The sequence below is a fragment of the Parabacteroides merdae ATCC 43184 genome, from assembly GCF_025151215.1.
Classification (GTDB): Bacteria; Bacteroidota; Bacteroidia; order Bacteroidales; family Tannerellaceae; genus Parabacteroides; species Parabacteroides merdae.
Genome location: NZ_CP102286.1, coordinates 3,921,661 through 3,979,331 on the forward strand (window position 1 = coordinate 3,921,661; position 57,671 = coordinate 3,979,331).

Below are 57,671 nucleotides of genomic sequence, written 5' to 3' on the forward strand. Positions count from 1 at the left end.
CGCCGTCGATGTCGTATCCTTGTTTGTTGTCGTGTCGTTCATCAGGAGAGTGATGGCTGTGTCCGAAAGGTCGATTTTGTTCAGCCGGGCGATCTCTTTTCCGAGGTCTATACGATCTGCTTTAGCATAGAGCTTTCCTAAAGTACCTTTGATCTCCATTCCCTCGATCAGGTTGCCAGTATTGGCTTTCACGCCGCGCAGGTCGATCGCATCCACCAAGACTTCTTTTTTCAGCAGTGGCAGCGGACGGATGTTGACTTGGAAACTTTCGAGTGACAATAACGTGTCGGGAGGAGTTATGACTTTCACGTCCCGGATCGTCAGATTCAGCGGGAAGGAAAGACGTATCTGCCCGATCCTGATATTCATACCGGTTGTTTCACTGGCATATTCGGTGGCTAGCCGCACAGCGAAATTCTGGAAGGGAGGTATATATAAAAGAATTGAAATCAAGATGACCAATACCATCGGTATCAGGCATATGATCCCTATTCGCTTCATCCAACGTCTCATTTGTTCTTATTGTGTGTTTTCGTTATAATCATAACGGTTAAAGGACCTGTTTTGTTTGACATTCCATTAACAAAAATAGGGAATAAATTAAAAATAAAGAAGTAATATCGATAAAACGGTAATAATAACTGCTTGGAGCCGTTATATTAAGGCTGAACATAAAAAGATTAAACGATGATTGGAATATCGGACCTGGAATACCTTTGTGCAGAAGTACGGCAAATAGCCCGTAAAGCCGGTGCATTTCTGCGTGATGAACGGCAAAAGTTCGATCGGGAGCGGGTGGAGGAAAAGAGTGCACACAATTATGTCTCGTATGTGGATAAAGAATCCGAACGGCGTCTGGTCGAACAACTTTCGACATTGCTTCCCGAAGCAGGGTTTATTGCCGAAGAGGGTTCGGGAAGCCTGACGGATGAGGAGTATTGTTGGGTGATCGATCCGCTCGACGGGACCTCCAACTATATCCATGATATGGCTCCTTACAGTGTCAGTATTGCCTTGCGGGATAGGGAAGAACTGTTGTTGGGAGTTGTATATGAGGTCTGTCGCAATGAATGTTTTTATGCTTGGAAAGGAAGTAAGGCTTATCTGGACGGTAAAGAAATACGGGTAACGGATGTAGCTGTTTTGGATAAGGCTTTTGTTGCGCTTGGTTTCCCCTATGATTCCGACCACTATCGTCCGGTCGCCCAAAAGCTGGTGGACCGTTTGTATGGTTATGCCGGGGGGACGAGGCTGTTGGGATCTGCTGCGGCCGAGCTCTGTTACGTCGCCTGTGGGCGATTCGATGCTCGGATAGAAGGACATCTCGGCCCGTGGGATGTTGCGGCAGGCGGCTTGATCCTGATGCAGGCGGGTGGCAGGCTGTCAGACTTTGCCGGTGGCGACACTTGGCCTTCTGCCGAGCAGGTGATGGCGAGTAACGGGGTGATACATGATAAGATCCTCCGCTTGTTGTAGTATTGTTTTTATCAATGCCGTTATTTCCTTTTCCAGTCCTTTTTGAGGGCTTTCTTTCGGATTAGGATGATTGGGATAAATATGATAGCTATCCAAAAGAGGCTGATCAACATAAGAGTTAGAGATGAAAGGTTCTCTGGCATCAATGCTTTGTCGGCCTGTTTATCGGGTATTGCTTCGGAATGTATCTTTTGGGCGGATAGATGAAAAAAGTCCTACCTATTTTTAGGTATGAATGTAAAGGGCAGAATGATTTATTTGTCGGAAAGAATCGTGATGAGGAGCGATATTCCTGCTAACAAGCCCCTGAAACTAATCAATTCTGGTGAAAGAGGTTGTGCCGAAACAGTCTTGTTCCCGCACAACCTTTTTATTTAAAATATAGATACAGGCAGATTAGGAATGGATCAATCGTTTTCTATCACACGGATCATGTCGAAGTAGAATTCGCCGGCTACTTCTGCTCCCTTTTCTACAACTCCTGTCTTTGTATCGTAGATGTAGATGATGGCATTAGTGTCGACTTCAGTGTTCACACCGAAATAGGCTTTCTCGTTGAAGACGACAGAACGCTGTGAGAAACGGCCGCCACTGTAAGCGAGTTCTTTTCCTTCATAGCTCAAACGTGTCCTTTCGCCTGTAGCAAGATCGATGATAGAATAATAATGGCTGTAACTGTCAATTGCTGTACCAGCAGCATCGTTGCGTGCATAAGCTAGAGCTTTGCCGTTTCCCAAATACTGGATGGTGAGCAATTTACCGTCTGCATTCGGATATCCTTCGTAAGTGGCGTCGAAATCGATTTCACCATTGTTGATACGCAACAGGTGTCCTTGTTCCAAATCGCCCTTTTCGGTGATTGCGGCGAGGTAGAGGTTACCGCTTTCATCATACATTACGCAGTCTTGCATCAATTCGCCGTAGGCACTTCCCGCCATTTCTCGGGCAAGCGAGTTGCGCTTGTTGCTTTCTACCGCCAGAGTGACAGGATCGAGCACTGCTGTATAAAAAGCAGTAGTGGTTTTGCCGCTCTTTCCTGAAAGACCGTTCTTCCCGTAATAGAAATAGAACAGTTTTCCCGTTTTTTCATTATAGGTAAGGATGCCCGATGTGGTGAATTTCTTTGTTTCTTCTCCTGTAACCTCTGATTCCGGTAGTAGGATGTCCAGTGTGCCTTCTGCTAGAATCGACATATTATCGGTGTTCAGCTTACTCCAGATGATCTTGCTTGCATCGCCGTTGGCAGCCATGACAACAAGCGTGTTGTCATCTATCCAGGCATGGGTGTAGGAGCGTACTTTGTATGTATTTGTCTTAAAGGGAGATGATGCACATTCTATTACTTTGTTATCTTTGATCTGATATTTTACGAAACGGTCGTTGCTTGAAGGGATCTGATAGTAATATTTCCCTTTCGAGATGCTTTCCATCGAGTAGTCTCCCAATTCGGTTCCTTCACCTTTAACAGTGATAGTCCCCATATCGGCTGTCAGTTTATTGACGCTGTTGACAACCGTCGTGTTCTTGCTGCTCATGCCGCCATGTTTTCCTACGGTCAGAAACAGGTCGAAATGATACTTGCTTTCGTCGAAGGCAGGTGCATCGTTGGTTACAGTCACTTCACAAGTGGCAGTGAATCCACCGTCGTCCGTTTTTACCTTGATTGTAGTCGAACCTTCGGAAATTGCTGTTACAATGCCATTTTCTATTGTAGCGATATTCGTGTCCGAACTGCTCCAAGCGACAGTTGTAACAGCTGCATTTTCAGGAACGACAGTCGCAGTCAGTGTTCCTGTAGTTCCTGCTTTTAGTGTTAATGTGGTAGGAGTGATCGTGACACCGGTCACAGACACGTTTTTCAAATCATCGTCATCAGAACAAGCCGTGAAACCAACTGAGATCAGGGCTGTCATGAAGGTGAGTAATGCAAATTTGAACTTCTTCATTTTTTTCTTGTTTTTAAATATGAATGTTAATTGATAAATACTCTGAATTTTGCAAAGAATGCGCGTCCGGGTTTTTGCAGTTTATAGTTGTCATAAGCTGTTTCGTCGAGGAAATTAGAACATTCCAGTGAGATGTTGTAGCTGTCGTGTTTCCATGAATAGGTGATATTGGCATTGCAGATATGCTGTGAGGGTATACGGGCTTTGGTATCGCGGTTGCCATAGGCTTCCCACGTTAGGAAATACCAATGTACCCACTGGAATGTACAGCCTAAACGTAGCTTGTTGTCATGTAGTAGGAGGTTGTGGAACGTATAACTCGCCTCCGCGTTGCCGAATAGCCAGGGACGGTTGGGTACGTGGTTGTCGTATGTGGCGGATGGTTTGCCGTCTTCTTTGTATTTTTGTTGGTCACGGGCGTCTTGATAGCTGACGTTGGCCATGAGTTGTAATCGACCGTCCCAATCATAACGAATTTCCCCTTCTACGCCTTTGATATGGACGGCTGGATCATTGACAAACTGCATCATACCCTCTTTTTCAATGACGGAGGTTTGAATATAATTGTCCACATAACGTAGGAATCCGTTTGCCTCGTAATAGATAGTATGTCTGCCGGCAGGATGCCATGTGCCGAACAAGGCGAGATTGACGTTGTTGCTTTTTTCTGGTTTCAGCGCTACATTTGCATAAATGGTGGTTCCGTTGCCTAACAATTCACGGGCGATGGGCAAGCGTACGCTGTGTTCATAAGAAACCTTTACCGCTAATGGGTCGAAGAACATATAGCGCAGTCCGGTACCATATCCAAAGTAATTTTTGGTAGTAGAACCTTGCACTTTGTCCGATCCCGTCACGGTGGACTGGTCGGTCTGCCGGATATTCGGGTGATTCACATAATCTTTGGCAAAGAATATATTCTGCATTTTCCCATCAAAAAACGACTGGCTGTAGGTCAGTCCGATGATATGTTTGGTAACTGCATCGTTTGATGGTTCGAAGCTTTGGTCCAAATCATCATAGCGATCATTTCCGGTCCGGTTCATATGATAATTCAGGTTAAGACCGTGATGTCCGTCCAGTTGGTAATCCAAATTGACACGCACGATAGTCAGAGGGCGTTTGTAATGACGTATAGAAGGTTCATTACCTCTGATTTCGTTGCGTTGACTCACGATATAGCCTCCATCCCAATAATATTTCCGATAAGCTGTATCGATAGTAATGGAATGATCCCATGTATGTGACAAAGTTGCTTTCAATGTCATGCTTTCGGTCATGAAATTATATTTGTTATAACGAACCGATACGTTCCATGCATCCGAATTATGTTCAGCCATACCATAAACTTTGGTTTGTATGGATCCGGTCTGCAGTTCCTTGTCTGTTTTGGAGTAGGAAGCGGAAACGAAAAATTCGTCAGCCCAAAACTTACCTGTGATTCCAGCTTCTATCTGTGCCAATAGCGAAAAATAGCCGTCATGGAAACGTTTTGGGTTGCCGTAGATGAATTGATCACCTGTCTCATTGCGCATCTGCACGTCTTTCATCCGGTAGTCGTTTTTCGAATAGCTGATACCGATGGCAGGACGCACGACCAATCCGGTGTGCCGTTCCATAAACTGTGCGTTCAGGTTGGCACGATGTGTATGGAAGGAACCGATGCTATAAGAAGCGTCCATGAAACTTTTCTTTTCTGCCTGGGTGATAATGTTGACAGCTCCGCCTAATGCATCCGTCCCCAATGAGGCTGGTACTACGCCTTTATAGATTTCCACTCGGTCAATCAGGTTGACGGGCAGATTGGCGAGCGTCACATAGCTTCCTTTGCTATCCAAGGGAACACCGTCTATGAAATAGCGGACGGAATTACCTGACAGACCGTTGATCGAGAGGTCGAAATCGGAACCTACGCCTCCCTCTTCGCGTATTTTGACACCGCTTGTACGATTCACTAATTCATTCAGGCTATTAAGTGAATTAATGACAGGCTTAACGTCAAGAGCATTAACCGAAAGTGCGCTTTCTCTTACCTGTTGTGATTGTGTTTTCCCATACACCTCCACTGGACTTATGCTTACGGAACTTTCTTCCAGTTTGAAGTCGAGGGTTTTGTCGTGATGAAGGTCGAGTGAGGTTTTGATCGTTTGGTATCCTAAGGAGGAGACGACGAATGTGTGTTTGCCAGGGGATACTTGTAGGGAATAAAGCCCACTGTCATCTGTATAAGTGCCGGAGACCGTGTTTTCGACGGCGATCGTTACCAACGACAGGGGCGTACCTTGTTGATCGGTGACTTTCCCGGAGAGCGTAATTTTGTTTTGTGCCGTCAGACTTAGTTGCGACAGGCAGACAAGCAAAAGGAATACATGTACAAAGACTTTCATTTTAATCCTTGATATAGTGTTCATGACTTGCTTAAGGGAATACACACAAGGAGAAATGATATCTTTATGTAAGGGGATAAAGAATGACTTGACTCGATGTTTTGTAGCTTTATTTCCCGAAAGCTTTAAAACTATGTTTGTTTTGGCAGGTCTTCTGACTTGTTCCGTCTTTGAATGCCTTCCCATCCGGTGACGGACAGTGGCTTGTAGCGTATTCAAAGATTTGGAGAGGAACTTACAGCAGCGGGTCTGTTCAGGATTCGCACCTGATTCCCTTTTCATCACGCCTCCCGTAGCGGTTGGGAGCCGTGAAACCAAAACTGTGGCAAAGGTATGAAAAAAGTCTGTCTGTACAAAAAACGGATTAAAAAACAAATTCATTATTTTTGGCGCCGGATTCGTTAGACTCCGTGAAAGAATAACAGAATGTGGAACGATTAAAAATGAAGTGACTATGTTGGAAAAAGGATTGAAACATATCAGCCGGACTGTCGTGCAGCCGGATAATTTTGCATTGACGATGGGATCGGGAGATTTGCCTGTATTGGCAACGCCGGCTTTGGTAGCATTGATGGAAAATGCGGCAATGTTGGCCGTAGCGGCTGAACTCCCCGAAGGGGCGACTACTGTCGGTGCTAAAATGGACATGACACATGTTCGTCCTTCCGGTGAAGGTGAGGAAGTGCATGCGGAAGCGACGCTGGTTGAGGTGGAAGGGCGAAAGTTGACCTTCTCGTTGGTTGCCAGGGATTCGGCAGATGTGATCGGCGAAGGCACGCATATCCGCTATATTGTCGACAGAGCGAAATTTTTGTTGAAACTGAAAGGCTAACCATCACTTCGATTGCTGCGAGAAAAGGAATATGAAGTTACCTATTTGTAGGTATTTACGGCCTGCTGAATAGTTATTTATGGTGATTTTATATTTCTTTTCCACCTTCTATCTTTGCCTCAATTTAAAATAATCAGATATAATCATAATTGCTAATTTGCATAGACAACGAAACTAAAATCGAAGAAGGCTTCTCGTGAGAGAGGCCTTTTTTATTTGAATGTATTCTACCGATAACTCGATCCTGAAAATGACTATATGTAGGTAGTATGGAGGTCTGTTTTACCTGTAAATAGGGATTGGATATTATCGTTAAATTTGCGAACTTTGTCACCTAAATGGCTGTTATGTCTATAGTTCTCGATAAATGGAAGGATTAAGGAAATATTTAAGGATTGCGCTCCCATTACTTTTCATATCGTATTTGGGATGCCTGATAGCTTTTACCCACGTTCATATAGTGAACGGGGTGACGATCGTCCACTCCCATCCCTATCAGAAAAATGACGACGGGACTCCCAAGAAAGAACATAACTACGCCGAGTTTCAGTTGCTGCACCAACTTTCGACTATTCAAATCAGCGGTGCTGCTTTTGCACAAGTGCTGATTGCTGCGTTTCTTGCAACATTTTGTGTTTTATCCACCTGTCCGGTTTATCCGGATCACCTTCGTCCCGTCCTGGGGAAGGTTTCGCTTCGTGCGCCACCATTTGTCTTTTTTAATAATTAATGACGGTATGTCAAAAATCTACTTGTCCCTGCATCTTGCGGCGAGACCGTAAAAGAACATGCCTTATCAACCAGATGTTTTTATGGCCGGCTTTTATGTGATCTCGCGTCTAACGTGGGAACAAGGCAGTTCTGTATACCTACCACTTCCTATATTATTAATTTTTAAAAGACATCTCAATGAACAAAATTTATATACTTTTCCTATGCCTTTGCTATGCCGTTTCGGCAATAATGGCAAACACCTATAAAAATGATAAAGAAGTGACGAGCCCTACGGATGCCAATATTTTTGGGCATGTCGTGGATAAGGCGACCGGTGAACATTTGCCGGGAATAACGATCATCCTGAAAGGAACGACGATCGGTTCCGTGACCGATGACTCCGGGCATTATATGTTAAAAAATCTCCCCGAAGGAGAGTTTACGATCGAAGTCTCTTTTGTCGGCTTCAAGACAGTTACGAAAAAAGTAACGACCGGAAAAGGAAAGACGCAGGAACTGAATTTCGAGCTTGAAGAAGATTTGATATCGCTCGAAGGAGTGGTCGTCTCTGCCAACCGCAACGAGACGAAACGCCGTCTGGCGCCTACCCTGGTGAAGGTACTCAGCCCGACCGTGTTCGAAAAGACCAACTCCACGACATTAGCACAAGGGCTGGTTTTCCAACCGGGCGTCCGGGTCGAAAACGATTGCCAGAACTGTGGTTACTCGCAAGTCCGCATCAACGGTATGGAAGGAAAATATACACAGATATTGATTGATTCCCGTCCTATCTTCTCCGCATTGGCTGGCGTGTACGGATTGGAACAAATTCCGGCCAATATGATCGAACGGGTCGAAGTGATACGGGGCGGAGGATCTGCTTTGTTCGGTTCGTCGGCTATCGCCGGAACAATCAATATCATAACGAAAGAGCCCATTCGCAATTCCGGTTCCTTTGGACATACGATCTCTAATCTGGACGGATCTGGAGCGTATGATAACAATACGACCCTCAACCTCTCGTGGGTATCTTCTGACAATAAGATGGGAGCTTATATCTATGGGCAAAACCGCTATCGTTCGGCCTGGGATTCGAATGGAGACGGCTTTTCAGAGCTTCCAAAGCTGAAAAATCAGACGATTGGTTTCAACGGCTTCTATAAGACCAGTGCCTACTCCAAATTGAATATTGAATACCATCATATGGAAGAATATCGTAGAGGCGGTAGTGGAATGAAACTTCCGCCGCATATCGCCGAAGACCCCGAGCTCAACGGAACAGGTGAGGCCGGGCTTGTCGAACAGTTACAACATTCGATTAATACGGGAAGCCTGAAGTTTAATCTTTTCACTCCGAACCAGAAACATAACCTCAGCTTCTATGCGTCCGGACAGCATATCCACCGTGACAGTTATTACAGCGCATATGGCCGGACGACGGATTTCACAGGAGTGACGGGAGCGCAGTATATCTACAGTTTTGACAAATGCCTCTTCATGCCTGCCGATCTGACGGGAGGTATCGAGTTCAGTCACGACGATCTGGACGATCGTGCCACCGACAAGCAGAAGTACCGGGAAGCGGCCCTGGCGGAAGATCCGACGGCTACCGGACAGCATTTGCAGGAACTGATCGAAAAATATACGCCGGCATCCTTGCATCAGATCATAAACGTATGGAGTGCCTATGCACAGAACGAGTGGAAAAATGATAAATGGAGCTTCCTTATCGGTGGGCGTGTCGATAAAAACAGCATTATGGATAAGGCTGTTTTCAGTCCACGTGCCAATGTGCGCTATAATCCGACAGCCGACGTCAATCTCCGGTTGAGCTATGCCGAAGGTTTCCGTGCCCCGCAGGCCTTTGACGAAGATTTGCATATCAGTAATGTCGGAGGTGCGCGCGTCTCGATCGTGCGGGATCCGAATCTGAAGGAAGAGCGTTCGCGGAGCGTGAACGGGTCTGTCGACTGGTATCATTATTTTGGAGATTTCCAGGTGAATATGTTACTGGAAGGATTCTATACGAAATTGAGTGACCCGTTTGTCTTGTCAGCCCCTGTAGAATCGGAAAATGGTTCGCTGGTGCAGACTCGCAGCAACGGTTCGGGGGCAAAGGTGTACGGTTCTACGCTGGAGGGAAAAATTGTCTGGAGGAATAAAGTACAGATACAGGCAGGTATAACGGTACAACGGAGTTTATATGACGAACCAGAGGAATGGAGCGCGGATAAGGAACATTTGACGGATGCGGAGCGGTATAGCGATAAAATTTTGCGTACTCCGAATCTGTACGGTTATTTCACTGCATCCTATACACCGGTAAAACCGTTTACAATAGCGTTTAACGGTAATTATACCGGGCGAATGTATGTACCTCATCTGATGTCTGAAGTGAATGGGACGGCGGATGTTTTGGTGAAGAGTCCGGATTTCTTTGAATTGGGAGTCAAGTTGAGCTATGATTTCAGGTTGACGACAGCCATGACTTTGCAACTTAATCTGGGTATCCAGAACCTGTTCGATTCCTATCAGAATGACTTCGACAAAGGGGCAACCCGTGACTCCGGCTATATTTACGGTCCGGGAACTCCCCGCACCTATTATGCGGGGGCAAAGTTCAGTTTTTGATTTTCCTTTATGGACGCCTGTTCGTTATTTCATTTCCTTCTTATTTAAACTTTCGATTCAGGCGTCCATACGCGGGTTCTTTATGTTGTTGTAGATTGTAAAAGAATAGACGAAATTTTGGGAGAACTATGTCAAGATAAAAGAAAAATTGATCGTTAACAGTGTTTAACGAATAAGATGGGGTCATTTGGGGCGTTCTTTTGTCTTTTGGTAAAACAAACTCAAAGTGGAAGAACTGCGACATAGAAAAAATATAGACCAATTGTTACATGACAAATCTTTTATTCTTTGGTGTCTGTTTCCTACAGAGGAATCGGATAAACAATGGAAGGAGAATTATTTGTCACTTTATCCTGAAGAAGCGGAGACTTTGATGTTGGCTAGAGAGAAGGTTTGCCGACTTAAATTCAACCACGTACGACTTGCCTTTGCGGAAAAGACTGCATTGAAAAAAAGAATTCTGGATAATTACGAGAAACACCGTAAGCCTAAATATATTAGGTTGAGTTGGCTGTTTGCGGCTGCTTGCTTGTTGATATTCTGTTTTTTGGGATCTTTATACTTGCAGTATCAAGAAGTGTCGAATGTGGAATTGAGCACTTCGGTCTTAGCTGATGTCAAAGTGGATCCGGAACAAAAAGAAGTTGAACTTCATTTCACTAGTGTCCCGTTAAAATCGGGACGAGTTATTAATTAATCAAATAATCCCGGAATAAGGGGATTAAATTGTTCTTTGACATCATTGAAATTAGTCTTATTAAACAGCTCTTGTAAATGCGTTTTATCTGTTAATGAGATGCTAAGAATCTGCAAGACCTCATAAGTTGAACGATTCAGTTGCATATCATATTGTACAATAGCTACTAAACAATAGGTGATGATAGCAACACTAATCTGTATTCGAACCGCATTCTCGGTAGTACCCCAGAACCTTTTTATCTTAAGGTGTTGTTTCAGCCATTTGAAGAAAAGTTCCACGAACCATCTTTTCTTATAAAGATTGGCAACATCAAGTGCAGATATGTGTTTGGCATTCGTCAGGAATGTGAATTCACGATCATCCTCTTCATCATAGAAACGGATGACTCTGAATGATTCAGGATACTTCTTTTCAGAAGTGTACCCTATCAGTTTCACTTCCGCATCTGAAAGGATATTCTTCGGCATTCTACGCTTCCATTTACAGAACTTGCATTTCAGATTAGACTTCGCTCTGACTACAAAGAAAGAACCTGTAAGATGAATCCGATAAAGTTCTTTAAACGAGTCATACGCTCTGTCAAATATATAATAAGCATTTGGCTCATAATTAATTGCGGACATTTCTGTTGAATCATGCCTGGATGCTGTAGTTACTGTATAAAAGGCTGGAAGTTGTGCTTCTATGTCATAAAGGACATGAGCCTTAACTCCACCTTTTTTCTTACGGAACTTCGCCCAAGGGAATATAGCCAAACATAAAGGAATCGTAGTGGAATCAAACGCATACTTCCTTCCTGGAATATCCAAGATGTGAGTCGATCGTTTTTCACATGCTTCCTTCATCATATAGAAAGCAAAATCTTCGAAGATTCTGTAATCCCGATTCTGATTGGCAGATGCAAGCGTAGTTTTGGCAATGGGCTCACGACCCAATCCCAAATGATAACGCTTTCCTTGATGTGCTTCCAAAGCTACAATCAAGTCACGAAGACTTTCACGATTACTGAGTTGACCGAACATCATTGCAAGTAACTGACTCCAGCAAGTGAAATGTTTCACATAACGATTGCCATCATACTTGTCTACAAGTCTTCTGAACTTATCATTGTTCAAGAATTCTACTAACTGAGCGAAAACATATTTATCTTGGTTCATTTGAGGTCACCTTAATTGACCTCAAAGGTATGATTTCAAATCGTCGCGCCTAAAAAGTAGTATCTAATAGACTATATTTCAATTATTTCAAAGAACTATTTATCCACTTTTACGGGACAGTAATGACTTCATTTGTCAAAGGAAAAAATCCAGGTTACGGATAATTCTACAATTTCAGTCGATAAAAAGGGTAATGTACAAGTTGCTGAAATAGAAATAAAATCAATTGATCGAAAGCAACATTCTGAGCAGGAAAAAGAAGACGAACATCTGAACATGTTGAGTGTCCCAAATGGGCGACGATCTTCATTGATCTTGTCTGATGGGACAAAAGTATGGATTAATTCAGGAACGGTATTGCAGTTTCCTGAAACATTCGAGAAAGAGAAAAGAGTGCTCTATGTGAACGGGGAAATCTATATTGAAGTAGCCAAACATCCCCAATGGCCTTTTTATGTTAAAACGAATCAAATGGAAGTACAGGTTTTAGGTACTTCTTTCGGGATTACTGCGTATGATGACGAAATTTTCCAGACTGTCGTATTAAAAGAAGGAAGCGTCTTTGTTAAGAATAACCAGGGAAATGGACAGACAATTCAACCTAACCAATGTCTGATGGTTGAAAAAGAAGAAATGACCGTCAAGGACGTTGATGTTTATGATTATATCTCATGGATAGATGGTGTACTTCAATTTCATGAGAAAAGTTTACAAAAGGTGTTGAACAGCTTATCACGCTATTATCGTGTCCGTTTTGACTGCCCTATGGAGATTGGGCAGATAAAGTGCTCGGGTAATTTGGTCTTGTTTGATGACATTGACCAAGTCTTGCAGACACTTCAACGGACTCTCTCTATTTCTTTTAGCCATCGGGATGAAGTAATAAAAATAGAATATGTTCATAAATAATAAAAAGCCTATGAGAAAACATACAAAGTGAAGTTTAATTGAAACCAAGTATTTGGTAATATGAATCATGTGATTTTTTTTAATAATTTATGCTATCATGAAATATCAAAAATTAAAAAGAAATTTGTACACAGCATGCGTAGTCGCAAATTTATTTTTGATTCCTAGTCCTGTACTTTGGGCTGAACAATCATATGCGCAGTCTACGCGTTTGTCATTGGAATTATCCAACGCAACGATCAGTGATGTTTTTGCATCTGTTGAGAAAAATAGTGAATATCGTTTCTTTTATTCTGACGCAGTTCGTGCGGAATTATACCGGAATGTCGATGTGAATATTAAGAATAAAACCATTGACCGAATCTTATCGGAAGTTTTGGATGGTACGAATCTGACGTATTTCCTTAACGACAGGCAGGTGATGATTATCAGGAAAGAGGAAAAAACGCAGCAAGAGAAAAAAATATCAATCAACGGAACTGTCAGAGATGCCCAACAGGAACCTTTGCCCGGAGTCAACGTATTGGTCAAAGGTACGACTATCGGTACGACTACGGATATCGATGGAAATTATTTTATCAGCGTTCCCGATAAGAATGCAGTGCTAGTCTTCAGTTATATCGGCTTTGAATCGCAAGAAGTGAAGGTTGGTGGACAAATCAATATCAATGTCAATATGTCAGAAGAGTCTAATAGCCTTGATGAAGTGGTGGTTGTCGGCTATGGCTCTCAGAAAAGAGCTTCTGTAGTCGGTTCTATCACGGCGATAGAGCCTGCTCAGTTACAACAAGGGACTACCCGTGCCGTGTCTAACAATCTGGCAGGACAATTGGCTGGTGTGATTGCCGTACAACGTAATGGTGAACCGGGATCTGATGGTTCGGATTTTTGGATTCGCGGTATCTCTTCTTTTAAGGGGACTGGTGTTTCGCCATTGGTGTTGGTCGATGGGATTGAGCGTACGCTGGATGACTTGTCGGCTGCCGAAATCGAATCGTTTTCCGTACTAAAGGATGCAGCGGCTAGTGCTGTATATGGCGTACGAGGTGCAAACGGTGTCATCCTTGTGAAAACGAAGAGAGGTCAATTGGGGAAACCGAAAGTCAATTTCCATTTGGAACAAGGTTTTACCAAGCCGACACAGTTGCCTGATTATATCGGTTCGGTAGATTATCTTTCCTTGATGGATGAATTGTATATGGATGCCGGTAATCCGAATCCGCTTTATGGAGAGGAAATGATCAACAACTACCGTAATAATGTAGATCCGGAGTTATATCCGAATGTCAATTGGTTGGATGCCGTATCGAAAGACATGGCTTCCAATACGCGTGGAGATTTGACTATTACCGGTGGTAGCGATATCCTTCGTTATGCGTTGGTCGCATCGTATTATGGTGAACGAGGCATCTTTGTTCGGGATGAAAGTAAGGATTGGGATTCGTCTACACGCTTGAACAAATATAATATTCGTTCGAATGTGGATATCAATGTGACGAAGACGACTGTTGTGGGCATTAGTATCGGTGGTTACCTGCAAGAACAGAACGGTATGGCTGTCAGTGGACAGGATGTCTGGAATCATGCATTTGAAACGCCTCCATTCGTTCATCCGATCCAATATTCAGAGGGACGTGATGTACGTGTCCGGGAACGAACTAATCCATGGGCAGAAGCAACACAACATGGTTATCAGACAACATCCAGTTCCAAAGTTGAATCATTGTTCTCGGTTGAACAAGATCTGAAATTTATTACTCCCGGTTTGAAATTCAAAGGTCTGTTTTCTTTTGACCGCTATTCGAAGTCGTGGGTGAAACGGCATCGCACACCAACCTACTACAATCCGGCTACGGGCCGTGATGAGGAAGGTAACTTACTGCTGAGTGTCGGAACGGACGGACAGGAGTTCCTCGATACGGAAAACAAAGGCGAATGGGGTAATAAGGCTACTTACTTGGAAGGAAATATCACGTACGATCGTACGTTTGATGGGAAACATGCCGTCAACGCCATGTTTCTTTATAACCAACGCGACTATCAGGACGGCAATGTCGTCCCTTTCCGCCGCATGGGTATCGCCGGACGTGCTTCCTATACGTATGACAATCGCTACATTGCCGAATTTAACTTTGGATATAACGGCTCCGAAAACTTCACGAAAGGGAACCGCTTTGGTTTCTTCCCCTCTGTGGCTGTCGGCTATATGCTCTCAGAGGAAAAATTCATGGAGAAATACAAAGATACTTTTTCTAAGATCAAATTCCGTGCTTCTTGGGGGTTGACCGGTAATGACCAGTTGGATGGCCGTCGTTTTGCCTTTTTGCCGACCATTGATACGGATGGCAGTTATAAATGGGGAGTCAACAACGATTATAACCGTGCTTCCCGTTTTGAAGGAGAATTTGGGGTGATGAATCTGACTTGGGAAACGGTTGAGAAACTGAATGTCGGAACCGAAATAGGTTTATGGAATGCCTTGGATTTGCAAGTGGATTGGTTTAAAGAGCAGCGTCGGGACATCTTTATGCAGCGTAACAACATTCCGTCGGCAGCCGGATTCCGCAAAACGCCGTGGGCAAACTATGGTAAGGTGGATAATATCGGTGTGGATTTGTCGCTGACTTACAACCAACAGATTACAAAAGATTTACATATCGGTTTTAGAGGTACGTTTACATATGCTCACAATACGATTGTCGAAATGGATGAAGCGCTCGGTGTTATGGGAACGAACCGCCAACGGACGGGACATTCTGTGAACGAACTGTTCGGGTTAGTGGCAGACGGGCTCTTTACGGAAGATGATTTTGTTACTAATGATAAAGGGGATCTGGTGTTGAAAGAAGGTATTCCGTCGCATACGTTTAACAGTGTGCGTCCCGGTGATATTAAATATGTGGATATTGATGGTGACGGATCGATCACAAATAAGGATGAGGTTGCCATGGGAGGAACGGTCAATCCGGAAATTGTTTATGGTTTCGGGGCGACAGCTCGTTATAAGCAGGTCGATTTCAATGTCTTTTTCCAAGGAAACGGTAAGACTCATCGTTTCATCGGTGGTGTGGCTTCGAACTTCTTGCCCGGATCTTCACAAGGTGCAATGGGCAATGTCTTGACTAACTACAATGACCGCTGGACTCCGGAAAATCCGAGCGAAGATGTTTTCTATCCGCGCCTAAGCTATGGGGCGAATACGAACAACAGCCAGAATTCGACTTGGTGGCTGCGTAATATGAGCATGCTGCGTATGAAGGATATAGAAGTCGGATATACGTTGCCCAAACGTTGGATGAGTCGGATCGGATTGGAAAATATCCGCCTGTATGCTAAAGGGTCAAATTTATTGACATTCTCGGCTTTTGATCTCTGGGACCCGGAACTTGATACGCAGAACGGTGCGAAATACCCGATTATGAAATCTGTCTCATTCGGTATTGATGTTAATTTCTAATTTGAGTTTAAGTTTATAAAAATAGAATCATGAAACTGTTTAAATACATAACGATAGCTTTTTCAAGTCTTTTTATGTGTGGTTGTTCGGACTATTTGGATAATGCTCCGGATGATACATTGACAATGGAAATGGTCTTCAATGATAGAACTCGTACAGAGGATTGGTTATCAGGTGTATATAATCGTATTCCAGATAATTATTGGGATTTGTTGAAAGTTTGGGGGTATGACTCGATGGGGGATGATTTGGATCCGTCGCAGCGTTGGTATCAATGGTGGGGGAATTCACTGAACTTCATCATCGGACAGTGGTTTACTAGTTCGACCTGGGATGCTGCCATTTGGAGTGCGAACCCGATTCGTATTCGTTCGGCTTATCTTTTCATTGAAAATGCTCACGCTTTGCCGGATCAGGGGGTGAGTGAGGCTAACATCGAACGGATGAAGGATGAATGTCGTTTTTTGATTGCCTATTATTATTGGCAAATGATTGAAGCTTATGGAAGTGTTCCTTTTTTCGATGGACTGGCAGATGTGAATGATCCGAATTTGATGCGTGGACAAATGCCTTTCGATGAAATGGTAGATTGGATTGATGCACAGTTGGTTGACCTTTCCAAGAAACTTCCGGCTTCTTACTTGAATGAATCTACACAATTTTATGGCCGTGCCACTTCCATCATGTGTTTGGCGGTTCGTGCCCGTATGTTGTTGTTTGCTGCAAGTCCGTTGGTAAATGGGAACGAATGGTATGCAGGTTTCAAAAATTATGATGGTAAATTCCGGTTCAGCCAAACTTACGATCCTGCAAAATGGAAACGTGCCGCTGATGCTAACCGGGAGTTGATCGAAGCAGCACATGCTGCCGGTCATGATTTGGTACGTGAATATAATGCCGATGGCAGTATTGATCCTTTCATGTCTTGTTATAATGTGTTTTTCCTGCGCGGCGATCAGAATCCTGAAGCTCTGTTCATCCGTTCCGACTGTAATTTCAGTGAGTTTGAAAAACATGCTACTCCGCGTGGAGCTTCCGGTAACGGCGGTTTGGGTGTCTATCAGACATTGGTCGATGCCTTCGCCATGAAGGATGGTTCCCTTCCGATTACCGGTTATGATGGCAATTATGGAAAACCGATTATCAACAAGGAATCCGGCTATACGGAACGCGGTTTTTCTGCGCAAAAGGATATCCGTAAAACTAAGTACAATCTTTACCGTAATTGTCCGGGAGCTACAGTCGACTCGGTTGGTGCAGATGGTTGCACCTATAATCAAGTGGCTGCCTCCGGCACTTACAATATGTATGTCGGTCGTGAACCTCGTTTCTATTTGACGGTGATGTGGAATCGTCAGTGGTATCATCAGGCAGAACGTGAAGTACAAATGATGTCGAACGAACAAGACGGCGGCCCTACGCATGACGCTCCGCAAAACGGTTATCTGAACCGTAAGAAAGTCTCATTGGATCAAAACCAGCGTAACGGTATACACCCGTATCGTCCGGGTATCCTTTACCGTTTGGGCGAGGCTTATCTGAATTATGCCGAGGCTTTGAATGAGTGCGATCCGGGTAATCCTGACATCTTGAAGTATCTGAACTTGATTCGTGAACGTGCCGGTATGCCGCAGTATGGAACCGGAAAGGATAGTAATGGCTTTGATAAAATTCCATTGAACGGCCAGGATGAGGTGCGCGAAGCGATCTATCATGAACGTCGCGTAGAACTTTGCTGTGAAAACGGCTTGCGTTATTTAGACCTCCGTCGTTGGAAGAAAGCGGAAGAAGTGTTGAATCAACCTATGTATGGTATGAATTTCAGTGGAACGAAGCTGTCGGATGATCCAAATGATGCTGCTGCATTCTTCAAGCGCACGCAATATATCAAACGTGTCTACGAGCGTAAATTCTATTGGTATCCGATCTATCAAGATCAAATAGATAAAGACCCGACACTTGTTCAGGCTCCGTTCTGGGACAAGTGAGAATGTACAAAAAGTTATTCGTAATGCTAAAGAGGGGCAAAACAGCCCCTCTTTATTGTTTATCTCAGGAACATCAGTAGAAACAATAGTTCAATTTTTCCTTGTTGCATACGTTCTATGGCACGGTAGATCATTTTTCGCACACTTTTGGGTGTGATATTGAGTATTTCGGAAATTTCTTGTATGGAGAGTGCTTTGATAAAGCGCAAATATATGACTTCCCGCTGCTTGTTTGTCAATAAATTCAATAGGCTTTCAACCTCTTTCTCATAGTTTCTTCTTTCTTCTTCATCCTCCATTAAAGCTTCGGCATCAACTTCTATTTTGAAATTATATTCGACTTCTTCTTCTAAGCTAAGCCAGTTCGCCTGTTTACGTAAAGATGTTATTATCTTGTTCTTGAGAGCACTAAACAGATAGGATTTCGGAGAACCGAGAATTTCTATTTTATCAGCCGATTCAAACAAGTGCAAAAAGAGATCATGTATTGCATCTAATACAAAATCTTTTTCCACTCCAAAGGCTATTCCATAGGCGAACAACTCATCTATATAGTTCTCATACCATTTATCAATTTCTGATTTGATATTTGACATTTCGTATTGGTACAGTGAAATTCAAAACCGCAAAAATATAGAATCTCATTCGAATAGGCAATGAAATATCAAGGCTACGCACCAAAATTGTAATTGCCTTAGTTGTTCAACAGGGTGACCGTATCACAATTTTCTAAGGTTGTAATCTCTATACGGAGTTTTCACAAATCCTCTATCACTCTATCACTACGAAGGTTATGGCTATTAATATTCAAGCGTTAGAGGCAGTGATACAGGACGTTTTCCTCTATCACTCCTCTATCACTTCTGACACATGGTGCTTTTATCATATAATTGAAAACCAGTGTGTTGCCTTCTTTTGCTTTTGAAAAAGCATATAAAATAATCGAATAAACAAATGTAAAAACGAATATAACAGGTATTAAATTGGCGAAATACGGTTCTTCATTTCACAAAAGCCCTCTCTTTTTTTAGCAGAAACAAGCAGATAATTCCGTAAACACCCCCATGTTGCCATCCTTAACATCCGGGTGTAGAGAGTCGGTACATCCGGGTGTAAGAGGGGGCAACATGGGGATGTCCGGCAACAAAAGTGCCTTGCCGGACAATAAAAACCACCCGGTTTTACCTATTTTTATAGCCGTTTTTAGAGAAAAAGGCTCTGTTTTTTTGGGGTATATTTCATGCGATTTCCGGGTGTTGGTGCGGTTGCCCTGGTTGTTCAAACCTGTTTGAGAGGATTTCCGGCTTTTTTCCTATCTTTGCCGCCAATTAAGCAGTATCTGGAAAATTACGAAATTTTCCGCCATGAATGCATGCTTCGCCTAAAGAATTAAATCTCTTATTAATATAGTAATTAAGCAAAAAAATGAAACGTATAGTTTTTTTGGATTATGTACGCGTGTTCGCATGTTTCCTTGTTATGGTCGTCCACGCCAGTGAAAACTTTTACGGTGCCCCCGGTTCGACGGACATGGTGGGACCGCAAGCCTTTCTGGCAAATGAGTCAGACCGGCTATGGGTGTCCATATACGATGGGTTTTCGCGTATGGCCGTGCCGTTGTTTATAATAGTCTCCGCTTTTCTTCTTGCGCCGATGAAGGAAGGGCAGACCATGTGGCAGTTCTATCGTCGGCGTTGTATCCGCATTCTACCACCGTTTTTCATATTCATGATACTCTACAGTACTCTGCCGATGTTGTGGGGACAGATTGATGGAGCGACCTCGATCAAGGATCTGTCGCGGATATTTCTGAACTTCCCGACGCTGGCCGGGCATCTATGGTTTATGTATCCCTTGATCAGCATTTACCTGTTTATTCCTATCATCTCGCCCTGGTTGAGCAGAGTGACGGTCAAAGAAGAACGTTTCTTTATCGGGTTGTTTCTCTTGTCGACCTGTATGCCATATCTGAACCGTTGGTTCGGAGAAGTGTGGGGACAGTGCTTTTGGAACGAATACCATATGCTGTGGTATTTCTCCGGTTACTTAGGCTATCTTGTGCTCGCACATTATATACATGTCCATCTGACCTGGAACCGTTCCAAACGTTTTATTATCGGAATTGTTTCGATGCTCATTGGTGCAGCTATTACCATATATTCGTTCTATGTTCAGGCCGTTCCCGGAGAAATACTCCCCACGCCCGTGCTGGAAATAGGGTGGGCTTTCTGCACCATCAACTGTGTGTTGCTTACGGCCGGCACGTTCCTGATGTTCAGTTGTATTGAACTTCCCGAAACTCCGCGCTTCGTATTGGAACTCTCTAAACTCAGCTATGGGATGTATCTGATGCATATCTTTTGGCTCGGTCTGTGGGTGGCGGTGTTCAAGTCCGTCTTGCCGTTACCGACTGTTGCCGCCATTCCTGCGATTGCGACATGCACGTTCATTTGCTGCTTCGTGACAACCAAGGTTATTTCGCTCATTCCGGGCGGCAAATGGATCGTCGGGTAGAATATATTCGTTTGTTACTTTCGATTTTCACTTTGTAAGGGGTAAAAAGATCGTTATCCCTTCATTTATTCTAAAATCAGCGATAGCAATTCTGTAATCAGTGGCAGTGATTATATAATTGCTGTCGCTGATTTTGTAATTGCTGTCACTGATTACAGAATATTTCGTGTGTCCGTACCGAATTTTGGCGATCGAAATAGAGCGTATCAGAAAAAAAGTTTACATTTGCCACCGAATCGGTTCTGTATTTCCCGTTCGGGAATATGGATTAAAAGGGAATCGGGTGTAAATCCCGGACAGTCCCGCTGCTGTGAAGCTCCGTTTTAACATCTTGGAACTACTTTCGCCACTGACTTGTTATAATTAAGTCGGGAAGGCTTCAGGATGGGAGTCAGTCAGAAGACCTGCCGTTCATTATAAGGTTCATATCCTCGTGGGTTAGGCTATGGATGCGAAACATAAATACAATAAATATGATAAGAAAAGTTCTGATTGCGAATCGGGGCGAGATAGCTGTGAGGGTTATGCGCTCCTGTCGCGAAATGGGGATACGGTCGGTGGCTGTTTTTTCGGAAGCAGACCGGACGGCACGTCATGTCCTTTATGCCGACGAAGCGGTCTTGATAGGACCGGCAGCATCAAAAGATAGTTACCTGAATATCGAAAAGATCATCCGGGCAGCCAAGCAACACAAGGTGGATGCGATTCATCCCGGATATGGTTTCCTGTCCGAGAATGCGGATTTTGCCCGCCGGTGCAAAGAAGAAGGAATCGTCTTTATCGGCCCGTCGGCAGAAACGATGGAGGCGATGGGAGATAAAATATCCGCCCGCAAGCGGATGATAGACGCCGGCGTGCCGGTCGTTCCTGGCACGCAGCAGCCTTTGCAGGATGTTGGAGAAGCATGCCGGGTCTGCCGGGAGATCGGTTTCCCGGTCATGCTGAAAGCCTCGATGGGAGGCGGTGGAAAGGGAATGCGTCTGATCCATAAGGAAGAAGAGGTGGAAGAGGCTTACAACGCCGCTCGCTCGGAGTCGCTCTCTTCTTTTGGTGACGATACAGTTTATCTGGAAAAGTACGTGGAGGGACCACATCATATCGAGTTCCAGATTTTAGGCGACAATTACGGGAATGTGGTCCATCTCTGCGAACGCGAATGCTCTGTGCAACGCCGTAACCAGAAAATTGTCGAGGAAAGTCCGTCGCCGTTCATTACGCCGGAACTGCGGAAAGAGATGGGCGAGAAGGCGGTTGCGGCTGCTAAGGCCGTCGACTATTCCGGTGCCGGGACGATCGAGTTCCTGGTCGATAAACACCGTAATTTTTATTTTCTCGAAATGAACACCCGTTTGCAGGTGGAGCATCCGATTACCGAAGAGGTGTTGGGGCTCGACTTGGTAAAGGAGCAGCTTCGTATTGCCGACAACGAACCGTTGCATATCCGGCAGGAAGATATATCCCAGCGTGGGCATGCTATCGAATGCCGGATCTGTGCCGAAGATACCGCCAACAATTTCATGCCATCTCCCGGCATTATCCGCCAGCTGACCGAACCGAACGGGATCGGAGTGCGAATCGACAGCTATGTCTATGAAGGTTATGAGATTCCGGTCTATTATGACCCGATGATCGGCAAGCTGATCGTGTGGGCTACCAGCCGCGAGTATGCGATCGAACGAATGAGGCGTGTCTTACACGAATACAAGATTACCGGGCTGAAGACGAATATCAGCTATCTCAGGCGGATCATGGATATACCTGATTTTGTGCATGGAACCTACGATACATCGTTTATCGGAAAGCATGGCGAGGAGCTGCAACATCCGGTGAACCCCGGAGACGAGCATGAATCGGAAAATATCGCCATGATCGCTGCTTATATGGATTACCTGATGAACCTGGAGGAGAACGTATCGGGCTCTTCGGTGGACAACCGTCCGATCAGCCGTTGGCGTGAGTTCGGGTTGCAGAAAGGTGTGTTAAGGATTTGAAAAATTGTTTATAATGGAAATACATATTGGAAACCGGGTGGCTGATGTGGAGCTGCTTGGAAAGGATGGAAACAAGGTGCGGCTCGACATAGACGGACAGCCCTACGAGGTGGATATCGTGATGGCTGAGAACGGGGCTTGTTCGATCTTGCATGACGGACATTCTTACAATGCCGAGCTGATCCGTTCGGGAGGAGGAAAGAACTATCAGGTCAACACGCTTTTCTCCTCTTATTCGGTCGACATAATCGATTCGCAGGCCAAATATCTACGTATGCGCAAGAACAGCGAAGAAAAGCAGGGCGACAAGGTTGTATCGCCGATGCCCGGAAAGGTCATGAAGATTCCTGTGAACGAAGGAGACCTTCTGTCTGCCGGGGATATCGTGGTGGTGCTCGAAGCCATGAAGATGCAGAGCAACTATAAGGTCAGCTCTGATTGTCGGGTACGTGAAATCCTGGTGAAGGAAGGAAACACGGTAAACGTGAATCAGGTGTTGATGACATTGGAAGTAATTAATCAGGAAGAAAATGCAGAAAGAAGAGATATATAAGAAGTTTGAAGAACTAGATAAAGTAGCTGCTCTGGGTGGCGGCGTAGTTCGTATCGATAAGCAACATGAGGCGGGGCGTATGACAGCCCGTGAACGTATTGATATGTTGCTGGATAAAGGTACGTTTGTTGAACTGGATAAGTTCGTGACGCATCGATGCACGAATTTCGGCATGGAGAAAAACAAGATTCCGGGAGACGGTGTCGTTTCTGGATATGGTAAGATCGAAGGTCGTCAGGTCTTTGTCTACGCCTACGATTTTACAGCTTACGGAGGAACGCTCAGTTCGACCAATGCCGCCAAGATCGTAAAGGTCCAGACGCTAGCTCTGAAAAATGGTGCACCTGTGATCGCATTGAACGATTCGGGAGGTGCGCGTATCCAGGAAGGAGTCGGTAGCCTGGCAGGTTATGCGTCGATCTTCTATCAAAATACGATGGCCTCTGGGGTGGTTCCCCAGATTTCGGCTATCCTCGGTCCTTGTGCCGGTGGAGCTTGTTACTCGCCGGCACTGACCGATTTCATTTTTATGGTGAAAGAGAAGAGCCATATGTTCATAACCGGACCGGATGTCGTGAAGGCCGTTACGCATGAGACGGTGGAGAAAGAGGAATTGGGAGGCGCCTATGTGCATAGCAGTAAAAGTGGCGTGACGCATTTCGTGTGTGATACGGAGGAGGAAACGTTGATGAGTATCCGCGAGCTGCTGAGCTTCCTGCCGTCAAACAATATGGAGGATGCGCCGTCTCTCCCGTGTTCTGACGATATCCGTCGTGAAACGGAAACGTTACAGACGGTGATTCCCGATGATCCGAACGTGCCGTATGATATGAAGGACGTGATCGAGCCGGTGGTCGACAATCATTATTTTTTCGAAGTGATGTCTCATTTTGCAAAGAATGTGGTGGTCGGCTTTGCCCGTCTGGGTGGCCAGTCGGTTGGTATTGTGGCGAATCAGCCGGCTTTCCTAGCTGGTGTGCTGGATATCGATGCCTCGGACAAGGCGGCTCGTTTCATCCGTTTTTGCGATTGCTTCAATATCCCGCTGGTGACGTTTGAGGACGTACCCGGCTTTTTACCCGGCTGTCAGCAGGAGCATGACGGGATTATCCGCCACGGGGCGAAGATCGTTTACGCTTATGCCGAGGCGACAGTTCCCAAAATTACGTTGATTACGCGTAAAGCTTACGGCGGCGCTTATATCGTGATGTCGAGCAAACCGATCGGCGCCGACATCAACTTGGCTTACCCGATGGCGGAAATCGCAGTGATGGGAGCCGAAGGGGCTGTCAATATCCTGTACCGGAAAGCGGAAGGAGAAGAAAAAGCACAGGCTATGAAGGCATACAATGAACAGTTCTCGAATCCTTATCGAGCAGCCGAATTAGGATTTATCGATGAGATCATCATGCCCCGTCAGACACGTTACAAGTTGATACAGGCGCTTGAAATGGCAAAAAATAAGAGCCAGAGCAATCCGCCAAAGAAACATGGCAATATGCCTTTGTAAATCAAGGATGTCGATTTGAAAATTATAAATAACTAACATGGTGAACAAAAGAATCATTCGACAGAATCAATAGAATTGATTAGAGGAAGGCTTGCTTGTGAAAGTCAGCCTTCTTACTTTTGTGCCCGCATTTAATAGAGAAAAGACAAAAAGGATGGAAAAAGAGACTTTGACAGACCGGGAGGTTTTGTTGTTACGGAGAAAACTGGACTTATTACTCCGTACGGGAAAATTGCTGATGGAGAGTGCCGCGGATACGAACCGCATCGAACGGAACATGAAGCGTGTGGCTGCTTTTATGGGGATTCCTGAAGAAAAGCTTCATCTGGATATCAGATGGACGATGATTATGGTGAATGTGAGCGACGAGACACATTCCTTTTCAAAATTTCAGAAGTGTGAGAAGCATGGTATCAATATGACGACCATTACGGAGGTCAGCCATCTGTCATGGAAGGCGATTGAACAAGACTATTCATTGGACCAGTATGAGGAAGAGCTTGAGCGGATTGCGCGTAAACCTCGTAACTATATGCCTTACCTGGTGGCAATCGGTGCAGGGTTTGCCTGTGGCGGTTTCTGTAAGTTGTTCGGCTGTGACTGGATCGCGTTTTTGTTCGCTTCTATTTGTGCATTTGTCGGATTCCGTGTCCGAGCGCGTTGTATCGAGTTCGGGATAAATGTGTATATGAGTATTGCGATTGCGGCGTTTGTGGCGACTTGTCTGGCGTATGCTTCTTCTTTTTCGGGGCTGTCATCCACGCCTTACCATCCGTTGCTGGCTTGTGCTCTGTTTATCGTGCCGGGAGTACCGTTAATCAATTTTGTGGATGACATGATTGACAATCATTTGCTTGTCGGGATTACGCGGGCGGCCAATACGATGATGATGGTCGGAGCGATGACGTTCGGGATTGCTTTTGCCATGCGGGTGTTGGTAATGAACGATATAGAGATCGACCATAAGTTCAGTGAATTGAGCATGGTGCCGCATGATCCTTATTATATTTATGCCATTGCGGCGGCTATTGCAGCGATGGGTTTTTCAATGATTTTCAATATCCAGCGACGTTTGTTGTGGGTTGTGGCTTTAGGGGGGATCATTGCAGTGTGTACCCGTAATTTTGTGAATTTTGAGTTGGGATATGGTCCGGTGATCGGTTCGTTTATGGGAAGTTTTGTCGTGAGTCTGATTGCGGTAAAGGCGGTTCATTGGTTCGATGTCCCCAATCATGTGTTAACGATCCCGTCTGTTATCCCGATGATTCCGGGAGTACTGATGTATCGTTCGTTGTTTGCTTTTATCAACCTGCACGGGGTGATTGGTGAAGTGACCAATGCTTTTGCCAACGGGATCAATTCGGCTTTAATTATCCTGTGTATCTCTTTAGGTGTTGCCGTTCCGAATATCTTCGCTCGTCGCTACATTGCCAAAGACCGCCAGCGTTATCTTGAAGAAGAACTTGAAAAACGCAGGCAGCGTGGTAAGTTCATTGAATGGTAAGGAGATTCATGAATTATGATTTATGAGTTATAAAAGATTCATAAATCATAATTCAGTTCCAACAAGACAGTCTTGTTGGCTTTTAGGGAAGCTTTGACATCGATCAGGCGTTGGTTGCTGCTGCCACGGAAAAGAAGGCTTTCATCGCGTAGGGCTTGTTTGAATTTACCATCTACCAAGACGTCGATGTATTTGAGCAGCTCTGCCTGTTTCGGATTGTCCAGAAGACGCTCGAAAGTATAGCCGGTATAACACCAGATGTTTTTCCGGCTTTTTTCTTTGATCGCCTGTGCCAGCTTGGTGAAACCTTCCGGTTGGAACATGGGGTCGCCGCCGCTGAAGGTCACGTTGGCAAAGTCGTCTGCCAAGACCTTCGTTAGAATCTCTTCCGTCGATATTTGTTTCCCCTTTTTTATGTCCCACGATTCGGGATTATGACAGCCAGGACAAGCGTTCGGACAACCTGCCGCATAGATCGCGGTCCGGAATCCCGGACCGTCGACAGTTGTATCTTCTATGATATCAATGATGGAAAGCACTTTGGAATTTGAAAATTAAGAATTGAAAAATAAAATGCTTGACTTATAAGCTTCAATTCTTGGTTTATAATATAACTGTTTATATCTCTCGCAATCTTCAATTTTTAATTATGGACGACCCTGTCGTTCAGTTCTGCCAGTTTCGCTTTGTTCCAGCGATCTGTCGTACCGACCAGGTAGCCGGTGATGCGCTGTAGTTTGTCGAGATGGATACTGCCGCATTTCGGACATTTCTCCAAATGGGTTTCCGCATTTTCGTAGCCGCAGTCGAGGCAGCGGTTACGATTGTGGTTGACGGAACCGTAGCCAATATTATAACGGTCCATCATATCGACAACTTGCATGATCACTTCCGGGTTATGGGTCGCGTCTCCATCCATTTCGACATAGAAGATATGGCCTCCGCGTGTCATCTCGTGATAGGGAGCCTCCACTTCTGCCTTGTGGCGGGCGCTACATTTGTAATAAACGGGTACATGGTTGGAGTTTGTATAGTAGTCGCGGTCCGTGATACCGGGCAACGAACCGAATTTCTTACGGTCACGACGGGTAAATTTGCCCGACAAGCCTTCGGCCGGTGTTGCCAGTACGCTGTAATTATGCTGGTATTCCTCTGAAAACTGATTGGCCCTGTTACGGATATAGCTGACGATCTTCAGGCCTAACTCCTGCGAAGCCGCATCTTCGCCGTGGTGTTTGCCGGTGAGGGCGACCAGGCATTCTGCCAGGCCGATAAAACCGATCCCCAATGTACCCTGATTGATAACGGGTGCGATCGTGTCGTTCGGTTTCAATTTCTCGCTACCCAGCCAAAGAGATGACATCAGCAACGGGAACTGTTTGGCATATGCCGTTTTTTGGAATTCCATGCGCTCGTGTAGTTGGCGGGCGGTTATATCCAGCATGTGGTCGAGCTTGGCAAAGAATTGGGCGATCCGTTCTTCCTTGTTTTCAATGTGCATGCATTCGATAGCGAGGCGTACGATATTGATTGTCGAGAAAGAGAGGTTACCGCGGCCGATAGATGTTTTCGGACCGAAGCGGTTCTCGAATACACGCGTGCGGCATCCCATGGTCGCAACTTCGTGCATATAACGTTGCGGATCATCGGCACGCCAGTCTTCGCTCTGGTTGAATGTCGCGTCGAGGTTGAGGAAGTTCGGGAAGAAACGGCGAGCTGTAACCTTGCAGGCAAGCTGGTAAAGGTCGTAGTTACGGTCTTCCGGCAGATAGCTTACCCCGCGTTTCTTTTTCCATATCTGAATCGGGAAGATGGCCGTTTCGCCATTGCCGACTCCGCGATATGTGCTTTTCAATATCTCGCGAATGATACAGCGTCCTTCGGCAGAAGTGTCCGTTCCGTAATTGATGGAACTGAATACTACTTGGTTGCCTCCACGAGAATGGATGGTGTTCATATTGTGGATAAAGGCTTCCATCGATTGATGCACGCGGCTGACAGTTTTATTGACGGCATGTTGGATGATACGTTCGTCGCCACTCAATCCTTCGAGCGGACGATTCACATAGTCATCCAGTTTCTGCTGGTAGAGATGTGAATAATTCTGTCCGTTCAGTTCTTCCAGGTTCTTGATTTCTTCGATAAAACTATTGCGCACGTAAGGAGCCAGATAGAAATCGAATGCCGGGATCGCCTGACCACCATGCATTTCGTTCTGGGCTGTTTCGAGCGAGATACAGCCTAAAATACTGGCTGTTTCGATACGCTTTGCCGGGCGTGATTCGCCATGTCCGGCTGAAAAACCGTATTTCAGGATGTGGTCCAACGGATGTTGTACGCATGTGAGGCTCTTGGTCGGATAATAGTCTTTATCATGGATATGCAGATAGTTGTTTTCTACCGCCTCCTTGACCTCTTCGCTCAACAAGTAATCGTCAACGAACGGCTTGGTCGTTTCGCTGGAGAACTTCATCATCATGCCGGCGGGCGTGTCGGCATTCATATTGGCATTCTCGCGGGTGATGTCGTTGGATTTGATATTGATGATCTCCAGGAACATATCGCGTGTCTTGGCTTTGCGGGCGATACTGCGCTGGTTGCGGTAAGCTATGTATTTTTGTGCAACGTCTTTGCGGCTACTGTTCATCAGCTCCAACTCGACAGCGTCTTGGATGGCTTCGACAGTCATTTGCGAGTCGCCTTTGAAAGAAATATGATCCGTGATCTGGCGAACCAGCTCCCGGTCTTCCCCGTTTTCTGTGTGCAACATCGCTTTGCGGATAGCTGTTGCTATCTTTTCTTCGTTGAATCCAACGATACGTCCATCACGTTTAATAACTGTCTGAATCATGATAAGTTTATTATTGAGGTTTGTGAATTTTGTAGTTGCAAAAGTATATAGTATAACAATATGGTAAACTTTTTGGAAAACTTTTATGCAGTTAAAATATGTCAATTCACTGATATGCAATTATAAATTTTGGGTAATTGGAAAACTTTAAATGACTATCATGTTTTAATGTTGTCCAAAAGTGTATATCTTTTTCAACTTTTCGTGTATAATGTGGAAAACTTCTGAAGGAAGTGTTAACGTGAAAAAATAACTTGGAAAAGAGATACACGCTATGCTTTTTTTGTCTAATTTTGTCTTCGGATCGGTTTCGTATGATTAAATCAGATGATACGGATTAAAAGGGAATCGGGTGAAAATCCCGGACAGTCCCGCTGCTGTGAAGCTCCGTTTCAACATCCTGAAAACTACTTTTGCCACTGGTTTATGGTTATAAACCGGGAAGGCTTCGGGATGGGAGTCAGTCAGAAGACCTGCCGTTCATTAAAGGCTATTCTTTCCTCGTGGGTTAGGAGAATGGTTCGAAAATGTTTCTAACTTCATAAATAGTAAAAAGATGGAAAAGCTTTGCTTGTGTTGTGGCACAAAGTTTTCCGGCAATATTGATTTATTGTCAGGCGACTTTGCTGCTACTTATTTTTCTATACATAAATAGTATTGTTATTCGTTGTTAGAATATTGTTCAATAGTAATTAAAGTAAGAAGCTCCGTCGAAGTGATTCGCCGGAGTTTCGTGTTTTTTAAGCGCATAGCCGGACGTTTTTTTACTGTCCTCCCATAATATCCAACAGCTCGTTGGTGATAGCCTGCTGGCGGGTTTTGTTATATTGCAAGGTCAATTCCTGGATCAGGTCGTTGGCATTGTCGTTGGCCGTTTGCATCGCCATCATGCGGGCGGCATGCTCGGATGTCGTTGTGTCGAGTAATGTCGTGTAAATCGTTAAGTTGAGCAGCTTCGGAAAAAGCAATGCCTGAAGGCTTTCCGGCGACGGTTCCAGGATGTAATCGGTTGTCGGGACGGTGTTTTCAACCGAGGCCTGTGGCAGGGTGACCGGCAGATAGACTTTATGGGTCAATACCTGTGTGGCCATATTCTTGAAATGATGGTAAAGCAGCTCCACTCGATCGGCCTTACCCGAAGAAAAGAGCTCCATCAGTTTTCCGGCGAGGCGGACAGCCTCTTCGTACGAAGGTTTCTCTCCTAAATGAAGAAAATCGTCCTCAGTCGTATAGCCCGCCTTGTGCAGTTCGTCAGCAATCTTTTTCCCGATGGGGTAGAGGCAGACGGCGGTGTGTTGTGCTTCTAATTCGTGCAAACGGGCAGATAGCTCTTTCCATACGTTGGCATTGAACGTGCCGCATAGTCCGCTGCTGGATGAGAAAACGGCGAGAGCGACCTGTTTCACCTCACGCTTTTCAGTGTAAGGTGATTCCAGATCGCATTCCGCATCTAAAAGACCGTTTAAGATGGCGGAAAGTTTGTTTGCATAAAGGAGTGTGTGTTCGGTTTGCGTCTGGGTATGATGGAGTTTCGCTGAAGATACCATTTTCATGGCTGCGGTGATCTTTTGCGTACTCCGGATAGACGCGATCCGAACTTTTATTTCTTTTAATGATGCCATAATCCCTTTTTTTAATTGACAATTAGGTGTCGCTTGTTGTAATTGTCCATTGTCAATTGTTCATTGTCAGTTGTTTTGCTGTTTCTTCCAGTTTCTTCCGGATATCGTCGTTGATAGTTCCGGTTTTCAGGATGTCCAGTACGTCGTGCTGGTGTGATGTATGCAGTTCGTGCAGGAATTCCTTTTCGAAGTCGTGCACTTTATCCAACGGGACTCCTTTCAGCAATCCCTGTGTACCGCAGTAGAGGATGGCGATCTGGTCTTCTACAGGCATCGGGCTGTATTGGGGCTGTATCAGCAGTTGCGTGTTCTTTTGCCCCTTGTCGATTGTGAACGCCGTAACGGCATCCATCTCACCGCCGAATTTGGAAAACGATTCCAGTTCGCGAAACTGTGCCTGGTCGATCTTCAGCGTTCCAGCCACCTTCTTCATCGCCTTTAGCTGGGCGTTACCTCCTACACGAGATACCGAGATACCGACGTTGATAGCCGGACGGTTTCCTTGGTTGAAGAGGTCAGTTTCGAGGAAGATCTGCCCGTCGGTAATGGAAATGACGTTCGTAGGGATGTAGGCTGACACGTCACCCGCCTGGGTTTCGATGATCGGCAGGGCAGTCAGGGAACCGCCGCCTTTTACCTTGTCCTTCATGCTGTCTGGCAGGTCGTTCATCTGCCGGGCCACTTCGGGCTGATTGATGATCTTGGCAGCTCGTTCGAGCAGACGGGAATGCAGGTAGAAGATATCTCCCGGATATGCCTCGCGTCCGGAAGGACGGCGCAGGATCAGGGAGACCTCTCGATAGGCGACCGCCTGTTTCGAAAGGTCGTCGTAGACAACTAAAGCATGACGTCCGCTGTCCCGGAAATATTCACCGATGGCGGCACCCGCAAAAGGAGCGAAATATTGCATGGCTGCCGGATCGGATGCTGTCGCGCTGACAATGATCGTATAGTCCATCGCGCCTTTTTCTTGCAACGTGTTGACAAGCGAGGCGACGGTAGAACCCTTCTGTCCGATTGCTACATAGATGCAGTAGACTGGGTTACCGGCTTCGTAGTTGCCACGCTGGTTGATGATCGTGTCGATGGCAATGGAGGTCTTTCCGGTCTGGCGGTCTCCGATGATCAGTTCGCGCTGTCCGCGTCCGATTGGGATCATTGCATCGACAGCCTTGATACCGGTCTGTAACGGTTCGTTGACGGGCTGGCGGAAGATAACCCCCGGCGCCTTGCGTTCGAGTGGCATCTCACAGGCTTCTCCCGTGATTTCCCCTTTTCCGTCGATAGGGTTTCCGAGCGGGTCGATCACACGTCCGATCATACCTTCGCTGACATTGATGGAGGCAATACGTCCTGTGCGTTTGACGATGTCGCCTTCCTTTACCTGGTCTGTTGGTCCCAGCAGGACAGCTCCCACGTTGTCCTCTTCCAGGTTCATCACGATCGCTTCCATCCCGTTGTCGAACTGCAGGAGTTCGTTAGCCTCGGCATTGTCGAGACCGTAAATCCGGGCTACGCCATCGCTCACCTGGAGCACCGTACCTACTTCTTCCGTCCGGATACCAGTACTGATCCCTTCCAATTGCTGGCGCAGGATGGCGGAAACTTCACTCACTTTTATCTGATCTGTCATACTTCTTTCTGTTTTTATCTGTTTTCGAGTAACCGGCTACGGATATCCCGTAGCTGTGTCGCATAGCTGGCATCTATCCGGTAGTTCCCGATACGCAGGCGAAAACCGCCGATCAGCTCCGGTTGTACAATGCCGGAGAATTCGATGGTGCTGCCTGTCTCTTCCTTCAGCTTGTTCTGGAGATGTACTTTCACTTCCTCGCTTACCGGAACTGCGGTACTGAACTGCACGCGGGTGATGCGTTTGTCTTTCCGGTACAGGTGGATATAGATATGCGCCATGAAGAGCAGGAGGCTTTCCCGTTTATGTTCCAGTACGAGGTGCATGAAACGTTCATACAAGTCGGAGACCTCTATGCCGCCTGCCGCTGTCAGCAGCTTGAGCTTTTCCTCTGCCGGGAGGATCGGATTGCCAAGGGCAACCCGCAGTCCGGGTTCGAGCGAGAAGCTGTCTGCCAGCATCTTCATATCATCGTATACCCGCGTTTCCAGTCCTTTCTCCTTCGCTAAGGAGAAAAGGGCTTTCGCATACCGGGAAGAGATTGTTCCTATATCCATACGTTACGATTTACAAAACGATACCTCATCCAACAGCCGGTCGATGATTTGTTGTTGTTCCTTGTCGCGGCTGATCTTTTCTTTCATCACCTTCTCTGCTATGGCGATCGAAAGGTCGGCAATCTCGGAACGGACCTCGCGGATTGCTTTCTCCTTCTCTTCGCGGATACGTCGGGCTGCCTCTTCCACCTGCAAACGAGTTTCGGCGGCAGCTTTCCGGTGAGCTTCGTCGATGATTTGTTCCTTTTCGGCAAATGCTTCTTTCAGGATGGCATTCTGTTTTTCCTTTGCTTCGGCAAGTATCCGGGCCCCTTCGGCCTGGATATTGGCAAGCTGTTCATTCGCCTGGCGAGCCGTTTCAAGAGAGTTGTCGATGTAGGCTTTCCGTTGTTCCACTGCCTTGATGATGACAGGAAATCCGTATTTGGAAAGGATGACAAAGACAATCCCGAATGAAACGATCATCCAGAACAGAAGTCCCGAATCCGGTGTTAATAATGACATAACCTGTTACTTTTTATTGGAACAAAGCCAGGAAACATACCACGATGGCAAACAACGCCACACCTTCAACCAGAGCTCCCATGATCAACATCGAGGTACGGATCTCGCCCGCTGCAGAAGGCTGGCGGCCGATTGCTTCGACAGCTCCTTTTCCGATCAGACCGATACCTATACCTGCACCGATAGCGGCAAATCCCGCTCCGATTGTTGCTCCCATCTTCGCTATGCCCATTCCGGCAGCTGCTTGTAATAAAATAGTCGATAACATTGTGCTTTAAACTTTAAATTAGTAACCTAATATATTTAATCTTTAACCTTAGCCAAACCTATATAATTGGCTGACAATAATGTGAATATATATGCTTGCAGACAAGCCACCAGCAATTCCAGACAGTTCATGAACGCGCAGAACAGCACCGAAACGATCGTCATTCCGAAATTCACCAACAACCCCATCGATACCGTGATAAAGATCAGGCAGGTGAGGGCGAGGATGATCGTATGTCCTGCCATGATATTGGCAAACAGACGGATCATCAGGGCGAACGGCTTGGTGAATACGCCGAAAAACTCGACAAAAGGCATGATTGGCAACGGCAGTTTCAGATAGATCGGTGCTTTCGGCCAAAATATCTCTTTCCAGTATTCCTTTGTCGCAAACAGGTTGACAGCGATAAACGTACATCCCGCCAAGACGGCCGTGACCGCAATGTTGCCGGTGATGTTGGCCCCTCCCGGAAAGACCGGGATGATTCCGATCAGATTGTTGATCAGGATAAAGAAGAAGACCGTCAGCAGATAAGAGGAAAACGGCCTGTACTCTTCTTTGCCGATCGACTCCTTGATGACGCCGTCTTGTATGTAGGAAATAATCATTTCCATCAAGCCGGTAAACCCGCTCGGAACCTGGTTCGGATGTCTCTTGTACCAACGGGCGGTCCGTAGAACTACGAACAGCAGGATGCCGCAACTCAGGAACAGGCCGCAAACATTCTTGGTCAGCGACAAGTCGACCGGACGCACCTCTTCTCCGCGGCTGTTCTTTTCCACCACCTTGCCGGCGTGTTCGCCTTCTGTAGCGATATAATAGTTGTGATGCGCTTGGCCGTGATGTAAATGGTGGGAGAGGAACATGTCCCATCCACGCTCTTCACTTTTGACCAATATCGGCAGAGAGATGGCGATCTCCTTTCCGTTCCATTCAGTAATATGCCAGGTGTAAGCGTCTTGGATATGCGAAAAGACAATATCCTGGACATCGATGCCTTCCTTTTTGGAATCAGCATGAGCCGGGGCCAGAAAACAGAGCCACATCAGCAATACTATCCATATCAACCTGTTATTTTTGATATTGTTCATCATTTTCCTTTTTCTCTCTTTTCATTCTTTTCTTCTCGAACAGATAAACCGTATACGTTTCCAATCCCAAATAGATAAAATAGAAAAGCATCAGGGTGAAGCCGAACATTCTCAAATTTTCTCTGACCAGTGCGGCATAAAGCCACAGGAAAACAACGGCAAGGGTGAACTTGCAGAAACGGACTACCATGAAAGCGGTAATCGTCACATCGCCGTTTTTTCTTTTCTTCCGGTCAAGTATATAGGTCATCACAATTGCCATCACCCAGTAAAAGATCGGAATGGAAGGATACCATTTGAAATAATGATCCGGCCAGATCGTGTATAATAATCCTCCTAACGTCACACCGATGGCTGCATTGATAAATGTAATCAATCCCATCAGCTTTAATTTTAACCATCCAGTCATGTCGTCGTATATACTTTTATTTATTCGATGCAAACAGATATGTAATCATCCTTAACCTCTACGAATCCGCTCTTGATAGCCTGTTCGCCTTTTTTGCCATCGTGTTCATATTGGATGGTTCCCTGTCGGAGGGCGGCTATCAGCGGGGCATGATGGGGGAGGATATCAAATGAACCGGCTGCTCCCGGAAAGGAAACACGCTCTGCTTCGCCTTCGAAAAGAATGCCGTCCGGTGATACAATTTCCAATCTCATATCCATTTTTAATTTGCTTGTTCAGCCAATCGCTTTGCTTTTTCCATCACGTCCTCGATTGTGCCTACGTTCAAGAAAGCCTGTTCGGGGATATCGTCCGTCTCTCCGTCCATGATCATCTTGAATCCTCGGATCGTATCTTCGATGGAGACCATGACGCCCGGTACACCGGTGAATTGTTCCGCCACGGAGAACGGCTGTGAAAGGAAACGCTGTACACGGCGAGCGCGGTTGACGGTCAGGCGGTCTTCGTCGGAAAGTTCTTCCATGCCGAGGATCGAGATGATGTCTTGCAGTTCCTTGTTGCGTTGGAGGATTTGTTTCACACGCTGTGCCGTTTCGTAATGCTCTTTGCCCACGATCAACGGGTCCAGGATGCGCGAAGTGGATTCCAACGGGTCGACGGCCGGATAGATACCGAGTTCGGTGATCTTACGGCTCAATACCGTGGTGGCATCCAGATGTGTAAAGGTCGTTGCCGGAGCCGGGTCCGTCAGGTCGTCTGCTGGCACATAAACTGCCTGAACGGAAGTGATGGAACCTTTCTTAGTGGAAGTGATGCGTTCCTGCATGGCTCCCATCTCGGTGGCCAGTGTCGGCTGGTAACCGACGGCGGACGGCATACGTCCCAGCAGGGCGGATACTTCCGAACCGGCCTGTGTGAACCGGAAGATATTGTCGATAAAGAAAAGGATGTCTTTTGTTTCCCCCTCTGCCGCCAGGTCACGAAAAGACTCGGCGATCGTCAGTCCTGAAAGGGCTACCGAAGAGCGGGCTCCCGGCGGTTCGTTCATCTGGCCGAAGACCAGTGTCGCCTGCGACTTGGCCAGTTCATCATAATCGATCTTGGACAAATCCCAATGACCTGCCTCCATGCTTTTCTTGAATTCTTCGCCGTAGCGGATGACTCCGGATTGGATCATCTCGCGCAGCAGATCGTTTCCTTCGCGTGTACGTTCACCCACACCAGCAAAGACGGAGAATCCGTTGTTCTTCTTCGCGATGTTGTTGATCAACTCCATGATCAGGACCGTCTTTCCTACGCCAGCTCCCCCGAACAGACCGATCTTGCCTCCTTTGGAGTAAGGTTCGAGCAGGTCGATCACCTTGATACCGGTGTATAAGACTTCACGGCTGGTGGTCAGGTCTTCGAACTTGGGCGGTTCACGATGGATCGGAAGAGCCCCTTTCTTGTCGAGTTCGGTCATTCCGTCAATGGGATTCCCCGTTACGTTCATCAAACGCCCTTTTACCTGGTCGCCGACCGGCATCGTGATGGGCGAACCGTGCGAAATGGCTTCCATTCCTCTCTTCAGTCCGTCTGTCGTATCCATCGCTACGGTACGGACCGTGTTTTCCCCAATATGCTGTTGGACTTCCACAATCAGGATTTTTCCATTGGGGCGGGTTATCTCCATTGCATCGTGAATGCGGGGAAGTGTTATCTTTTCTTCCTTGCCATTATCGAAATGAATGTCCACGACCGGACCGATAACCTGTGAGATATAACCTTTTATTTCTCCCATACAATCTCTTTTTTCCTTAATCCTATTCAAATCTTCAGCTGCAATATTACGAATTATGAATTTCCGAAAACCGGAAATATTACTTTTTGAGTCTTTTTGTACTTAGTTAAATATTCAACTAATTTCAACCTCTTCTAAAATGAACCAATCGAGTTCTGAAATGAACCAAAATAGTAGGAATAGCTTATTTTGTAAACCATAGAGATAGAAGATTCTAAGCATGATATGCCGTTTTGTTGGCGAAAAACAGATGAAATGTTTTACTTTGTTAAATAAAAAGGATTACTCATCTGTTTTTTCTACCTTTGCAATCGGATTATGGTGTAACCGTATTTGCTTCCGCTGACGGTTAGTAAAAGGGAATCCGGTGAAAGTCCGGAGCTGTACCCGTAGCTGTAAGTTCTGAAACCCCGGCAAATCTTGTTGCCACTGGTGGTTCAATTGAGAATTGACAATTTGAACACCGGGAAGGCTGCCGTTAGTTGGTAATTGTCCATTATCAATTATCAATTGAAAAGGGGGGAACAAGCCAGAAAACCTGCCATTATTCGGTATCCGGTTCCTCGGGTAAAGGAACTGATGAATCGAAAAGGTATGCAGAATATATTTGTAAAACGATTGTCGGGCCTGTTATGTGCCTGGCTATTTCCGTTTGCCGCTTTGTATGCGCAGGTAGACACGACGACCTATCACCAGCTTTCGGGTGTCGAGGTGTTAGGAAAGGTACGCCCTTCCACCACCCGTGAGAGTACACCGCTTCAGGTGATGGACAAGGCTGGGATCGAACGGCTCGGTGTGCAGGACTTGTCGGAAGCCGTAAAACGCTTTTCCGGTGTGACCGTACAGGATTACGGAGGTATAGGAGGTTTGAAAACCGTTTCCGTCCGCAGCCTCGGTGCCAAACATACGGCTGTCTGCTATGACGGGGTGACGGTCACGGATGCACAGAGCGGCCAGGTGGATATCAGTCGCTTTTCACTGGACAATGTCGATATGATCTCCCTGTCGATCGGTCAGGCCGACGATATCTTCCAGACGGCACGGATGTACGCTTCGGCAGGGGCGTTGAGCATAAAGACAAGTCGGCCCGTATTCACTGATCGTTCGTACCATCTGAAAGCACAAGTAAAAGCCGGTTCGTTTGGTTTGGTAAATCCTTATTTACGGTATGAGCAGAAGCTGGGGAAAAAGTGGTATACTTCTTGGCACGGCGATTATTTACGAGCGGATGGGAATTATCCATTTACGTTGGTGAATGGTAATTTGATAGAAAAGAAGAAGAGATACAACAGTGATATCGAATCGTGGCGTACGGAATTGAATTTTACAGGTGATTTAGGGAAGTTCGGTACATTATCGATGAAAGGATATTATTTTGACTCCCATAGAGGATTGCCCGGATCTGTAATATTTTATAATGATTATTCGGGTGAACGTTTGTGGGATAGGAATGCTTTTGCACAGATTCATTATGAGAATCATATAACTGAAAAATTTACTTTCCAGGCACAGGCTAAATATAATTATTCGTGGATGCGCCATTTGGATGTTGATAATAAATATGAATCGGGACGACAGGATGATCGATATACACAAAAGGAATATTATCTTTCTATTTCGGGGCTATATTCTTTGGCTGATCATCTTTCTTTGGCTGTAGCTGAAGATTATTTCATTAATTCATTGGATAATACAATTCCAGAATGCCCGTTCCCAAAACGATATACGTCTTTGACGGCTTTGGCTATCCAGTATAAAGATCCGAGACTGACTGCTACTACCAGTTTGTTAGGAACATATATAACCGAGAATGTAGAGAGAGGAGACAGACCGTCTGATCGTAAACGATTATCTCCTGCTGTAAGTCTTTCTTGGCGAGTTCTGTCAGACCATAACTTCCGTTTACGAGCCTCTTATAAAGATATATTTCGTGTTCCGACTTTTAATGATCTATATTATTTGAGGATAGGCAATACTGATTTGAAGCCGGAACGGGCGACTCAATACAATGTAGGTATGACATGGAGTGGTTTGTTGCCTTTTATTAATTATCTGAATGTTTCAGTAGATGGTTATTACAATCGTGTGAGTGATAAGATCGTTGCTATACCGACAATGTTCATTTGGAAAATGATGAATATGGGAGAGGTCTCGATCGGAGGAATTGATGTGAATTTATCGACAGAAGTTCCTCTGTGGAAAAATATCTCCTTAACCGGACAAATGTCTTATTCTTGGCAACATGCGATAGATATAACAGATGAAACAGAAAAGAACTATCGGGATCAAATACCTTATACCCCCAAACATTCGGGAAATTTTTCTGCGGCATTGCAAATGCCTTGGATTAATATTTCTTATTTATTGACAGTGGTTGGAGATCGTTATGCCAGTCCGCAAAATATAGAGAGAAATTTGATAGATCGTTATGCAGAACAGACTGTTTCGTTAAACCGGACGTTTACTTTTGGATCTTGTTCTTTGCGGTTACAATTTGATATTATAAATATAGGTAATATAAATTATGATGTGGTAAAGTACTATCCCATGCCTGGACGTTCTTTCCGAGGAGGACTTGTTTTTATATATTAAGACTAGATATTGATTAACAAACAATTAATGTAATTGAAAATGAAAAAGAATTTTTATTGGTTTGCTTGTTTTGCTTGTGCAACTGTTGCATTAGCGTTTTCTTCTTGTAATGATGATAAGATAGAACCGGATATAGAGGTTCCGACAGAAGTGACAGGGGTTTATATTCTGAATGGCGGTGATTATGGAGGAAACAATGCTGGGATTTCTTATTTAGACTCAGAAGGGAAGGTAACTGAAGATATTTTTAAGAAGCAAAACAATCGTGCTTTAGGCGATATGGGGCAGCATATGATTAAATATGGTTCGAAACTATATGTATCGATGTATGGCTCGAAAACTGTTGAAATCTTGGATGCAGCAGATGCCACAAGTCTGAAACAACTGACTTTGACAGACGATCAAGGAGCAATACGTCCTCCTCGTATGTTTGCAGCTTACAATGGTAAGGTATATCTGACAACATTCGATGGTTATGTGGCTAAAATCGATACTGCATCGATGGCTGTTGAAGGCTATGTAAAAGTTGGACCTAATCCGGATGGTATAACGATTGCTAATGAGCGCATCTATACAGCTGATACAGATGGTATGAATTGGCCGAGCCAAAGTACTAGAGTCTCTGTTGTCGACATAAATAGCTTTGAGTTTGAAAAAACGATTACAGTATCATTGAATCCGAATTATATCTATTCAGATTCCGATGGGGATGTATATGTTATTTGCATGAGCGACTATTCAGATGACAAATCGTATATTGTACAACGTATTGATGCTAAAACTGACGAAGTAAAGACTGTTGAAGGTATTAAGGCTTATAAAATGACAGTTGCGGATGATATCGCTTATATCATGTTTAATGATTATTATGCAAATGAAGTGAAGTACTATAAATATGATTTGAAAAATGAAAAATTGCTAAGTGATAATTTTATTACGGACGGAACAGTAGTCAGCTCTCCTAATGGCATCGGGGTAGATCCGGTAACAGGTGATATCTATGTAGGAAAAAGTAATAAGAAGAATAACGGTGATGTATATGTCTTTTCTTCTGAAGGAAAGCTGAAATCTCAGTTTGAAACGCTTCCTTATCCGGCCGATTTTGTATTTATGACTAATAAGTAAAAATATATTCACTTGAAACGAATTTGTTTTTTCGTAATTCTTGTACTTTGGGCTGTTTCGTGTATACAACCCAAAGTACAAAATTCTGCTGGAAATAATTTATTAACTTCCGACACCATCCGCTACGCCCAGGGTTTTATCGTGCATCATTTCGACGGCTATACGGCTGTTGAAGTGCGTGATCCGTGGGACAGCACGCGCCTGTTGCAACGGTATCTTTTGGTAGACCGTGACCGGCCTGTTCCCGAAAACCTTCCGAAAGGAACGGTCGTGCAGGTTCCGGCACAGAATGTCGTGGTCTATACATCCGTGCATGCGGCTATTATCGACCAGTTGGGCGAGACAGGGCGGATCATAGGCGTTTGCGAGCCTCGCTATATGGACACCCCTGCCATCCGGGAAGGGCTGAAAGCCGGACGGATTGCCGATATGGGAGAGGCGACCGCCCCTAATGTGGAGATGATGATCGACAAAGGGGCCGAGCTTGTGATCGTTTCCCCTTTCCAGAATAGTGGCTACGGGCCGGTCGAGAAGTTGGGAATCCCCATTATCGAGGGAGCCGATTATATGGAATCGCTGCCGTTGGGACGTACCGAATGGATTCGTTTCTACGGGATGCTGTTCGGTAAGGAAGCGTTGGCCGATTCCATTTTCAGGCAAACGGAAAAGAGTTATCTCGATCTGAAACAGCTGGTCACGGCCGATATGCCTCACCCGACCGTTATCTCCGAAAAGAAGTTCGGCGCTTCCTGGTTTATGCCGGCGGGAGATAGCTATATCGCCAATATGTATGCCGATGCCGGAGCCGATTATGTTTTCAAGGAACTCCCCGGAGCCGGAAGTACGCCTTTGGCTTTCGAGACGGTACTCGACCGGGCTATCCATGCCGATATGTGGCTGATTAAGTATAACCAGTCCGAAGACATGACCTACGGTGACCTGCGTGCCGAATACGCGCCGTACGAGAACTTCGATGCCTTTAAGAACCGCCGGATTTATTCCTGCAATACGGGACTTGTCCCTTATTATGAGGAATTTCCTTTGCATCCCGATTACCTGCTGAAAGACCTGATCTGGGTGTTCCATCCGGAATTGCTGCCCGGCTACAGTCCGCGTTACTATCGGAAGATGCAGGACTAACCGGCAACGAAAGTTTGTGGAGAATAATCTATATGTTTGTTGCATAGTGGATTGTGTAGGTGAAGGATTTTTTTTCATTATCGATGACAGTACGAAGATAAGGCCCCGCTACAGGCAGGAATACCGTTTCGGGAAGATCGGCGAAGATCGGTGCAGAAACAGGTAGGAAGAGGTAGGAAATAGATGTCATTATATTTTGAATATCAGCATTTATTGCTTATCTTTATAGGGCAATGAAACGATGGGGATGAGGAGGAGGAATGAATTCGACGTCAGGCGTTACGGGTAGCAGGTATAGATGGCCCTTTACGGTCCGGATTCGATGTCGGCATCAGTTGGATAACGGTTGTCCAGTTGGATGGGGGGCAAACCCGGAGCTGCAGGTGAGGATGATCGTGCAATATCAAGGTGAGCCTTGAAACAAGGGACTTCTGTGTACGAAACAAGGGACTTTGACGTGTCAAACCAAGAAGTTCGGGAGGTAAAAGACCGGACTTCCGGATGCGAAAGAAGGGATTTTTCTCGTTCCTGTCGTGTCTTTTTCTATGCCGGTTTAAAAGGGCACAAGGAAATGAGTATATATATATATTATTAATATATTTATTCTAAGATGTAGGATTGAAACGCAATGAACGAAAAACCTCTGTAATCTGCTTGCAATGAATGGTTTATATTGAGACATTGACTGCACCGTTTGTTTGCCTTGGTGAAATCGGAGTGGCGGTAATTGTTAAAACACAGGTACAGTTAAGGTCCATCAGGTATTCGTTTTTTGTAATGAAGTCGTTGATAAAAGAAGTATGTGTCAGACCATATTCCACGATTAATGATTACATTTGTGCGTATAGATTGTGATTGAGTCTGAATAAGATAGTTCAATATGGCACCTTCCTTGTCGTTTTGATTCTTGTCGTGGCATGCAATCAAGACAAAAGGAAGGAAGTAGCGGTGCAAAGTGTCACCAACAAATGAATAATGAAATATAATTTCAATTTGCAATGAAAAAAAGAATAACGATTGGGACGCTTACCCTCTTATCTCTCATGGGAATGTTCGGCTGTAAGCAGCAGGAAACGGTCGAGGCACTTATGACTCTTGATGTAAAAGCCGATTATCCGGAAAAGGAATGGGTTGTTCAAGACTTTTTGGATGTGGAATACATCCCGTTGGAAACGAACGACGAGTTTATCACCCAAGGCAGTGTCAAGGCGATAGGAAAGCGGTTCGTGCTGGTGACGAATCTGCTCAACGATGGCAATATCTTCGTTTTTGACAGAAAAACAGGCAAGGCGGTCAGGAAAATCAATCGGAAGGGACAGGGAGCCGAGGAGTATGCTTTTATCAACGGGATCATCCTGGATGAGGAAAAAGACGAGATGTTTGTCAATAGTGCTTCGAACAAGAAGATATTCGTCTATGACTTGCAAGGAAATTTCAAGCGGAGTTTCCAGCATGCCGAGGGCGCGCAGTATCTGGATGTGTTCGATTATGACGCCGACAATCTGATCTGCTACGATATGTCTGCTTCTTATAAGGACGGGCAGAAAAGGGATAAGGAGTTTTACCATGCACTCATATCGAAGCAGGACGGAAGTGTCACCCGGGCAATTCCGCTTCCTTTTGACATAATCAAGGCTCCGTTTGTTCAAAAGGGGGATATGGTTGCTGTCGCTTCCGTTCGCTCTATCACGCCTGACCAGGGAAACTGGCTGCTTGCCGATACCTCTTCCGATACGGTGTATCGCTATATTCCCGGAAAAGACAAATTAATCCCGTTCATCGTAAAAAAGCCGGCGGAAAATCCGGATATGTTCCTTACGATGGGGGTGAACACTGGTCGTTATTGTTTCATGCAAACCATTGGAAAAGAGTTTAATTTTGAAAAAGGAAGGGGTTTCCCGACTACGGATTTGATGTACGACAGCCGTGAAAAGGTTGTATTCAAGCCGATAGTACTCAATGCTGATTATACGACCCGGAAAAGGGTGGACTTGATATCCCGTCTCGGAAACGAGGAAGTGGCCGCCTATGAGATTCTTTCTGCCGACCGGCTGGTCGAGGCCTATGGGAAAGGTGAGTTGAAAGGCGGGTTGAAAGAGATTGCGGCCGGTTTGGACGAAGAGTCGAATCCCGTGTTGATGTTGGTCAAGCATAAGAGATAGAACCGGAAGGAAATAAAATCCCCCCGTACTCTTACAAGCGAGCCGGGGGATTTTCAGTTTGGCATTTTTATTATAGGGAGTTGTTTTAAGTTATCATGCCCAACCGTTCAACATTCCGTAGAAATACATGGGTTTCAGGAAATAAACCTTCAACAGCCATGCGGCCCATTGCTCTTTCGATGTGTCCAGCAACGTGAACGGGAACGAGTTTTGCGCCTCTTTCTTATAGTTGAACTCACACAAGAGAACATGCCCGTAGTCCGTCACGATCGGGCAGGCGGCATATCCGTCGTATTTCTCTGCCGGTTCTTTGCCTTCCATCAGCGAGATCAGGTTCTTGGCTGCGATCGGCACTTGCTTGCGGATTGCAGCGGATGTTTTGCTGGTCGGGATTCCGGCTACGTCTCCTAGGGAAACGATATTCGGATATGTTTTGTGTACCAGTGTCTCTTTGTCTACCATAACCCAGGCATCGGCAGCCAGTTTACCTTCCGTCCAGCCCAGTCCGGCTTCTCTTACAAAATCGGGGGCCGACATCGGCGGTGTGAAATGCAGGAAATCATAATCTTCTACAAACGGAGTGTAGACTTTCTGATCGCCCACTGTTTCGATCTTCTCGAAATGAACCTGCTTGGCAGCCGTATCCACACCTTTCACTCGTACATTCAGGTTGATAGGAATGTTACGCTCTTTGTAGATTTCCAACAAGCGGGGAGTGAAAAACGGGACATCATACAGCTCTTTGGATGCTGTGTAAAAATTCAGATCCACCGTTTCGCGTGTACCCTGTTTGCGGGTATAGTGTTCTGTCAACAAACAGATTTTCTTGGGAGCACCTCCGCATTTGTGCTTGGTATAAGTATCAGTGTAGATTCCACGTCCACCCGTCTTGGAGAATTCCTGTATGGCTTTCCAAGTCTTTTGTGCACCTTCGAAATCATAGATGCTGTGGGCGTTCCCTTGTCCAAGTGTCGCTTGCGTGATACCTTCTACCTTTTCCCAGTTGATTTGGATTCCGGGAGTCAGGACCAGGAAGTCGTAGGCGATCTTTCCGTTATTTTTGGTCGTTACCTGATTCCATACGGGATCGACGGCAGCAACAGAATCTTTAATCCATTTGATGTCATTGGGTATGCAGTCCTCCTGCTTTCTCCAGACGTCATCCGGTTGATATACACCCGATGCGATTAAGGTGAACCCCGGCTGATAAAACTGACGGTCACTGGGATCGATCAAAGTGATATCCGGCTTGTCCAGCCAACTCTTTAAACGGGCAGCCATACTGATACCGGCAGCACCTCCGCCGATAATTACAATTTTACCTTTGGCTTTGCTTGAAAATGCTTTTGCCTTTTGGGTACTTGCAGCAGTCAGTAAACCGGCCATTGCCATCAGTTTGAAAAAGTGGCGGCGGTCGATACCTTTCTTCTCGAACGCCTTTAATTGATCTTCCAGTTCGTGTTTCATCATGTATGAAAATTAGATTTTGATCGCAAAGAAAGGATAATCCGCAGGAGCGTACAAAGAAAGGACTACTACATGGCTTGCGCAAGTGCTTTGAGTGGAAAGAAATACTACAACATTACTTTCTCATGTCTTTTTATGATGCATTTAATTATCTGATATGTAATAGTATATAAGATGTGAAAATCTGAGAAAATATTTTCAGAAATTCATTAGGAAATCGACGAGATTCGTATCTCCTTCCAGCTCCAAACGCTTCCTTAGACGGTATCGGCGCAGCTCTATTGCCCGTACGGATACGTTCATGAGGGATGCTATTTCCTTTGTGGAGAGATTCATGCGGAGCAAGCAACAGATGCGGAGATCGCCTGTCGTGAGATCGCTGTATCGCTGTCTGAGGCGGTCCATGAAATTTTGGTGCGTGCTGTTGAAATAGCTTTCGAACAGTACCCAGTCCGCTTGGTTGTTCAAAGTCTCTTCCATCAGCGTCTTCATGCGGATGTAGAGTTTGTTCGGATAACGTTCGCCTAGCGTTTCTTTTTGTTTTTCCAGTTCTTCCAACAGGCTTTGGATGGCCTGGTTGCGTTTGACGAGGGCTGTTGTCTGAAGTGTCAGTTCGTTGTTCTTGTTTTGCAGTTCGGCTTCGAGCATCCGGTTTTTTATGACCTGCATCTGCTGTTGCTCGGCTTGCCGTTCGGCTTCGGCTTTTTCCTGTTCTTCCTTATGCAGGTTCTTCAGGTTGTAGCGGAGCACGGCCTGTACGAGAAACCAGACGAGTGTGATATAGACCAGCCATGCCCATACGGTATTATACCAGGGAGGGCGGACTTCGATGGGCAGTGTGAGTTCGGGATAGGGACCCTTGATGACGTATTTGCGGACTTTCAATTCATACCTCCCTTCCGGCAATTGCAGGAAAGTGATTTTCCCGTCGTGTTGCCAGGCTGACCAGTCTGAAGATACGCCTTCGATCTTGTAGCTGATCTGGTGGTTGGAGGTGAATATCGTGGTGCCTGCCCAGACATTGAACTCCTGGAAGTTGTGCGGGAGAGAAATGCGTTGCGTGTTGATCGGCAAGTGATGGATACCGGAAGCATCGACGTATTCGAGTCCCGAAACTTTCAGGGGAGTGCTGCCCAGGCTATTGCCGATCAGTTCCCGGATATTGACCAATAAAGTCCCTTGCATGGCAGAGACCAAGACCAGGGAGTCGTTCAAAGGGATGATCCGTTTGCCTCTCGTCACGAGGTTCATATTGTAATTGTCGAAGAGCAGGCGGCATTTCAATGTTCCGATGCCGTCCGCTACGTGAAACAGTCCGGCTTCGTTTTCGATGGAAAGCCAGTAGAGGTTGTCACCGGCCGGATAAACATGTTCGGCATCGGCAAATACGCCCACTGCTTCCGTGTCCCTAAATAATTTCTTAACGGTCGGAGCGGGGTCTTTTTCGATCCTAAAGCAAGGTTGCGCTTCGGCTTTGCTTACGGCGATGAAAGGGCTTGTGGCTCCCAATGAGCGCTTGAAATAGCCGAGGTTGGTTTGGATATACAACTCTTCGCCATCTAGTCCGGCATTCACCAGTTTGCCGATCTCGCTTCTTTTTCCTAACAAAGTGATCGGAGGATCGAAAGAGATTTGTGATAATCCGTTGTCGAGCGCCACCCAGATTTGCCGGTTGTCCTGTACGCAGATAAAGCGGACGATATTGTCTTGTAGTTGGTTCTGTAAAGACAGGTGTTGCAGGATCGTACCGTCGGAGTCTGTGATATATAATCCTTGTGTGAGGGTTCCGATGAAAAAGAGCGTTCCGTTGGTAGCGAAGGCACTCGGCTGTGCATCCTGTATTTCTTTCGGTAAAGTAAAAGGTATTTCAACAGGGGGTGGAGTGAAGCGGATTTCTGGCGGGACCGTGTCCAGCGGGTGGTAGCGGAGGATTCCGTCTTTGTCGTATGTCCAGCTTCCCAACATCGTCTCGTTGCGGGTGTAGATCGTGTCGTTGTAGTTCGTTACGCCGGTCACCTCTTCCTGTCCCGGCAGCGAATATAGTTTCCATGTGTTGCCGTCGAAAGCAAGCAGGCCGGAATTGTTGGCGACATACAGCATACCGTCGGGTGTCAGCGAAAAGCCCCAGTTCTGGCAGCTCGCTTTATAATCGTCGACCGTATAGTTTTTTACAAATACATAAGGAATGGCTACTGACGCGCGCATGGCATGTGCCGTGAACAGAAAAGAAATGAGAATGGTCAGCAGTCTGTACATAAGTCTAAATGAATATAGGCACGGAAGTCCAATACTTCCGTGCCTGAATGAGGTTACAAATATAATGAAATTCCTATTTACTTGTATTCCTGCCAGCTCTTAATCTGGATGTCTTTTTCGTCCATATTACAGAAAGCGCTGATGAAAGCACTTGCCAAGCGGGCGTTGGTGATCAATGGAATGTTGTGATCGATCGCTGCACGACGGATCTTATAGCCATTGGTCAGCTCGCGCTTGCTGTGGTCTTTCGGAATGTTGACAACCAGTTCGAACACGTGCTTGCTGAACATATCCATGATGTTCAGGTCGCCCTGTTCGTCCGGCCAGCAAACTGCTGTCGCAGAGATGCCGTTTTCATTCAAGAATTTAGCCGTTCCAGCCGTTCCGTAGATGTTGTAACCTTTGACTGCCAGCATATGGCACGGTTCCAGCAGTTCAGCCTTGCTCTTGGCGGCACCGGAAGAAACCAGTACGTTCTTCTGCGGGATTCTATTTCCGACAGCGATCATGGCAGAAAGCAATGCTTCGTTGAAGTCGTCGCCGATGCAGCCTACTTCACCTGTAGAGCTCATATCTACGCCCAGTACAGGGTCGGCCTTATGCAGACGGGCGAATGAGAACTGCGAAGCCTTCACACCGATCCAGTCGATGTCGAATGCACTCTTGTCCGGTTTGGTGTAAGGAGCGTCAAGCATGATGCGGGTTGCCGTTTCGATAAAGTTGCGTTTCAGGACTTTTGATACGAACGGGAAACTGCGGGATGCACGCAGGTTACATTCGATAACCTTCACATCGTTGTTCTTGGCTAGGAACTGGATGTTGAACGGTCCGCTGATGTTCAACTCTTTGGCGATCATTTTGCTGACCTTCTTGATACGGCGGGCTGTTTCGAAGTAGATCTTCTGTGCCGGGAATACCAATGTCGCGTCACCGGAATGGACACCGGCAAACTCGATATGTTCGGAGATGGCGTACTCGACCACTTCGCCATTCATGGCTACCGCGTCGAATTCTATCTCTTTCGCCCCTTGCAGGAATTCGGAAACAACTACCGGATATTCTTTGGAAACCTTGGCTGCCAAGTTTAGGAATTCGATCATCTGCTCCTTACTGTGGCATACGTTCATGGCTGCGCCGGAAAGCACGTAAGACGGACGGATCAGGATTGGGAAACCGACCTTTGCGATAAAGGCGTCGATCTCTTCCATGCTGGTCAACTCGGCCCAACGTGGCTGGTCGATACCTAACGTATCCAGCATTGCGGAGAATTTGTGACGGTTTTCGGCACGGTCGATCGACAGTGGTGAAGTACCCAATACAGGTACGTTCTGGCGGTACAGTTTCATGGCCAGGTTGTTCGGTATCTGTCCACCTACGGAGACGATTACGCCCTTCGGCAGTTCTAAGTCCATGACATCGAGCACGCGTTCGAACGAAAGCTCGTCGAAGTACAGACGGTCGCACATGTCATAATCGGTGGAAACCGTTTCCGGGTTATAGTTGATCATGATGGATTTATAGCCTAACTTGCGGGCTGTCTGTGCGGCATTCACCGAACACCAGTCGAACTCAACGGAAGAACCGATGCGGTAAGCGCCCGATCCCAGAATCACGACGCTCTTGTCGTTCGGATAGTAAGAGATATCGTGCTGGCTGCCGTCGTATGTCATATACAGGTAGTTCGTCAGTTCGGGATGTTCCGATGCGATCGTATTGATGCGTTTTACACTCGGCAGGATACCTAATTTCTTACGCAGGTTGCGCACGCGGATATTTTCCTTTTCCATGTTGCCTTCCGGGTTTTCAACATAACGAGCAATCTGGAAGTCGGAGAATCCCAGGCGTTTTGCTTCCTTCAGCACATCTTCAGGCAGGTCTTCGATCTTATCGTAAGCAGACAATACTTTCGTATAGTCTACGATGTTTTTCAGTTTTTCCAGGAACCACGGAGTGATCTTGGACAGTTCGTGGATGCGGTCTACCGTGTAGCCTTTTTCAAGCGCTTTGGCCACGGCGAAGATACGGAGGTCGGTCGGGTTGGCCAGCGCGTCGTCCAGGTTATCGAATTCCACGTCGTTGTTGCCGACGAAACCGTGCATGCCCTGTCCGATCATACGCAGACCTTTCTGCATGATTTCCTCGAAGCTCTTGCCGATCGACATAATCTCGCCGACAGATTTCATGCTCGAACCGATCTGGCGGCTTACACCGACAAACTTAGTCAGGTCCCAACGCGGGATCTTTACGATCATGTAATCTACTTCTGGTGCTTTGTAAGCGGAGTTGGGAGTTCCCATCTCACCGATTTCGTCAAGGCTGTAACCTAATGCCAGCTTGGCAGCCACGAATGCCAGCGGATAACCGCTCGCTTTGGATGCAAGTGCGGAAGAACGGCTTAGGCGGGCGTTTACTTCGATCACACGGTAATCGCAAGTATCGGAGTTGAATGCGTACTGGATGTTACATTCGCCGACGATACCTAAATGGCGGATCGTCTTGATTGAAAGTTCTTTCAATAGGTCCAGTTCTTTGTCTGTCAGTGAACAGGTAGGAGCGACAACGATACTTTCGCCCGTATGTACGCCTAACGGGTCTACATTTTCCATGCTTACAACCGTAAAGCAGTGGTCGTTCTTATCGCGGATTACTTCAAATTCAATTTCCTTCCAGCCTTTCAACGATTCTTCCACCAACACCTGGGGAGAATAGGCGAAAGCGCTTTCTGCCAGCGTACGCAGTTCTGCCTCGTCTTTGCAGATACCGCTACCCATACCGCCCAATGCGTATGCGGAACGGATCATGACCGGGAAGCCGATCTCGTAGGCTGCCTTCACGGCATCTTCCAGGTTTCCGACAGCGTGGCTAACCGGAGTTTTTACTGCTATCTCGTCAAGTTTCTTTACAAACAGGTCGCGGTCTTCCGTGTACATGATCGCTTCGACCGAAGTTCCCAGTACCTTTACACCATATTTGGCCAGTGTTCCGCTGGTATACAGTTCGGTTCCGCAGTTCAAAGCAGTCTGTCCGCCAAAAGCCAGCAGGATACCGTCCGGTTGTTCTTTTTTGATCACTTCTTCAACAAAGTAAGGAGTGATCGGCAGGAAATACACCTTGTCGGCTACCCCTTCTGATGTTTGAATGGTTGCAATGTTCGGATTGAGCAATACGGTGCTGATTCCTTCTTCTTTCAGCGCCTTCAGTGCTTGTGAACCAGAGTAGTCAAATTCTCCGGCTTGTCCGATCTTCAGGGCACCCGAGCCCAGAACAATCACCTTTTTGATACCACTTTTCGACATAGTAATTTGGGTTGTTTAATTTATTGATTTTATAGAATGTTATAATTGCCTTACGAGATCACAAGGTGCAAAAAAAATGCGTTAGTAAAAATAACTAACGCATCCTATATAACCAAATGATAATCCTTTAAAATAAAAAAATGAGCTTCATTGTCCGACATATAACCGGAAAAGTACGCTGGATTATCCTTATGTGCTTTCTGTGTCATGAAACTCTATCTTCAAAATTTCGGCAAAGATAAGGCTTATATTTCAAACATGCAAGAGATGTTGGTGCCCTCTTTCTGAAAAATACTTTTCAAGTTGACCGAAATGTCCGGAAGATAATTTTATTTTCCTATCTTTATCCCCATCAATCATTCAAATAATTCTGATATTATGAATAAGACACTTTATCTCATTTTTATTTGTCTCCTTTTATGTGCCGGCACCCATCTTGTTGCCCAGACTTTTGATTATAACCGAGTGAGTGGCCATCCCCGCTTATTGATGAAGCAGGGTGAGGAGCAGCAGATACGAGAAAGCCTGAAAGATAACCCCGAAATGCAGCGCGTCTATAAGCAGATTGTCGGAGAAGCCGACCGGCTGTTGGTCTGTCCGACGTTAACATATAAGAAAGAGGGACGTCGTCTGTTGGCCGTTTCCCGTGAGGCTTTGAAACGTATTTTTGACCTTTCGTTTGTATACCGGATGACCGGCGAAGATAAATACCGCTTGCGTGCCGAGCAGGAGATGGTGTCCGTCTGCTCTTTCGGCGACTGGAACCCGTCTCATTTCTTGGATGTCGGCGAGATGACGATGGCGGTTGCGATCGGTTATGACTGGCTGTTCGATAAGCTGTCTCCGGAAACAAGGAGAGTGGTACGTGAATCGATTCTTCAGAAAGGTTTTGCTCCGTCGAACGACAAACAATATAACTGGTTCCTGAAAGCAGAAAACAACTGGAACCAGGTTTGCAATACCGGGCTGGTATATGGAGCCCTTGCCCTTTTGGATTCGGACAGCAAAGAAGCGGCTGCTGTTATTGAACGGGCTATGTCGTCTGTTCCTCTGTCGATGAAAGTGTACGCGCCTGACGGCAACTATCCGGAAGGGTATAATTATTGGGGATATGGGACGAGTTTCAATGTGATGCTAATCGCCGCTTTGGAATCGGCTCTCGGTTCGGATGGAGGACTGAGTGCGGTGGAGGGCTTTATGTCTTCGGCCCGGTTCATGCAGTATATGGCGGGAACGACCGGTCTTGCCTTCAATTTCAGTGATGCACGCGAAACGACTCAATCTTTTCCGGCCATGTTCTGGTATGCATCCAAATTAGGCGATCCTTCCTTGCTCTGGAACGAAAAAATATTCCTGACACGCGAGGATACGCATTTTACTGCGGAAGAAGAGCGTTTCCTGCCGATTATCTTGATCTATGGTTCCCGCTTCGATATGAAGGAAGTGACGCCTCCTGTCTCGAAAATCTGGACCGGACATGGAAAAGTGCCTGTAGCTCTGATCCGTACCGGATGGGATAAGGGTGAAGGTTTTTATGTCGGGATAAAAGGAGGAACGGCTTCGGCCAACCATGCTCATATGGATGCCGGATCATTTGTGTTCGAAGCTCAGGGAGTTCGTTGGGCACAGGATTTGGGTATGCAGGAGTATTATTCTCTGGAAAAGGAAGGCGTACGACTGTGGAACGGTGATCAGGACGGGCAACGTTGGGATGTCTTCCGCTATAATAACTTTGTGCATAATACGTTGACGGTAAACGGAGAAAAGCACCAGGTAAAAGGAGCGGTTCCGATTCTCGCTACTTATACGAAAGATGCACGGTTGGGAGCCAGCTTGGATATGACTTCTTTGTTCGGTAGTAATCTGAAGAAAGCGACACGCGAGGTTGTGCTTGTGAAGGAACGGTATTTGCAGGTAACGGATCAGGTGCAGGCTGCCGGCCAACCAGCTTCTGTCCGGTGGACGATGGTCACCTCCGCCACTCCTAAGCTGCTCGATTCCCACACGATAGAATTGACGAAAGAAGGTAAGAAATTACATGTGATTATCGACAGTCCTTCGGCTGCCGCCTTCTCTGTGGTCGATAATGTTCCGTCGCATAGCTACGATGCTCCGAATCCCGGTTCTGTCCGGATTGTTTTTGATGTTGATGTGAAAGCCGGTCGGAAGGAAACATTGAAAGTGCGGCTGGTTCCGGTTGTGGAATAATACATGAATGTACCGATATGCCGGGGTACGACAATACCGCTGAATGGGCATATCGGTATGCTTCAATTCCTATTTGTTATTTGCCGAAATTCCAGTTCCTGATGATTTGCAGTATTTCCTCTTTCATTTCCTTCGTTATGTTGTTTTGTGTACTGGGCTGGAAGGCGAGAAACCTCTTGGCTGCTTTATGGAATTTGTCCGGATGTAAAAAAGAGGGGTTTGTATACAATTTGGCGAGTAGGAAGTAGGTATATCCCTGTTCCGGTAAAATCCGGCTGATTTCCAGCAGGTAACTTTCCGCTTTCTGGTATTGCTTGATCGCCTTTTCGTTTTTTGCAATTGCATAGTATAGTTCGGGGGCTGCACTTAGTTTTAATGCCCTGTCCAACCATTTGATGGCAATATCGTGCTGTCCGGTCTTATAGAAACATTCTGCTCCCTCATATAGAAAATCTGTCCGGTGGTATAACTGGACAAACAGACCGGCATACCGGCTGGCTGCTTGTTCGTACTCCTGATTATGATATAATTCCTGAAGCGTCTTCCATTCCCTATAGGTATAGTAGGTATCTTTCTGTCCGTAGAAAAGAATGCAGGTAAGAATGGCGGCGATGGCACTGATATACGGGATACTCCTTTGTGCTCGCTGCTTGTTATGCTTCGGATTGGTCACACATATAGTGGTCAGGAATAAGAGCAGAACCCAGTAGGTCGGGAGTTGGAGCGGATAGGAATAAAGGGCGAAGATTCCGAGTGCCAGAATTCCGCCGGATGCTCCAATCTGTCTGTGTCTGATCCCATAATAAAGGGAAAATGCGAGCCAGAAGATGAAGAACAGCAACCCCGTAATACCTAACTCAAGTCCTATTTGCAGATATTCGTTGTATGCATACTGGGGACAGGTTGCGGTTTGTTTTTCTTTGGAAGAAGCGGTATCGGTTTCGAAATAGGCAGATTGTTCCTTTGCGTATGTGGCTGGAAAGCCGCCTATACCTATGCCGGTTACCGGATGTTCCATGATAGCCTGGGTCGTGATATTCCAGATCAAAAGCCGGCGATCTCCGGCCTGGGCTTTTTGGATATTCCCGACCAAAATGACTGCCGTGATCGCAACAAACAGGATAATCGAAGAGATAGCAAACAGCTGGATGTGTTTCTGTATGGCTTTTTTCGTCTGTTTCCATCCGATCAGCCTCATCCAGCAAACCCAGATTCCGGAAAGGAGGGCTGCAAGCCATACGGGTTGGTCTGTTTTGAATATTAAGGTGGTGATAATCAAAGTAGATCCGAGAATGGAGAAATAGAACAGGAAAGTACGGGATTTCCACAAAGCGATCTTGTCGCAATTCTTAAAACGGAGTAATGTGTTCAGACAGACTGGAAAAATGACTGCGATATAGCCATAGAAAGGCTCTGGTTTCAGCGATGTTTCAAGCAGCCTGAAGACAGGATGGGTGATGGGAGCAGGATTGATGGTATGGCTGATCCCCCAGATGGCCGGAACGATTCCGGTAAATATGATGATCGTAATGAAAAACGGTCGTAATTCCTGATGCGCCTGTAAAGCACCTCTGAGCATAAACCAGAGAGCAACCAGCTGAGCGATGAAAAGGAAACGTTCCGGCTGAAGATTCTCGTCTTTGTCGTAAGAAACCAATACGATACCGAACAGAAGTAATAATAAGGCATCCGGTAATGAAAAGATAAAACGGCTTTTCTTTGTTGTGAATTCCATAAGTAGAACCCCACCGGCTAACAATAGAGATGTGAAATGAAACCAGCAAATTTTTCCGGACAGCGTGCCGTCTGCTAATTCCGGATTCATGGCGAAGATTATACACAATAGTAACATTCCACTCGTTGCGAGTAAAAGTAATCTTAGATAACTAAAAAAATTATTCATAATTATATTTATTAAAATGTGAAAAAACTCTGCTTTCTGTGGGTTGAGAGGCAGAGACCTTCTCACAACTTATCTGTCAGGCATTGCCAAATGGATGGCAAAGAAATGGACCGATGCAAGTATACCCTATTTAAACAGAAAGAGAAGCCAGTGTGTTTTCCTTTTGAGAGGAAAGATTTGAACAGGTCTAAAGAGGTCGCAAAAGTATATTTTGCTTTATTGGAGGGTGAATGTTAGAGTTGACATTTTGTTGACAATATGCAAACGACTGGCATACAAAATATTTTGATGATAAACGGTAATCCTTATTTGAAAGGGGAAAGTTAAGGTTAGGGTTGTTTTTTTAATGTGAAAAGAGGTAAATAGAGGAAGATTCCTAAGATAGACATGGCAAGCCCGCCGATGGTGCCGGCGGCAAGCGGGAACCAAAACGCTTCCTTATCCGGACCTAACATGAATGGGATGAAGCCTAAGATGGTCGAAACGACTGTGAGGAAAATGGGCGTGATCTTAGCATTCCAGGCTTTCAGATATGCCTTGTAGGGCGACATCAACGGTTTGCGTTGCCGGATTTGGTTGTATTCATTCAAAATGTAGATGCTTGCGTTAACGGTTATGCCGCACAATAGGACGAAGGAGGCAAATCCTCCTTGGTCGAAATTCAATTTGAACCAATAGAACGTGAGGAATACGCCAATGTAAGAGATCGGTATTACAAAGATAACGGCCAACGGCTGTTTCAGCGAATTGAACAGGATACTGGTGGTAAAGAAGATAATGACGATGATCAGCAATAACAGAAGATATTGTTTATTGTCCTTTTTGTCCCAATACCAGTAAGCGCTTTCCGACTTGGCGGTATAACCCATCGGCAGTATGGCATTGATTTCCTTCAGGTCGCGTTCCTGTATCTTATTTCCTTGATTGGAAGCCCCGATATATTCGTATTGCAGACAGAGGCGGTATTGTTGGTTTACTTTGCAAACCTTCTGCGGCATCTGTCCTTTTTCGACACTTGCAAGTTCTGCTAACTTGTAGGGCTTGCCGTCAATAGTTTGTGGAACATACTGCATGCTCCACACATCGTATTCCTGTGACTGGCGGGAGGAGAGTTTCAGTTTCTCTGTCTCTTCGTTGACGACGATCGTCCCGGTATAAATGTCCTTTCCGAAAACGGGATTGATGGAGGCGAACAGGTCGATCGGCTGTATGTCCTCCTGGGTCAGCCGGGCTTTGTTGAGGTTGAAGTAGAACTCCTGGTAATCGTCTTTCCACCACGAGAATTCTGAATTGATCAGCACTTCCTTGATGCGGCGGTGGGTGAGCAACTTGGCTTTCAGCTGTTCGGCCCATTCGTACAGCTCGTCGTAGTTGTAACCATACATCACGATACGGAAAGAACCGGCTCCTTCGCGTACATCGTTGCTGAATCCCTGGTCCTGCAAACCGTAGACTTGCCAGCTCCCCCCCCCCAATTCAAGTGCTTTGCTGATGATTTTGCTTTTCAATGTGTACGGGAAACCGCTCCGTTCACTCTCTTTCGTAAAATAGATGCGGATACCGGCCTGGCGTGCGCTGTAGACGTTTGTTTGGAACTGTCGTATTTCTTTGAAGGTGCTGAGATAGGCTTCCATCCGGCTCATCAAGGTATTCATTTGTGGCAAGGTCGTCCCGTTCGGGAGCGATGCGCTGACAGACAGGATCGTTTCTTCGTTGCGGGTGAAGTAACTTCCTTCATAAACTTTTTGTACGAACAGGCGTAGGGTCCCGCCCAATGCCTTATCGACGATGGGTTTGATCTTCTCCTTGTACGTCTCGTTGGAGGCGAATTTATTATATGTATCGATTAGCAGGGTGTCTGTTGCCGTGTAGACCTTCTTTTTGTCTTTCGTGTCGTATTCGATTTTTTCCGGTAACAGGAAAACCGGGATGCCGAATGCTAACAGTAAAATGAAACATGCCAATTTCTTCCATCCGCAAAGGAAATCGATCTGACATTGATAGTACCGGTTGTAGTAGACAGGGAAACGTTTGAGAATGCGGTTCGTTCTTTTTCTGATCCGGCTTTTCCATGTATACTCGGTCTCTTCTCCGGATATGTTCTTTTTTCCGCTTTTTTTCCATTCCAGGTTCATCTTATCGATTAGGGCGGGAACCAGGAAAAGCGCGATCAATAGGGAGACTCCTAAATTGATGATGACGACAGCCGCAAAATCCTGCAGATTGAGGCGTATCTTTTCATCTAAGAAAAAGATAATGACCAGTGCACCTATCGTTGTCAAAGTGGCTGCCAATATGGATAGGATTGCCTTTCGGTTATGTCGGTTCCGGATATGTTCCGTCATGACGATCGTGTTGTCGATCACCAGGCTGAGTGAGATTGTGACGCCTGCCAACGAATAAAGCTGCATTTCCAGTCCTGACAGATAATAAAGGATGACAGCAATACTGAGGTTGATCGAAAGGCTGATGATGATCAGTAACAGATATTTTATCTCGCGTGTGATCAGCAAGACAAACATCAGTAGGATCAGGACG

The 57,671-nt window shown here is 45.8% G+C and carries 39 protein-coding genes and 4 riboswitches (2 of these 43 only partly in view); of the genes, 18 read left to right on the forward strand and 21 right to left on the reverse strand.

Annotation, left to right across the window (positions count from 1 at the left end; translation table 11 throughout):
- Positions 1–513: the start of a translocation/assembly module TamB domain-containing protein gene (locus NQ542_RS16010; protein WP_039849609.1), read on the reverse strand. 4,116 nt of this gene lie to the left of the window's left edge; 513 of the gene's 4,629 nt are visible here — the first part of the coding sequence; it begins with the start codon at positions 511–513; the stop codon falls past the left edge of the window.
- Positions 514–687: 174 nt separating this feature from the next.
- Between NQ542_RS16010 and NQ542_RS16015 the strand changes: the two genes are divergently transcribed.
- The gene (locus NQ542_RS16015) at positions 688–1,476 is read left to right on the forward strand and encodes an inositol monophosphatase family protein (protein ID WP_005633122.1); all 789 of its coding nucleotides are present in this window, start codon (positions 688–690) and stop codon (positions 1,474–1,476) included.
- 407 nt (positions 1,477–1,883) lie between these two features.
- Here NQ542_RS16015 and NQ542_RS16020 read toward each other — a convergent pair whose 3' ends face one another.
- Positions 1,884–3,422: an Ig-like domain-containing protein gene (locus NQ542_RS16020; RefSeq protein ID WP_005633126.1), complete on the reverse strand. Its 1,539-nt coding sequence runs from the start codon at positions 3,420–3,422 to the stop codon at positions 1,884–1,886.
- 26 nt (positions 3,423–3,448) lie between these two features.
- Complete coding sequence (locus NQ542_RS16025; protein ID WP_036724440.1) at positions 3,449–5,809, reverse strand: TonB-dependent receptor; 2,361 nt, start codon at positions 5,807–5,809, stop codon at positions 3,449–3,451.
- A 127-nt stretch (positions 5,810–5,936) separates the two neighbouring features.
- Positions 5,937–6,143, reverse strand: a riboswitch (cobalamin riboswitch).
- A 120-nt stretch (positions 6,144–6,263) separates the two neighbouring features.
- On the opposite strand from NQ542_RS16025, the gene NQ542_RS16030 reads away from it, so the two are divergent.
- From NQ542_RS16030 to NQ542_RS16045, 4 genes are all read left to right on the forward strand, one after another.
- Positions 6,264–6,641, forward strand: a complete 378-nt coding sequence (locus NQ542_RS16030; RefSeq protein ID WP_005633127.1) for a thioesterase family protein — start codon at positions 6,264–6,266, stop codon at positions 6,639–6,641.
- Positions 6,642–7,008: 367 nt separating this feature from the next.
- On the forward strand, positions 7,009–7,371 hold the full coding sequence (locus tag NQ542_RS16035) for a hypothetical protein (RefSeq protein ID WP_005633128.1): 363 nt from the start codon (positions 7,009–7,011) through the stop codon (positions 7,369–7,371).
- Between the two features lie 179 nt (positions 7,372–7,550).
- A complete protein-coding gene (locus NQ542_RS16040; RefSeq protein WP_005633130.1) occupies positions 7,551–9,986 on the forward strand; it encodes a TonB-dependent receptor in 2,436 nt (811 codons plus the stop codon).
- Positions 9,987–10,212: 226 nt separating this feature from the next.
- Complete coding sequence (locus tag NQ542_RS16045) at positions 10,213–10,683, forward strand: hypothetical protein (RefSeq protein WP_005633131.1); 471 nt, start codon at positions 10,213–10,215, stop codon at positions 10,681–10,683.
- On the opposite strand, the gene NQ542_RS16050 is transcribed toward NQ542_RS16045, so the two are convergent.
- A complete protein-coding gene (locus NQ542_RS16050; RefSeq protein ID WP_005636919.1) occupies positions 10,680–11,843 on the reverse strand; it encodes an IS4 family transposase in 1,164 nt (387 codons plus the stop codon). The two genes, NQ542_RS16045 and NQ542_RS16050, sit on opposite strands and share 4 nt — an antisense overlap.
- Before the next feature lie 132 nt (positions 11,844–11,975).
- Here NQ542_RS16050 and NQ542_RS16055 point away from each other — a divergent pair, with 132 nt between their 5' ends.
- From NQ542_RS16055 to NQ542_RS16065, 3 genes are all read left to right on the forward strand, one after another.
- Complete coding sequence (locus tag NQ542_RS16055; protein WP_005633010.1) at positions 11,976–12,752, forward strand: FecR family protein; 777 nt, start codon at positions 11,976–11,978, stop codon at positions 12,750–12,752.
- A 97-nt stretch (positions 12,753–12,849) separates the two neighbouring features.
- The gene (locus NQ542_RS16060; RefSeq protein WP_005633011.1) at positions 12,850–16,209 is read left to right on the forward strand and encodes a TonB-dependent receptor; all 3,360 of its coding nucleotides are present in this window, start codon (positions 12,850–12,852) and stop codon (positions 16,207–16,209) included.
- A 29-nt stretch (positions 16,210–16,238) separates the two neighbouring features.
- The gene (locus tag NQ542_RS16065) at positions 16,239–18,197 is read left to right on the forward strand and encodes a RagB/SusD family nutrient uptake outer membrane protein (protein ID WP_005633013.1); all 1,959 of its coding nucleotides are present in this window, start codon (positions 16,239–16,241) and stop codon (positions 18,195–18,197) included.
- 59 nt (positions 18,198–18,256) lie between these two features.
- Here NQ542_RS16065 and NQ542_RS16070 read toward each other — a convergent pair whose 3' ends face one another.
- Positions 18,257–18,793, reverse strand: a complete 537-nt coding sequence (locus NQ542_RS16070) for an RNA polymerase sigma factor (RefSeq protein ID WP_005633015.1) — start codon at positions 18,791–18,793, stop codon at positions 18,257–18,259.
- An 829-nt stretch (positions 18,794–19,622) separates the two neighbouring features.
- On the opposite strand from NQ542_RS16070, the gene NQ542_RS16075 reads away from it, so the two are divergent.
- The 5 genes from NQ542_RS16075 to NQ542_RS16095 all read left to right on the forward strand — a co-directional run bounded on the left by NQ542_RS16075 (position 19,623) and on the right by NQ542_RS16095 (position 26,269).
- On the forward strand, positions 19,623–20,711 hold the full coding sequence (locus tag NQ542_RS16075; RefSeq protein ID WP_005633020.1) for an acyltransferase: 1,089 nt from the start codon (positions 19,623–19,625) through the stop codon (positions 20,709–20,711).
- Between the two features lie 220 nt (positions 20,712–20,931).
- Positions 20,932–21,137: riboswitch (cobalamin riboswitch) on the forward strand.
- 47 nt (positions 21,138–21,184) lie between these two features.
- On the forward strand, positions 21,185–22,702 hold the full coding sequence (gene accC, locus NQ542_RS16080; protein WP_039849620.1) for an acetyl-CoA carboxylase biotin carboxylase subunit: 1,518 nt from the start codon (positions 21,185–21,187) through the stop codon (positions 22,700–22,702).
- Positions 22,703–22,715: 13 nt separating this feature from the next.
- The gene (locus tag NQ542_RS16085) at positions 22,716–23,255 is read left to right on the forward strand and encodes a biotin/lipoyl-containing protein (protein ID WP_005633023.1); all 540 of its coding nucleotides are present in this window, start codon (positions 22,716–22,718) and stop codon (positions 23,253–23,255) included.
- The gene (locus NQ542_RS16090) at positions 23,233–24,765 is read left to right on the forward strand and encodes an acyl-CoA carboxylase subunit beta (RefSeq protein ID WP_005633024.1); all 1,533 of its coding nucleotides are present in this window, start codon (positions 23,233–23,235) and stop codon (positions 24,763–24,765) included. The genes NQ542_RS16085 and NQ542_RS16090 overlap by 23 nt, the downstream gene beginning before the upstream one ends.
- Before the next feature lie 154 nt (positions 24,766–24,919).
- Entirely contained in the window at positions 24,920–26,269 is a 1,350-nt protein-coding gene (locus NQ542_RS16095; RefSeq protein ID WP_005646742.1) for a threonine/serine exporter family protein, read from the forward strand.
- 38 nt (positions 26,270–26,307) lie between these two features.
- Here the strand turns inward: NQ542_RS16095 and nrdG are convergent, their stop codons facing one another.
- From nrdG to atpD, 11 genes are all read right to left on the reverse strand, one after another.
- On the reverse strand, positions 26,308–26,808 hold the full coding sequence (gene nrdG / locus NQ542_RS16100; protein ID WP_005633029.1) for an anaerobic ribonucleoside-triphosphate reductase activating protein: 501 nt from the start codon (positions 26,806–26,808) through the stop codon (positions 26,308–26,310).
- Between the two features lie 104 nt (positions 26,809–26,912).
- The gene (locus tag NQ542_RS16105; RefSeq protein ID WP_005650708.1) at positions 26,913–29,120 is read right to left on the reverse strand and encodes an anaerobic ribonucleoside triphosphate reductase; all 2,208 of its coding nucleotides are present in this window, start codon (positions 29,118–29,120) and stop codon (positions 26,913–26,915) included.
- 288 nt (positions 29,121–29,408) lie between these two features.
- Positions 29,409–29,615, forward strand: a riboswitch (cobalamin riboswitch).
- A gap of 269 nt (positions 29,616–29,884) precedes the next feature.
- Positions 29,885–30,742 (reverse strand): F0F1 ATP synthase subunit gamma, encoded by an 858-nt coding sequence (locus NQ542_RS16110; protein ID WP_005633031.1) that lies wholly within the window; start codon positions 30,740–30,742, stop codon positions 29,885–29,887.
- A 52-nt stretch (positions 30,743–30,794) separates the two neighbouring features.
- Positions 30,795–32,375, reverse strand: a complete 1,581-nt coding sequence (atpA, locus tag NQ542_RS16115) for a F0F1 ATP synthase subunit alpha (protein WP_005633033.1) — start codon at positions 32,373–32,375, stop codon at positions 30,795–30,797.
- Between the two features lie 14 nt (positions 32,376–32,389).
- Positions 32,390–32,932 (reverse strand): F0F1 ATP synthase subunit delta, encoded by a 543-nt coding sequence (locus tag NQ542_RS16120; RefSeq protein WP_005633035.1) that lies wholly within the window; start codon positions 32,930–32,932, stop codon positions 32,390–32,392.
- Positions 32,933–32,935: 3 nt separating this feature from the next.
- A complete protein-coding gene (gene atpF, locus NQ542_RS16125; protein ID WP_005633036.1) occupies positions 32,936–33,436 on the reverse strand; it encodes a F0F1 ATP synthase subunit B in 501 nt (166 codons plus the stop codon).
- 13 nt (positions 33,437–33,449) lie between these two features.
- A complete protein-coding gene (gene atpE / locus NQ542_RS16130) occupies positions 33,450–33,704 on the reverse strand; it encodes an ATP synthase F0 subunit C (RefSeq protein WP_005633044.1) in 255 nt (84 codons plus the stop codon).
- A gap of 35 nt (positions 33,705–33,739) precedes the next feature.
- Complete coding sequence (atpB, locus tag NQ542_RS16135; RefSeq protein ID WP_005633046.1) at positions 33,740–34,798, reverse strand: F0F1 ATP synthase subunit A; 1,059 nt, start codon at positions 34,796–34,798, stop codon at positions 33,740–33,742.
- Positions 34,776–35,204, reverse strand: a complete 429-nt coding sequence (locus NQ542_RS16140; RefSeq protein WP_005633048.1) for a hypothetical protein — start codon at positions 35,202–35,204, stop codon at positions 34,776–34,778. Before NQ542_RS16140 ends, atpB begins: the two co-directional genes overlap by 23 nt.
- 20 nt (positions 35,205–35,224) lie before the next feature.
- Positions 35,225–35,458 carry a F0F1 ATP synthase subunit epsilon gene (locus tag NQ542_RS16145; protein WP_005650707.1) on the reverse strand — a complete coding sequence of 78 codons (234 nt, stop codon included), beginning with the start codon at positions 35,456–35,458 and terminating at the stop codon, positions 35,225–35,227.
- Between the two features lie 8 nt (positions 35,459–35,466).
- On the reverse strand, positions 35,467–36,984 hold the full coding sequence (gene atpD / locus NQ542_RS16150) for a F0F1 ATP synthase subunit beta (protein ID WP_005633052.1): 1,518 nt from the start codon (positions 36,982–36,984) through the stop codon (positions 35,467–35,469).
- A gap of 302 nt (positions 36,985–37,286) precedes the next feature.
- Positions 37,287–37,544, forward strand: a riboswitch (cobalamin riboswitch).
- 34 nt (positions 37,545–37,578) lie between these two features.
- Here atpD and NQ542_RS16155 point away from each other — a divergent pair.
- The 4 genes from NQ542_RS16155 (at position 37,579) to NQ542_RS16170 (ending at position 44,003) form a co-directional block, all read left to right on the forward strand.
- Positions 37,579–39,576 (forward strand): TonB-dependent receptor plug domain-containing protein, encoded by a 1,998-nt coding sequence (locus NQ542_RS16155; protein WP_036724435.1) that lies wholly within the window; start codon positions 37,579–37,581, stop codon positions 39,574–39,576.
- A gap of 39 nt (positions 39,577–39,615) precedes the next feature.
- Positions 39,616–40,701, forward strand: coding sequence for a DUF5074 domain-containing protein (locus tag NQ542_RS16160; protein WP_005633060.1), 1,086 nt, complete (start codon positions 39,616–39,618; stop codon positions 40,699–40,701).
- Positions 40,702–40,764: 63 nt separating this feature from the next.
- Positions 40,765–41,841: an ABC transporter substrate-binding protein gene (locus tag NQ542_RS16165; protein ID WP_370686465.1), complete on the forward strand. Its 1,077-nt coding sequence runs from the start codon at positions 40,765–40,767 to the stop codon at positions 41,839–41,841.
- 998 nt (positions 41,842–42,839) lie between these two features.
- Positions 42,840–44,003 (forward strand): 6-bladed beta-propeller, encoded by a 1,164-nt coding sequence (locus NQ542_RS16170; RefSeq protein ID WP_005633070.1) that lies wholly within the window; start codon positions 42,840–42,842, stop codon positions 44,001–44,003.
- A 93-nt stretch (positions 44,004–44,096) separates the two neighbouring features.
- Here NQ542_RS16170 and NQ542_RS16175 read toward each other — a convergent pair whose 3' ends face one another.
- From NQ542_RS16175 to carB, 3 genes are all read right to left on the reverse strand, one after another.
- On the reverse strand, positions 44,097–45,473 hold the full coding sequence (locus tag NQ542_RS16175) for an NAD(P)/FAD-dependent oxidoreductase (RefSeq protein ID WP_005633072.1): 1,377 nt from the start codon (positions 45,471–45,473) through the stop codon (positions 44,097–44,099).
- Positions 45,474–45,668: 195 nt separating this feature from the next.
- A complete protein-coding gene (locus NQ542_RS16180) occupies positions 45,669–47,726 on the reverse strand; it encodes a transcriptional regulator (RefSeq protein WP_005633073.1) in 2,058 nt (685 codons plus the stop codon).
- A gap of 77 nt (positions 47,727–47,803) precedes the next feature.
- Positions 47,804–51,022 carry a carbamoyl-phosphate synthase (glutamine-hydrolyzing) large subunit gene (gene carB / locus NQ542_RS16185; protein WP_005633075.1) on the reverse strand — a complete coding sequence of 1,073 codons (3,219 nt, stop codon included), beginning with the start codon at positions 51,020–51,022 and terminating at the stop codon, positions 47,804–47,806.
- Between the two features lie 378 nt (positions 51,023–51,400).
- Between carB and NQ542_RS16190 the strand changes: the two genes are divergently transcribed.
- On the forward strand, positions 51,401–53,230 hold the full coding sequence (locus NQ542_RS16190; RefSeq protein ID WP_005633079.1) for a heparinase II/III domain-containing protein: 1,830 nt from the start codon (positions 51,401–51,403) through the stop codon (positions 53,228–53,230).
- 76 nt (positions 53,231–53,306) lie between these two features.
- Here the strand turns inward: NQ542_RS16190 and NQ542_RS16195 are convergent, their stop codons facing one another.
- Both NQ542_RS16195 and NQ542_RS16200 read right to left on the reverse strand, forming a co-directional pair.
- Positions 53,307–54,965, reverse strand: coding sequence for an O-antigen ligase family protein (locus tag NQ542_RS16195; protein ID WP_230329101.1), 1,659 nt, complete (start codon positions 54,963–54,965; stop codon positions 53,307–53,309).
- A 497-nt stretch (positions 54,966–55,462) separates the two neighbouring features.
- Positions 55,463–57,671, reverse strand: the 3' portion of a protein-coding gene (locus tag NQ542_RS16200; RefSeq protein ID WP_005650700.1) for an efflux RND transporter permease subunit. Its footprint extends 1,058 nt past the window's final position; only the last 2,209 of its 3,267 coding nucleotides appear in the window; its start codon lies off the right edge, out of view; it ends in the stop codon at positions 55,463–55,465.

Bases quoted from the DNA above. Each gene is read 5' to 3' on its own strand.
- NQ542_RS16180 (WP_005633073.1), bottom strand. From the start codon at position 47,726: ATGTACAGACTGCTGACCATTCTCATTTCTTTTCTGTTCACGGCACAT.
- atpE (WP_005633044.1), bottom strand. From the start codon at position 33,704: ATGTTATCGACTATTTTATTACAAGCAGCTGCCGGAATGGGCATAGCG.
- NQ542_RS16060 (WP_005633011.1), top strand. From the start codon at position 12,850: ATGAAATATCAAAAATTAAAAAGAAATTTGTACACAGCATGCGTAGTC.
- NQ542_RS16170 (WP_005633070.1), top strand. From the start codon at position 42,840: ATGAAAAAAAGAATAACGATTGGGACGCTTACCCTCTTATCTCTCATG.
- NQ542_RS16090 (WP_005633024.1), top strand. From the start codon at position 23,233: ATGCAGAAAGAAGAGATATATAAGAAGTTTGAAGAACTAGATAAAGTA.
- NQ542_RS16140 (WP_005633048.1), bottom strand. From the start codon at position 35,204: ATGACTGGATGGTTAAAATTAAAGCTGATGGGATTGATTACATTTATC.
- NQ542_RS16195 (WP_230329101.1), bottom strand. From the start codon at position 54,965: ATGGAATTCACAACAAAGAAAAGCCGTTTTATCTTTTCATTACCGGAT.
- NQ542_RS16030 (WP_005633127.1), top strand. From the start codon at position 6,264: ATGTTGGAAAAAGGATTGAAACATATCAGCCGGACTGTCGTGCAGCCG.
- NQ542_RS16110 (WP_005633031.1), bottom strand. From the start codon at position 30,742: ATGGCATCATTAAAAGAAATAAAAGTTCGGATCGCGTCTATCCGGAGT.
- atpB (WP_005633046.1), bottom strand. From the start codon at position 34,798: ATGATGAACAATATCAAAAATAACAGGTTGATATGGATAGTATTGCTG.
- atpD (WP_005633052.1), bottom strand. From the start codon at position 36,984: ATGGGAGAAATAAAAGGTTATATCTCACAGGTTATCGGTCCGGTCGTG.
- NQ542_RS16095 (WP_005646742.1), top strand. From the start codon at position 24,920: ATGGAAAAAGAGACTTTGACAGACCGGGAGGTTTTGTTGTTACGGAGA.
- atpA (WP_005633033.1), bottom strand. From the start codon at position 32,375: ATGACAGATCAGATAAAAGTGAGTGAAGTTTCCGCCATCCTGCGCCAG.
- NQ542_RS16155 (WP_036724435.1), top strand. From the start codon at position 37,579: ATGCAGAATATATTTGTAAAACGATTGTCGGGCCTGTTATGTGCCTGG.
- NQ542_RS16035 (WP_005633128.1), top strand. From the start codon at position 7,009: ATGGAAGGATTAAGGAAATATTTAAGGATTGCGCTCCCATTACTTTTC.
- NQ542_RS16160 (WP_005633060.1), top strand. From the start codon at position 39,616: ATGAAAAAGAATTTTTATTGGTTTGCTTGTTTTGCTTGTGCAACTGTT.
- NQ542_RS16105 (WP_005650708.1), bottom strand. From the start codon at position 29,120: ATGATTCAGACAGTTATTAAACGTGATGGACGTATCGTTGGATTCAAC.
- accC (WP_039849620.1), top strand. From the start codon at position 21,185: ATGATAAGAAAAGTTCTGATTGCGAATCGGGGCGAGATAGCTGTGAGG.
- NQ542_RS16120 (WP_005633035.1), bottom strand. From the start codon at position 32,932: ATGGATATAGGAACAATCTCTTCCCGGTATGCGAAAGCCCTTTTCTCC.
- NQ542_RS16025 (WP_036724440.1), bottom strand. From the start codon at position 5,809: ATGAAAGTCTTTGTACATGTATTCCTTTTGCTTGTCTGCCTGTCGCAA.
- NQ542_RS16070 (WP_005633015.1), bottom strand. From the start codon at position 18,793: ATGTCAAATATCAAATCAGAAATTGATAAATGGTATGAGAACTATATA.
- NQ542_RS16190 (WP_005633079.1), top strand. From the start codon at position 51,401: ATGAATAAGACACTTTATCTCATTTTTATTTGTCTCCTTTTATGTGCC.
- NQ542_RS16065 (WP_005633013.1), top strand. From the start codon at position 16,239: ATGAAACTGTTTAAATACATAACGATAGCTTTTTCAAGTCTTTTTATG.
- NQ542_RS16040 (WP_005633130.1), top strand. From the start codon at position 7,551: ATGAACAAAATTTATATACTTTTCCTATGCCTTTGCTATGCCGTTTCG.
- NQ542_RS16085 (WP_005633023.1), top strand. From the start codon at position 22,716: ATGGAAATACATATTGGAAACCGGGTGGCTGATGTGGAGCTGCTTGGA.
- NQ542_RS16015 (WP_005633122.1), top strand. From the start codon at position 688: ATGATTGGAATATCGGACCTGGAATACCTTTGTGCAGAAGTACGGCAA.
- NQ542_RS16075 (WP_005633020.1), top strand. From the start codon at position 19,623: ATGAAACGTATAGTTTTTTTGGATTATGTACGCGTGTTCGCATGTTTC.
- atpF (WP_005633036.1), bottom strand. From the start codon at position 33,436: ATGTCATTATTAACACCGGATTCGGGACTTCTGTTCTGGATGATCGTT.
- NQ542_RS16145 (WP_005650707.1), bottom strand. From the start codon at position 35,458: ATGAGATTGGAAATTGTATCACCGGACGGCATTCTTTTCGAAGGCGAA.
- NQ542_RS16175 (WP_005633072.1), bottom strand. From the start codon at position 45,473: ATGATGAAACACGAACTGGAAGATCAATTAAAGGCGTTCGAGAAGAAA.
- NQ542_RS16020 (WP_005633126.1), bottom strand. From the start codon at position 3,422: ATGAAGAAGTTCAAATTTGCATTACTCACCTTCATGACAGCCCTGATC.
- carB (WP_005633075.1), bottom strand. From the start codon at position 51,022: ATGTCGAAAAGTGGTATCAAAAAGGTGATTGTTCTGGGCTCGGGTGCC.
- NQ542_RS16050 (WP_005636919.1), bottom strand. From the start codon at position 11,843: ATGAACCAAGATAAATATGTTTTCGCTCAGTTAGTAGAATTCTTGAAC.